Source organism: Sinomonas atrocyanea (assembly GCF_030812675.1).
Classification (GTDB): domain Bacteria; phylum Actinomycetota; class Actinomycetes; order Actinomycetales; family Micrococcaceae; genus Sinomonas; species Sinomonas atrocyanea_B.
Genome location: NZ_JAUSTE010000003.1, coordinates 115,344 through 171,709, shown reverse-complemented (window position 1 = coordinate 171,709; position 56,366 = coordinate 115,344). Strand labels below are relative to the sequence as shown.

53 protein-coding genes and 1 riboswitch (2 of these 54 cut by a window edge) are annotated in these 56,366 nt (G+C 71.6%); of the genes, 26 read left to right on the top strand and 27 right to left on the bottom strand.

Annotated elements, in window-relative coordinates; genetic code table 11:
* The 4 genes from J2W20_RS06610 to J2W20_RS06595 form a co-directional block, all read right to left on the bottom strand.
* Positions 1-55, bottom strand: partial view of a hypothetical protein gene (locus tag J2W20_RS06610; protein WP_307005664.1) — the 5' end (the start) only. 596 nt of this gene lie to the left of the window's left edge; the window shows 55 of its 651 coding nt (coding positions 1-55); its start codon is at positions 53-55; its stop codon lies beyond the left edge, outside the window.
* A gap of 224 nt (positions 56-279) precedes the next feature.
* Positions 280-918: a DUF6318 family protein gene (locus J2W20_RS06605; RefSeq protein WP_307005663.1), complete on the bottom strand. Its 639-nt coding sequence runs from the start codon at positions 916-918 to the stop codon at positions 280-282.
* 112 nt (positions 919-1,030) lie between these two features.
* Positions 1,031-2,362: a UDP-glucose dehydrogenase family protein gene (locus tag J2W20_RS06600; protein ID WP_307005662.1), complete on the bottom strand. Its 1,332-nt coding sequence runs from the start codon at positions 2,360-2,362 to the stop codon at positions 1,031-1,033.
* A gap of 45 nt (positions 2,363-2,407) precedes the next feature.
* Entirely contained in the window at positions 2,408-3,565 is a 1,158-nt protein-coding gene (locus J2W20_RS06595; protein ID WP_307005661.1) for a glycosyltransferase family 4 protein, read from the bottom strand.
* Between the two features lie 155 nt (positions 3,566-3,720).
* Here J2W20_RS06595 and J2W20_RS06590 point away from each other — a divergent pair, with 155 nt between their 5' ends.
* The gene (locus J2W20_RS06590) at positions 3,721-4,887 is read left to right on the top strand and encodes an NADH:flavin oxidoreductase (RefSeq protein ID WP_307005660.1); all 1,167 of its coding nucleotides are present in this window, start codon (positions 3,721-3,723) and stop codon (positions 4,885-4,887) included.
* 69 nt (positions 4,888-4,956) lie between these two features.
* On the top strand, positions 4,957-6,267 hold the full coding sequence (locus J2W20_RS06585) for a cell division protein PerM (RefSeq protein WP_307005659.1): 1,311 nt from the start codon (positions 4,957-4,959) through the stop codon (positions 6,265-6,267).
* 7 nt (positions 6,268-6,274) lie between these two features.
* Here J2W20_RS06585 and J2W20_RS06580 read toward each other — a convergent pair whose 3' ends face one another.
* A complete protein-coding gene (locus J2W20_RS06580; RefSeq protein WP_307005658.1) occupies positions 6,275-6,658 on the bottom strand; it encodes a hypothetical protein in 384 nt (127 codons plus the stop codon).
* A gap of 61 nt (positions 6,659-6,719) precedes the next feature.
* Here J2W20_RS06580 and purN point away from each other — a divergent pair, with 61 nt between their 5' ends.
* The gene (gene purN, locus J2W20_RS06575) at positions 6,720-7,301 is read left to right on the top strand and encodes a phosphoribosylglycinamide formyltransferase (RefSeq protein ID WP_307005657.1); all 582 of its coding nucleotides are present in this window, start codon (positions 6,720-6,722) and stop codon (positions 7,299-7,301) included.
* A gap of 120 nt (positions 7,302-7,421) precedes the next feature.
* Here the strand turns inward: purN and J2W20_RS06570 are convergent, their stop codons facing one another.
* The 4 genes from J2W20_RS06570 to J2W20_RS06555 form a co-directional block, all read right to left on the bottom strand.
* Complete coding sequence (locus tag J2W20_RS06570) at positions 7,422-7,895, bottom strand: SRPBCC family protein (RefSeq protein ID WP_307005656.1); 474 nt, start codon at positions 7,893-7,895, stop codon at positions 7,422-7,424.
* A gap of 80 nt (positions 7,896-7,975) precedes the next feature.
* Positions 7,976-8,461: a DoxX family membrane protein gene (locus J2W20_RS06565; RefSeq protein ID WP_307005655.1), complete on the bottom strand. Its 486-nt coding sequence runs from the start codon at positions 8,459-8,461 to the stop codon at positions 7,976-7,978.
* Positions 8,462-8,494: 33 nt separating this feature from the next.
* Complete coding sequence (locus J2W20_RS06560) at positions 8,495-9,067, bottom strand: hypothetical protein (protein WP_307005654.1); 573 nt, start codon at positions 9,065-9,067, stop codon at positions 8,495-8,497.
* A 12-nt stretch (positions 9,068-9,079) separates the two neighbouring features.
* Positions 9,080-10,228 (bottom strand): zinc-dependent alcohol dehydrogenase, encoded by a 1,149-nt coding sequence (locus J2W20_RS06555; protein WP_307005653.1) that lies wholly within the window; start codon positions 10,226-10,228, stop codon positions 9,080-9,082.
* Positions 10,229-10,381: 153 nt separating this feature from the next.
* Here J2W20_RS06555 and purH point away from each other — a divergent pair, with 153 nt between their 5' ends.
* Complete coding sequence (gene purH, locus J2W20_RS06550) at positions 10,382-12,055, top strand: bifunctional phosphoribosylaminoimidazolecarboxamide formyltransferase/IMP cyclohydrolase (protein ID WP_307005652.1); 1,674 nt, start codon at positions 10,382-10,384, stop codon at positions 12,053-12,055.
* 260 nt (positions 12,056-12,315) lie between these two features.
* On the opposite strand, the gene J2W20_RS06545 is transcribed toward purH, so the two are convergent.
* Positions 12,316-12,570 (bottom strand): hypothetical protein, encoded by a 255-nt coding sequence (locus tag J2W20_RS06545; RefSeq protein ID WP_307005651.1) that lies wholly within the window; start codon positions 12,568-12,570, stop codon positions 12,316-12,318.
* A gap of 242 nt (positions 12,571-12,812) precedes the next feature.
* Between J2W20_RS06545 and J2W20_RS06540 the strand changes: the two genes are divergently transcribed.
* Positions 12,813-15,035, top strand: a complete 2,223-nt coding sequence (locus tag J2W20_RS06540; protein ID WP_307005650.1) for an NADP-dependent isocitrate dehydrogenase — start codon at positions 12,813-12,815, stop codon at positions 15,033-15,035.
* A 246-nt stretch (positions 15,036-15,281) separates the two neighbouring features.
* Complete coding sequence (locus J2W20_RS06535) at positions 15,282-15,728, top strand: DoxX family protein (RefSeq protein WP_307005649.1); 447 nt, start codon at positions 15,282-15,284, stop codon at positions 15,726-15,728.
* Positions 15,729-15,903: 175 nt separating this feature from the next.
* Here the strand turns inward: J2W20_RS06535 and J2W20_RS06530 are convergent, their stop codons facing one another.
* The 3 genes from J2W20_RS06530 to J2W20_RS06520 form a co-directional block, all read right to left on the bottom strand.
* The gene (locus tag J2W20_RS06530) at positions 15,904-17,178 is read right to left on the bottom strand and encodes a hypothetical protein (protein ID WP_307005648.1); all 1,275 of its coding nucleotides are present in this window, start codon (positions 17,176-17,178) and stop codon (positions 15,904-15,906) included.
* Between the two features lie 81 nt (positions 17,179-17,259).
* The gene (locus tag J2W20_RS06525; protein WP_307005647.1) at positions 17,260-18,222 is read right to left on the bottom strand and encodes a hypothetical protein; all 963 of its coding nucleotides are present in this window, start codon (positions 18,220-18,222) and stop codon (positions 17,260-17,262) included.
* A gap of 98 nt (positions 18,223-18,320) precedes the next feature.
* The gene (locus tag J2W20_RS06520; protein WP_307005646.1) at positions 18,321-19,394 is read right to left on the bottom strand and encodes a Gfo/Idh/MocA family protein; all 1,074 of its coding nucleotides are present in this window, start codon (positions 19,392-19,394) and stop codon (positions 18,321-18,323) included.
* 123 nt (positions 19,395-19,517) lie between these two features.
* Here J2W20_RS06520 and J2W20_RS06515 point away from each other — a divergent pair, with 123 nt between their 5' ends.
* Positions 19,518-21,398 carry a heavy metal translocating P-type ATPase gene (locus J2W20_RS06515; protein WP_307005645.1) on the top strand — a complete coding sequence of 627 codons (1,881 nt, stop codon included), beginning with the start codon at positions 19,518-19,520 and terminating at the stop codon, positions 21,396-21,398.
* Between the two features lie 12 nt (positions 21,399-21,410).
* Here J2W20_RS06515 and J2W20_RS06510 read toward each other — a convergent pair whose 3' ends face one another.
* The 4 genes from J2W20_RS06510 to J2W20_RS06495 form a co-directional block, all read right to left on the bottom strand.
* Positions 21,411-22,511, bottom strand: a complete 1,101-nt coding sequence (locus J2W20_RS06510) for a substrate-binding domain-containing protein (RefSeq protein ID WP_307005644.1) — start codon at positions 22,509-22,511, stop codon at positions 21,411-21,413.
* Positions 22,512-22,622: 111 nt separating this feature from the next.
* Positions 22,623-23,915, bottom strand: coding sequence for a multiple monosaccharide ABC transporter permease (gene mmsB / locus J2W20_RS06505; protein WP_307005643.1), 1,293 nt, complete (start codon positions 23,913-23,915; stop codon positions 22,623-22,625).
* Between the two features lie 17 nt (positions 23,916-23,932).
* Complete coding sequence (mmsA, locus tag J2W20_RS06500; protein WP_307005642.1) at positions 23,933-25,477, bottom strand: multiple monosaccharide ABC transporter ATP-binding protein; 1,545 nt, start codon at positions 25,475-25,477, stop codon at positions 23,933-23,935.
* A gap of 156 nt (positions 25,478-25,633) precedes the next feature.
* Positions 25,634-26,827: an ROK family transcriptional regulator gene (locus tag J2W20_RS06495; protein WP_307005641.1), complete on the bottom strand. Its 1,194-nt coding sequence runs from the start codon at positions 26,825-26,827 to the stop codon at positions 25,634-25,636.
* Between the two features lie 96 nt (positions 26,828-26,923).
* Between J2W20_RS06495 and J2W20_RS06490 the strand changes: the two genes are divergently transcribed.
* Positions 26,924-27,445: a gamma carbonic anhydrase family protein gene (locus J2W20_RS06490; protein ID WP_307005640.1), complete on the top strand. Its 522-nt coding sequence runs from the start codon at positions 26,924-26,926 to the stop codon at positions 27,443-27,445.
* Between the two features lie 37 nt (positions 27,446-27,482).
* Here J2W20_RS06490 and purU read toward each other — a convergent pair whose 3' ends face one another.
* Together purU and J2W20_RS06480 are read right to left on the bottom strand one after the other, a co-directional pair.
* On the bottom strand, positions 27,483-28,331 hold the full coding sequence (gene purU / locus J2W20_RS06485) for a formyltetrahydrofolate deformylase (RefSeq protein WP_307005639.1): 849 nt from the start codon (positions 28,329-28,331) through the stop codon (positions 27,483-27,485).
* A 54-nt stretch (positions 28,332-28,385) separates the two neighbouring features.
* Positions 28,386-29,501, bottom strand: a complete 1,116-nt coding sequence (locus J2W20_RS06480; protein WP_373457969.1) for an NAD(P)-binding domain-containing protein — start codon at positions 29,499-29,501, stop codon at positions 28,386-28,388.
* An 87-nt stretch (positions 29,502-29,588) separates the two neighbouring features.
* Positions 29,589-29,675, top strand: a riboswitch (ZMP/ZTP riboswitch).
* 102 nt (positions 29,676-29,777) lie between these two features.
* Between J2W20_RS06480 and glyA the strand changes: the two genes are divergently transcribed.
* From glyA to J2W20_RS06455, 5 genes are all read left to right on the top strand, one after another.
* The gene (glyA, locus tag J2W20_RS06475) at positions 29,778-31,070 is read left to right on the top strand and encodes a serine hydroxymethyltransferase (RefSeq protein ID WP_307005637.1); all 1,293 of its coding nucleotides are present in this window, start codon (positions 29,778-29,780) and stop codon (positions 31,068-31,070) included.
* Between the two features lie 8 nt (positions 31,071-31,078).
* Positions 31,079-31,984, top strand: coding sequence for a bifunctional methylenetetrahydrofolate dehydrogenase/methenyltetrahydrofolate cyclohydrolase (locus J2W20_RS06470; protein WP_307005636.1), 906 nt, complete (start codon positions 31,079-31,081; stop codon positions 31,982-31,984).
* Between the two features lie 194 nt (positions 31,985-32,178).
* A complete protein-coding gene (locus tag J2W20_RS06465; RefSeq protein ID WP_307005635.1) occupies positions 32,179-33,312 on the top strand; it encodes a sensor histidine kinase in 1,134 nt (377 codons plus the stop codon).
* Positions 33,309-33,977, top strand: a complete 669-nt coding sequence (locus J2W20_RS06460; RefSeq protein WP_307005634.1) for a response regulator — start codon at positions 33,309-33,311, stop codon at positions 33,975-33,977. The genes J2W20_RS06465 and J2W20_RS06460 overlap by 4 nt, the downstream gene beginning before the upstream one ends.
* 156 nt (positions 33,978-34,133) lie before the next feature.
* Complete coding sequence (locus J2W20_RS06455; protein ID WP_307005633.1) at positions 34,134-34,472, top strand: SHOCT domain-containing protein; 339 nt, start codon at positions 34,134-34,136, stop codon at positions 34,470-34,472.
* A gap of 210 nt (positions 34,473-34,682) precedes the next feature.
* Here the strand turns inward: J2W20_RS06455 and J2W20_RS06450 are convergent, their stop codons facing one another.
* Positions 34,683-36,068: an MFS transporter gene (locus tag J2W20_RS06450; RefSeq protein WP_307005632.1), complete on the bottom strand. Its 1,386-nt coding sequence runs from the start codon at positions 36,066-36,068 to the stop codon at positions 34,683-34,685.
* Positions 36,069-36,281: 213 nt separating this feature from the next.
* Between J2W20_RS06450 and J2W20_RS06445 the strand changes: the two genes are divergently transcribed.
* On the top strand, positions 36,282-37,238 hold the full coding sequence (locus J2W20_RS06445; protein ID WP_307005852.1) for a LysR substrate-binding domain-containing protein: 957 nt from the start codon (positions 36,282-36,284) through the stop codon (positions 37,236-37,238).
* Here J2W20_RS06445 and J2W20_RS06440 read toward each other — a convergent pair.
* From J2W20_RS06440 to J2W20_RS06430, 3 genes are read right to left on the bottom strand one after another with little or no spacing between them, the layout of a single operon-like run.
* The gene (locus tag J2W20_RS06440; protein WP_307005631.1) at positions 37,208-38,503 is read right to left on the bottom strand and encodes an NAD(P)/FAD-dependent oxidoreductase; all 1,296 of its coding nucleotides are present in this window, start codon (positions 38,501-38,503) and stop codon (positions 37,208-37,210) included. The genes J2W20_RS06445 and J2W20_RS06440 overlap by 31 nt on opposite strands.
* A gap of 3 nt (positions 38,504-38,506) precedes the next feature.
* Entirely contained in the window at positions 38,507-38,830 is a 324-nt protein-coding gene (locus tag J2W20_RS06435) for a 2Fe-2S iron-sulfur cluster-binding protein (RefSeq protein WP_307005630.1), read from the bottom strand.
* A 12-nt stretch (positions 38,831-38,842) separates the two neighbouring features.
* Positions 38,843-40,042: a cytochrome P450 gene (locus J2W20_RS06430; RefSeq protein WP_307005629.1), complete on the bottom strand. Its 1,200-nt coding sequence runs from the start codon at positions 40,040-40,042 to the stop codon at positions 38,843-38,845.
* An 88-nt stretch (positions 40,043-40,130) separates the two neighbouring features.
* Here J2W20_RS06430 and J2W20_RS06425 point away from each other — a divergent pair, with 88 nt between their 5' ends.
* The 8 genes from J2W20_RS06425 to J2W20_RS06390 all read left to right on the top strand — a co-directional run bounded on the left by J2W20_RS06425 (position 40,131) and on the right by J2W20_RS06390 (position 47,193).
* Positions 40,131-41,111 (top strand): LysR substrate-binding domain-containing protein, encoded by a 981-nt coding sequence (locus J2W20_RS06425; protein ID WP_307005628.1) that lies wholly within the window; start codon positions 40,131-40,133, stop codon positions 41,109-41,111.
* A gap of 83 nt (positions 41,112-41,194) precedes the next feature.
* Positions 41,195-42,133: an ABC transporter ATP-binding protein gene (locus tag J2W20_RS06420; protein WP_307005627.1), complete on the top strand. Its 939-nt coding sequence runs from the start codon at positions 41,195-41,197 to the stop codon at positions 42,131-42,133.
* Positions 42,126-42,977 (top strand): ABC transporter permease, encoded by an 852-nt coding sequence (locus J2W20_RS06415; protein WP_307005626.1) that lies wholly within the window; start codon positions 42,126-42,128, stop codon positions 42,975-42,977. The genes J2W20_RS06420 and J2W20_RS06415 overlap by 8 nt, the downstream gene beginning before the upstream one ends.
* The gene (locus J2W20_RS06410) at positions 42,974-43,804 is read left to right on the top strand and encodes an ABC transporter permease (RefSeq protein ID WP_307005624.1); all 831 of its coding nucleotides are present in this window, start codon (positions 42,974-42,976) and stop codon (positions 43,802-43,804) included. Before J2W20_RS06415 ends, J2W20_RS06410 begins: the two co-directional genes overlap by 4 nt.
* Positions 43,805-44,182: 378 nt before the next feature.
* Positions 44,183-44,707 carry a hypothetical protein gene (locus tag J2W20_RS06405; protein ID WP_307005623.1) on the top strand — a complete coding sequence of 175 codons (525 nt, stop codon included), beginning with the start codon at positions 44,183-44,185 and terminating at the stop codon, positions 44,705-44,707.
* Positions 44,708-44,716: 9 nt separating this feature from the next.
* Entirely contained in the window at positions 44,717-45,562 is an 846-nt protein-coding gene (locus J2W20_RS06400) for an exodeoxyribonuclease III (RefSeq protein WP_307005621.1), read from the top strand.
* 4 nt (positions 45,563-45,566) lie between these two features.
* Positions 45,567-46,610 (top strand): tryptophan--tRNA ligase, encoded by a 1,044-nt coding sequence (gene trpS / locus J2W20_RS06395; RefSeq protein WP_307005619.1) that lies wholly within the window; start codon positions 45,567-45,569, stop codon positions 46,608-46,610.
* 4 nt (positions 46,611-46,614) lie between these two features.
* A complete protein-coding gene (locus J2W20_RS06390) occupies positions 46,615-47,193 on the top strand; it encodes a 2'-5' RNA ligase family protein (RefSeq protein WP_307005618.1) in 579 nt (192 codons plus the stop codon).
* Between the two features lie 93 nt (positions 47,194-47,286).
* Here J2W20_RS06390 and J2W20_RS06385 read toward each other — a convergent pair whose 3' ends face one another.
* From J2W20_RS06385 to sdhC, 4 genes are read right to left on the bottom strand one after another with little or no spacing between them, the layout of a single operon-like run.
* On the bottom strand, positions 47,287-48,069 hold the full coding sequence (locus J2W20_RS06385; protein ID WP_307005616.1) for a succinate dehydrogenase iron-sulfur subunit: 783 nt from the start codon (positions 48,067-48,069) through the stop codon (positions 47,287-47,289).
* Positions 48,069-49,856 carry a succinate dehydrogenase flavoprotein subunit gene (gene sdhA / locus J2W20_RS06380; RefSeq protein ID WP_307005614.1) on the bottom strand — a complete coding sequence of 596 codons (1,788 nt, stop codon included), beginning with the start codon at positions 49,854-49,856 and terminating at the stop codon, positions 48,069-48,071. Before sdhA ends, J2W20_RS06385 begins: the two co-directional genes overlap by 1 nt.
* A gap of 35 nt (positions 49,857-49,891) precedes the next feature.
* Positions 49,892-50,374: a succinate dehydrogenase hydrophobic membrane anchor subunit gene (locus J2W20_RS06375; protein WP_307005613.1), complete on the bottom strand. Its 483-nt coding sequence runs from the start codon at positions 50,372-50,374 to the stop codon at positions 49,892-49,894.
* Between the two features lies 1 nt (position 50,375).
* Positions 50,376-50,756, bottom strand: coding sequence for a succinate dehydrogenase, cytochrome b556 subunit (gene sdhC / locus J2W20_RS06370; RefSeq protein ID WP_084249366.1), 381 nt, complete (start codon positions 50,754-50,756; stop codon positions 50,376-50,378).
* Between the two features lie 251 nt (positions 50,757-51,007).
* On the opposite strand from sdhC, the gene J2W20_RS06365 reads away from it, so the two are divergent.
* The 4 genes from J2W20_RS06365 to J2W20_RS06350 all read left to right on the top strand — a co-directional run.
* Positions 51,008-52,168, top strand: a complete 1,161-nt coding sequence (locus J2W20_RS06365; protein ID WP_307005611.1) for a mannose-1-phosphate guanylyltransferase — start codon at positions 51,008-51,010, stop codon at positions 52,166-52,168.
* A gap of 24 nt (positions 52,169-52,192) precedes the next feature.
* Complete coding sequence (locus tag J2W20_RS06360) at positions 52,193-53,392, top strand: amidohydrolase (protein ID WP_307005609.1); 1,200 nt, start codon at positions 52,193-52,195, stop codon at positions 53,390-53,392.
* Positions 53,393-53,549: 157 nt separating this feature from the next.
* Positions 53,550-54,668, top strand: a complete 1,119-nt coding sequence (locus tag J2W20_RS06355) for a BMP family lipoprotein (protein WP_307005607.1) — start codon at positions 53,550-53,552, stop codon at positions 54,666-54,668.
* Between the two features lie 144 nt (positions 54,669-54,812).
* Positions 54,813-56,366, top strand: the 5' portion of a protein-coding gene (locus tag J2W20_RS06350; protein ID WP_307005606.1) for an ABC transporter ATP-binding protein. The gene runs 18 nt beyond the window's last position; only the first 1,554 of its 1,572 coding nucleotides appear in the window; the start codon lies at positions 54,813-54,815; its stop codon lies off the right edge, out of view.

Genomic DNA, 56,366 nt, shown 5'->3' with positions numbered 1-56,366 from the left:
GGCCGCCGGGTTCGGCGCTGCACCGGCTGTTGAGCGCCGCGCACGTACTGACCACCGGCGAATCGGTCTCTGAAGCACATGCTGGAGCGTAGGAGTAGACAAAGACTTCCTTCACGCCTTCCACCTTCGGAAACTTGAAGACGGCGCGGCCGGACGTCTCGGCGTGCACCTGCGCCGACCGGTCGCCCCATTCACTGTCGACGTCGTCTGCGTTCGCCGGAGCGGGGGTCCCGACGAGGGACGTGACTACTCCGAGTGTCAGAAGTGCCCGCGGGGTCTTCACGCTGTCCCGGCTTCCGAAGTCAGCCACGCCCCGTTCTCGAACTTGGCGTATAGAGCCTGAGCGGTCTTCAACTTGCCGCCAGCCCGCGACCTGCTGATCTTCCGATCGGGTCCGATTACTTGAGAGGCCGACTCTTCCATGGAGAAGTAGGCAACGGCCTGCCCGAGCGGATCTAGTCTCATGTCGGTTACGAAATCGCTGATAGTCCACTGTGGGCCAACCCTCCATCCACCGTCCGCCTTGGCGGTCTCCCCAGACTTGATATAGGAGACGCAGATCTTGCAGTCAGGCTTGGAGACGGCCTTCAGCGGCCCGGTGTCGCCTGTTTCGAGCGCATAGGTGACGGTGTCGAACCAGTACTGCGTGAAGGCCTCGAATCCGGCCTTGGTGTTCTCCTTCGCGGCGGCGGGCAGCTGGGGCCTGGGCAGGTTCCGGGCGGGGCCGGTGGAGCTGGCCGGCGTGGGCCGGGAGTCGGCGGCCGGCGTCGGCGTGGCCGTGGCGGAGGCGCTCGCCGGGCCGGTGGGCGGTCTCTGCGACTCGGCGTCTGCCCCGCCCGAGCACGCGGAGAGCGCCAGAGCCGAGGCCAGGACGAGGACGGGCAGGGCAGAGCGAAGCGTGCAGCGGCGAATCGCCATTGACATCCCCCGAGGTCGTTGGTGTGGGCGCCGCCCGGTGCGCTGCGGCGCTTGTCCGGCAGTCTACAAGCTCGTGACTAGACCTGTCGGGAGTTATCCACAGGGACCTCGGTCAGCGGGCGTGCGCGGGGAGGGCGCTGCCGGTGCCGAGGCCGCGGAGCTCCCAGCCGGCATCCCGCCAGGCGGCTGCGTCCAGGACGTTGCGCGCGTCGAGCACGACGGCCCGGCGGACCCGCGACGCGGCCTCTGCGGGGTCGATGGCCCGGAACTCGGGCCATTCGGTCAGCAGCAGGACCAGCTCGGCCCCGTCGAGCGCTGCCGCCGGGGACGGCTCGAACTCGAGCTGCGGGAAGCGCAGCCAGGCGTTGTTGATGGCCTTCGGGTCCGTCACCACCACGTGCGCGCCGGCCGCCGCGAGCCGCACCGCCACATCGAGGGCGGGGGAGTCGCGGATGTCGTCGGTGTCCGGCTTGAAGGCCGCGCCGAGCACGGCCACGCGGCGCCCCGCGACGTCGCCGCCGCACAGGTCGGCGGCGAGGGCCGCGACGCGTCCGCGCTGGCCCTCGTTGACGCCGTCGACCAGGCCCATCCACGCGTCCACGGAGTCGACGCCGAGCTCCTGGGCCTGGGCGCGGAACGAGCGGATGTCCTTGGGCAGGCACCCGCCGCCGAACCCGAGCCCGGCCGCGAGGTAGCGCTGGCCGATGCGGGGGTCCAGCCCCATGGCTGCGGAGAGCTGGGTGACGTCGGCGCCGGCGGCGTCGCACAGCTCGGCCATCGCATTGATGTAGGAGAGCTTCGTGGCGAGGTAGGCGTTCGCAGCGGACTTGATGAGCTCGGCGGTCGCGTACCCGCAGACGATCCTCGGCACCCCGGCTTCCAGGAGGGGAGCGTAGACCGTGTCGAGCGTGCGCGCCGCGCGCTGCCCGCCGGCGTCGTCCGCCACCCCGTACACGAGCCGGTCCGGCACGAGCGAGTCCTTCACCGCGGTCCCCTGCCGCAGGAACTCGGGGTTCCAGGCGAGCTCGAGGTCCGCCCGGCCGAGCCACTCGCGCACGCGGTGGACCGTCCCGACCGGGACCGTGGACTTGCCCACGACGGCGGCCCCCGCCTTCGCGTGCCGGCCCACCGCGCGGGCGGCCGACTCCAGGTACCCCAGGTCGGCCACGCCGCTGGTCTTGGCCTGCGGGGTCCCGACGCACAGGAAGTGCACGTCGCAGTCCGCGGCGAGGGCCATGTCGGTGGAGAACGAGAGCCGTCCCGTGGCCCGGCCCTCGGCCAGGAGCTCCTCGAGGCCGGGCTCGAAGAACGGTGCGGTGGCGCGGGCGAGGCGCGCCGCCTTGTCCGCGTCGGTGTCGATGCCCACGACCGTGTGGCCCATCGAGGCCAGCGCGGCGGCGTGGACCGCTCCGAGGTAGCCGCAGCCGATGACGGAGATCTTCATGGTGTCCCTTCCTTCTCTTGCCGAATTCACCGGACCCAGCGGACCTCAGCGGGCGGGGACCGCGGTGCGGGCGATGACGTCCTCGTAGTGCTCGACGAGCTGGGCGCAGATGGCGCTCCAGGACCGGCCCTGGACGCTGCGCCAGGCGGCCTCGGCGAACGCGGCCCGCTTCGCGTCGTCGCCGAGGAGGTCCTGGGCGTAGGAGCGCAGCTGGGCCAGGTCGCCGGGGGAGTACAGCCAGCCGGTCTTCGAGTTCTGCACGAGGTCGAGCGGGCCGCCGCGGCCGGTCGCGACCACCGGCACCCCCGAGGCCATGGCCTCCTGGATGGTCTGGCAGAACGTCTCGAACTCGCCCGGGTGCACGAACAGGTCGAAGCTCGCGACGATCCGGGCGAGGTCCTCGCCGCCCTTGAACCCGGTGAAGAGCGCCCCGGGCAGCTGGGCCTCCAGCTGGGCGCGCAGCGGTCCGTCCCCGACCACCACGAGCCGGGTACCGGGCAGGTCCGCGAGCACGCGCAGGTCCTCTACCTGCTTCTCCGCCGCGAGCCGCCCCACGTAGCCGATCACGGACACCGGCGAGCCCGCGGGGGTGCACCCGGCCACGGACGCCCGCCACACGGCGTCGCGCTTCGCGGGGCTGAACCGTTCCGTGTCGACGCCGCGGCGCCACAGCTCGACGCCGGGGATCCCTCGCCCGCGCAGCTGGTTGAGCGCGAAGGTGGACGGTGCGAGGGTCCGGTCCGCGAGGAGGTGGATCGCCTCCACCCGCTGCCACGCCCAGTTCTCGAGGAAGGGCACCCCGTAGCGGGCCGCGTAGCCGGGCACCTCGGTCTGGTAGACCGCCACCGTGGGAATCCCCAGCTGGCTCGCGGCCCGCACGGCCCGCCAGCCGAGCTCGAACGGGGAGGCCAGGTGCACCACGTCGGGCCGGAAGGCCCGGAGGAGGCGCCGCACCTTCGGCACGGCCCCGAACGCGATCCGCACGTTCGGGTAGCCGGCCACGGGCACGGCGGGCAGCCGCACGACCTTCGCGCCGGACACGGTCTCGTCCTGCGGGAACACCGCCCCGGCGCCTTCGCCGGACGGGGCGAGCACGAGCACCTCGTCGCCGCGCTCGTGCAGGTGGTCGAGCACCCGCAGGACTGAATGGGTGACGCCGTTCATCTGCGGCAGGAACGACTCGGCAACAATCGCGATCCTCACGCCTCCACGCTCCGCCGCCCGTCTGGCCGGACGGCGGCGGCCGCGTGACCTGCGGGGGAAGGCCCGGTGAACGCCCGGCGCACCCCTCGACGTGACCTGCGGCACAGTCTGGACGGACGGGGAATGGTGCCGGACCGGGCTCGGTTGCCCAGAGCATGACGATCCAGGACACCGCATCCGGCCCCGCCACGGCGGCCCCGCTCTCCAGCCTCTTCACGCCGTTCCACCTCGGCAGCCTCCGCGTCCCCAACCGCTTCGTCATGGCCCCCATGACCCGCGAGTTCTCGCCCGAGGGGGTCGTGACGGACGACGTCGTGGGCTACTACGCGCGCCGCGCCGCGGCCGGCGTCGGGCTCCTCATCACGGAGGGCGTGTACGTCTCGGAGGACTCCGGTCCCAGCACGCGCGTCCCGCGCCTGTTCGGCGACGCCGAGCTCGCCGCGTGGCGACGCCTCGTCGAGGAGGTGCACGCGGCCGGCGGCGCGATCGTGCCCCAGCTCTGGCACCTCGGCGCGGCCCGCGGCGACCACGCCGAGTTCAACCCGGAGCTGCCCTCGCTCAGCCCCTCCGGGATCGCCCCGAACGGCGCCCAGCGCGGCCGCGCCGCGACCGTGGAGGAGCTGGCCCGCATCCGCGACGACTTCGCCCGCGCCGCCGCGGCGGCCCAGGCGGCCGGCTTCGACGGCGTCGAGCTGCACGGCGCCCACGGCTACCTCCTCGACCAGTTCCTCTGGGAGGGCACGAACCGCCGCGAGGACCAGTACGGCGGCTCGCTCGAGGCCCGGCTGCGCTTCCCCGCGGAGGTCGCCTCGGCGGTGCGCGCCGCCGTGGGCCCCGACTACCCGGTGATCTTCCGCTTCTCCCAGTGGAAGTCCGGCGACTACGGCGCCAGGATCGCCCAGACGCCCGAAGAGCTCGGCACCATCCTCGGCACCCTCGCCGAGGCCGGCGTCTCGGCCTTCCACCCCTCGACCCGGCGCCACTGGGAGCCCGCGTTCCTCGAGGCCGCCGGCGCCGACGGAGAGGGCGGCGACTCCGCCCTCGGCCTCGCGGGCTGGACCAAGAAGCTCAGCGGGCTCCCCGTGATCACGGTCGGCTCCGTGGGGCTGGACAACGAGTTCGAGGTCACGTGGCAGGAGGGCGGCCGTTCCCAGGTCCGCGGGCTCGAGGCCCTGCTGGGCCAGTTCGGCCGCGGCGAGTTCGACCTCGTGGCGGTGGGCCGGGTCCTGCTCTCCGACCCCCTCTGGGTCGAGAAGGTCCGCGAGGGCCGCACCGAGGAGATCCGCCCGTTCAGCGCGGAGGACAGGCTCCACCTCTCCTGACCCCCGGCGGTGCCGTCCGCCGGTGCGCCTGAGCGGCGCACCGGCGCGGCCGTGGCACAGTGGAGGGCGATGAAACTCCGCGCCGACCAGTCTGGACTCCGCGGGCTCCCCATGCCGCTGTGGCTCCAGGGAGTCGCGGAAGCCGTCCAAGCCCTCCTGATCTCCGCCGTCCTGGCGGTCATCCCCGTGTTCGCCGTCTGGGCGACCGGCGGCCTGGGGCCCTGGGCGCCCGAGGACGCCGCCCGCCTGGCGGGGCAGGCGTGGCTCCTCGCCCACGGGGTGCCGCTCAAGCTCAGCCTGGCCGCCGGGACGGGCGAGGCGGCCGAGCCGGTGACCGGGACGCTGTCCCTCATCCCGCTCGGACTCACGCTCATCCCGGTGCTCCTGGCCTGGCGGGCGGGCCGGCGGCTCGCCCGGGCCTCGTATGCGGACACCCTGTGGCAGGCGCTCGCCGGAGCAGCCTCCGCGTACGCCGGATTCGGGTTCGCCACTGCGTTCGTGTGCCGCACCGCCCAGGTGGACGTGGGCATGGTCGCCGCGACCCTGGTCCCGCTCATCCCCGCCGGCCTCGGCCTGGTGGCGGGCGCCCGGCGCGAGGCGGGCGCCTGGACCAGGCTCATCGGCGTTGACGCCGTGGACTGGATCGCCCGTGCCGGGCAGTATTCGCGCTGGGCCGGCAGCTACGTCTGGGCGGCGGTTCGCTCCGGCGCCGTGGGCCTGCTCACCTCGCTCGCGATCGCCGCGGTGCTCCTCGCCGTGGACCTGCTGGGCCACTGGGCCGAGGCCGTGGCCGTATTCGAGGGTGTCGGCGCCGACGCCGTCGGCGGGGCTGCCCTGACCGTCGCCCAGATCGGCTACATCCCCGACCTCGTGGTCTGGACCCTCGGCTGGGCCTCCGGCGCGGGCGTCGCCCTCGGGACCGGCTCGAGCGCGGGGGCCCTCGCCACCGCGGTGGGGCCGCTGCCTCCCGTTCCCCTGCTCGCCGCCGTGCCCGCGGGGCCGCTCCTGTTCGGCCCGGCGGCCCTCGTGGTCCCGGTGCTGGGCGGCCTCGTCGCGGGCTGGTGGTTCGTGCGCGAGGGGGAGGACCACTTCGACGAGTGGCTCTCGATCAAGGTCCGGGCCCGCTGGTTCTCCGCGCCGGTCTCCGCGGTCTTCCTCGGCGCCCTCGTCGGTGCCGTCGCAGGTGCGCTCGCGGCCGGGCTCGCGTGGCTCACGAGCGGCTCCGCCGGCGTGGGCCGGCTCACCGAACTCGGTGTGAGTCCCCTGTGGATGCTCGTCTGGGTGGGGGCGGAGACCGCGATCGGGGCCTGCATCGGCTACGGCCTCGGGCCGTGGCTCGAGCGCTCCCGCACCCGCAGCGCCGACTCCGCCGAGGCTTAGGCCTGCATCAGCCCTGCCGCGCGGCTGCGTCCAGGCCCGCGCGGAGGTCCGCCTGGCAGGTGTCCTTGGCGGTGATGGTGATCGCGTGGTGGGAACAGTCCTCGAAGCGCGCCACCTGTCCGGCGAAGGCCAGTGCCGCCGCGGAGTAGAGCCCGAGCGCGAGCCCGACGAGCATGCCCGCGATGGCCCCGACGGCCAGCGACCGGGGATGGCCCCCGCGGCCGACGAGCACGAGCACCGTGATCCCGCCGCCCAGCACGGCCGCGGACAGCAGCGCCGAGGCCCAGGCCCAGCCCACGCCGTGCGCCGCCGAGATCCACGTCAGGAGGACGGCCACCGCGAGGACGCGGAGCAGGAGCTGGGTGCGGGCGAGGGAGGCCTGGGCGGTCACGGTTCCCCACCCTACCGGCGCGCGGGCCTGCCGGCGTGCGCGGCGCCGGTAAGGTGGCCCCATGCGCATCGTGGTCCTCGTCTCCGGCACCGGCTCCAACCTGCAGGCCGTCATCGACGCCGTGAGGGCCGGCGAGCTGGACATCGAGATTGCTGCCGTCGGCGCGGACCGCGAGGGAACCTATGGGATCGAGCGCTCGGACGAGGCCGGCCTCGAGACCTTCGTGGTGAACTTCAACTCGTTCCCCACCCGTGCGGAGTGGGACGCCGCCCTCGCCGACAAGGTCGCGTCCTACCGCCCGGACGTCGTGGTCTCCTCGGGCTTCATGAGGATCGTCAGCCCCGAGTTCATCGCGCGCTTCGGCGGCCGCTACCTCAACACGCATCCCGCGCTCCTGCCCGCCTTCCCGGGGGCGCACGGGGTCCGCGACGCCCTCGACTACGGCGTCAAGGTCACCGGCTGCACCGTCCACTGGGCCGACGCCGGGGTGGACACGGGGCCGATCATCGCCCAAGAGGCCCTCGCGGTCGCCGACGGCGAGGACGAGGACTCGCTCCACGAGCGCATCAAGGTCATCGAGCGGCGGCTGCTCATCGACGTCCTGCGCCGGCTGGCCGCGGGCGAGGTCCCCGCTCCGGCCTGACCCGGGCCGGTCACGACGCGGTCCGGTTCCGCCACCCGCCCGTCCGGTGGGGGGAAACGCACGACGGCGCGTGCCCGCCTGAGCGGGGCACGCGCCGTCGTGCGTTTTAAGGCGGGCCGATCAGAGGGTGCCGCCGCTCTGCGGGGGCGCGTCCACGGAGCCGCGCCATCCGCCGGTGGCGCCGTTGGACTCCACGAAGTCCTTGAACTTCTTCAGGTCGCTCTTGACCTGAGCGTTGTCGGCGCCGAAGGCCGCACCGATCTTCTCGGTTGCGGAGCCCGGCTCCCAGTCGAACTGGACCGACACCCGGGATTCGGCATCGTTGAGCCGGTGGAAGGTGACGACGCCCGCGTGGTTGGGGCCGTCGGTGCTCTTCCACGCGATCCGCTCGTCCGGGTTCTGCTCGGTGATCACCGTGTCGAACTCGCGGGTCTGCCCGGCCACCTTCGTGGTCCAGTGCAGGTGGGTGTCGTCCTGCTGTACCACGGACTCGACGCCTCCCATGAAGTGCGGGAAGGACTCGAACTGGGTCCACTGGTTGTACGCCGTCGCAACGGGGACGGCAACATCGATCGTTTCCTGGACGGTAGACATGCGTTTCTCCTAGCGAGGTTGGCGCTGTTGGGGACTCTCTACAGGTACCCGGCGGCATGGAGGCCAAAACACCGGGCGGACTACTTCACGGCCGCCTTGATCGCGGTCTTCGCCTGGGCGGCCCTCGCCTGCGCCACCTTGCGCCGGGCCTTGACGGGGTGGTGCTTGCGGTCGATCAGGAGGGCCACGCCGATCCCGGCGAGCCAGATGTCCTTGGCCATGGGCACGCCCGCGGGGGTGGGCCTGATCCCGTCCGGCTGGGTCAGGCCCGGGGTCTTGGAGTAGACGGCGAGCAGGCCGGCGGAGAATGCCGTGAGGCCCAGCGCCGCGAGACGGGTGGGGACGAACGGTGCCAGGAGGGCGGCCCCCAGCCCCACCTCGGCGCCCGCGACGAGCTTGCCGAACGTCTTCGGGGCCACCTGCTTGGCCTGGGGGATCGCGTGGGCGGTCATGTCCTGGAGCCGCTCGGCGCCCTCGGCGTCGAGCGAGAGCTTGGAGACCCCCGAGTTGAGGACGAAGGCGCCCGCGACGAGGCGCAGGACGGCGTGGCTGAGCTTGAATCCCATGGTGTGTGCCTTTCGGTGTGGATGCTGGAGCCGTTAGCGGCGGGGAGAGGACTTCAGGAGCCTGCGGGCGCCCGCCCAGGCCACGAGGGCGGCCGCGGCCCAGGGTCCGCCCACAATGATGGGGTCCATCCAGGCGTGCTTGAGGTCCGCCCGGTTCTGCCCCCATCGTGAGGACACGGGGTGGTGGCCGGCCTCGCCGAGGACCCCGGTCTCGGTGACGGGGTTGTCGGGGTGCAGCGTCGCGAGGGAGCGCAGGTGCGACTCCCAGGCGTCGACGCGGTCCCCCGCCAGGAGAAGCAGCCAGTGCGGCGTCTGCCCCTCGCTGTAGCGGCGGTACGAGAACCTCCGGATCGCGCCCGAGGCCCCGTGCAGGGGAGCGGTCGTGCCGAACACCGGGGTGAGGAACTCGTGTTCGCGGGAGCGCTCGTGCGGCGTGTTCTCCGGCTGCCGCTCGGGGAAGTCCCAGTGGGCCCCGGTCGGCTCGTGCTTCTCGCGCGGCACCGAGGGCCGGTCCGCGGGGTCGAGGTCTGCGCCCCAGCCCGGGATCCGGGCGCGGAGCTCCTCGCTGGACGGCGGCTGGGGGCGCCTGTCGGCGGTGTACGGCATGGCTGGCTCCTTTCAGGACGCCCCGGGCACCACGAGGGGCTTGATGATGCCGTCGAGCTTGCCCGAGAACAGGTGGTAGCCCTCGGCGATGTGCTCGAGCGGGATGCGGTGGGTGACGAGCTCGCTGGGCTTGAGGTAGCCGTTGCGGACGTGCTCGAAGAGGCGCGGCCACTGCCGCTTGACCGGGCACTGGTTGGTGCGGATCGTGAGCCCCTTGTTCATGGCGTCGCCGAACTTGACGCCGGTGGGGGCGGGGCCGTAGGCGCCGAGGACCGACACTGTCCCGCCCTTGCGGACGGCGTCCAGCGCCCAGTTCAGGGCGATCGGGGAGCCGCCCTGGAGCTTGAGCTTGGCCCCGGCCACGTGCAGGAGGAACCCGCCGTCCGCCTCGGCGCCGACCGCGTCGATCACCACGTCGGCGCCGAGATAGTCGGTGGCCTTCTTCAGCTCGAGGATGATGTCGCGGTGCTCGGCGAAGTTGTACGTCTCGGCGTGCGCGAACTCCCTGGCCTTCGCGAGGCGGTAGTCGAGGTGGTCCACGACGATCACGCGCCCGGCTCCCATGAGCCACGAGGACGCGGCCGCGAAAAGGCCCACGGGCCCGGCGCCCAGGACGATCACCGTGTCGTCTTCGGAGATGTCCCCGAGCTGCGCCCCGAAGTAGCCGGTGGGGAGCGCGTCGGTGAGCAGGACCGCGTCCTCGTCGCTCATCCAGTCGGGGATGAGGGAGGGCCCGACGTCGGCGAACGGGACCCGTACGAACTCCGCCTGGCCGCCGTCGTACCCTCCGCAGCTGTGCGAGTAGCCGTAGATCCCGCCGATCGCGGTGGCGTTGGGGTTCACGTTGTGGCAGTTGGAGTACAGCCCGCGTGCACAGAAGTAGCACGAGCCGCAGTAGACGTTGAAGGGGACCATGACCCGGTCCCCCCGCTTGAGGTTCTGCACGGACGGGCCGACCTCTTCGACCACGCCGATGAATTCGTGGCCGAACGTGGTCCCGACCCGGGTGTCCGGGATCAGCCCGTGGTACAGGTGCAGGTCGGAGCCGCAGATGGCCCCGAGCGTGACGCGGACGATCGCATCGTTGGGATGTTCGATCGAGGGGATGTCCTTCTCCTCGACCCGGACCTTGTACGGCCCGCGGTAGGCCATGGCGCGCACGGCGGCCCTCCCTCCTCGCTGGGTGACGGGATGCTTCCCGCCAGACCCTTCCCCGCACGGGGCCTCCGTCAACCAACCGCGGCCCGGGGCGGCCGGGGGCGGCGACGGTAGAATGGCGCCGACCCCACCCCGCTGCTGCTTCGAGAAAGACGAGTGCCTGTGACCCAGCTGGACCGCGTTCCCATCCGCCGAGCCCTGATCTCGGTGTACGACAAGACGGGGCTCGAGGAGCTCGCCGTCGGGCTCTCCGAGGCCGGCGTGCGGATCGTCTCGACCGGGTCGACCGCGAAGCGGATCGCGGCCGCCGGCGTCCCGGTCCAGGAGGTCGAGGAGGTCACCGGCTCGCCGGAGATGCTCGACGGCCGCGTCAAGACCCTCCACCCGCGCATCCACGGCGGCATCCTCGCGGACCGCCGCGTGCCCGCCCACGTCCAGACGCTCGAGGACATGGACATCGAGCCGTTCGACCTCGTCGTCGTGAACCTGTACCCGTTCGTGGAGACGGTCGCCTCCGGGGCGGCGATGGACGACGTCGTCGAGCAGATCGACATCGGCGGCCCCGCGATGGTGCGCTCGGCGGCGAAGAACCACGCCGCCGTCGCCATCGTGGTGGACCCGGGTACCTACGGCGACGTCGTGGCGGCCGCGAAGGCGGGCGGCTTCGACCTGAGCACGCGCCGCCGCCTGGCGGCGAAGGCGTTCGCGCACACCGCGGCGTACGACACGGCCGTGGCGACGTGGACGGCGAGCCAGTTCCCGGACGAGGACGAGAGCGGCGCGGTGCACTGGCCCGCGTACGCCGGGCTCGCGCTCGAGCGCTCCGAGGTGCTCCGCTACGGCGAGAACCCGCACCAGCCGGCCGCGCTCTACGTGGACCGGGCCGCCCCCGCAGGCATCGCCCAGGCGGACCAGCTCCACGGCAAGGCCATGAGCTACAACAACTTCGTCGACGCCGACGCCGCCCTGCGCGCCGCCTTCGACTTCGACGAGCCGGCCGTCGCGGTCGTCAAGCACGCGAACCCGTGCGGCATCGCCGTCGCCACCCCCGGGGCCGAGGACCCGATCGCGGACGCCCACCGCAAGGCCCACGCGTGCGACCCGGTCTCCGCATTCGGCGGCGTCATCGCGGCGAACCGCACGGTGACGCGCGGCATGGCCGAGACCGTGGCGGGCATCTTCACCGAGGTGGTGATCGCGCCGGACTTCGAGCCCGAGGCGGTCGAGATCCTCTCGAAGAAGAAGAACATCCGCCTCCTCGCCCTCCCCGAGGGCTACGGCCGCTACCCGACCGAGATCAAGCAGATCTCCGGCGGCGTGCTGGCCCAGGTCAGCGACACGTTCTCGGCCGAGGGCGACGACCCGGCCCGCTGGACCCTCGCCGCGGGCGAGGCGGCCGACGAGGCGACCCTCGCCGACCTCGCCTTCGCCTGGCGGGCCTCCCGCGCGGCGAAGTCCAACGCGATCCTGCTGGCCAAGGACGGCGCCTCGGTCGGCATCGGCATGGGCCAGGTCAACCGCGTTGACTCGTGCCGCCTCGCGGTGGAGCGCGCCAACACCCTCGGCGTGGAGGTGACATCCGACGTCGACTCGGCCGGCGGCGCGTCCGGCACCGGCGGATCCGGGTCGGCGCCGGAGCGCGCGCGCGGCGCCGTCGCGGCGTCGGATGCGTTCTTCCCGTTCGCCGACGGGCTGCAGATCCTCCTCGATGCCGGGGTCAAGGCCGTGGTCCAGCCCGGCGGGTCCGTCCGGGACGAGGAGGTCGTCGAGGCGGCGAAGGCCGCCGGCATCTCGATGTACTTCACGGGCGCGCGCCACTTCTTCCACTGACGCCCACCCCACCCGGGAGGGAGCCAGGGAACCAGGAAGCTAAGGAGCGGGGAGGGAGGCGGGTCATCTGGCCCCGCCTCCCTCCTCCCGTTCCGGGTACGCATCTCGTCGCCGAATCCCCGTTCCGGGTGCGCATCTCGTCGCCGAATCCCCGTTCCGGGTGCGCATCTCGTCGCCGAATCCCCGTTCCGGGTACGCGGGCGGCCTCGACGGTCCTGCGTCGACGGTCCTGCGCCGACGGTCCTGCGTCGTGCGCGCGGTCAGTGGCGCCGCGGCGCGGGCGGGCCCTGCCGCGCGTCCAGCCACTTCCGCACGGCGTCGAGGGCAGCGTCCGGGCCGGCCACCACGGCCATGCTCGCGGGCTCGCTCTGGCCCTCCGAGGCGAGGATGCGCACCCTCAGGCCCTGGTCGGAGCCCGGCTCGCGCCACACCCGCAGGACCAGTGCGCCCAGTTCCTCGAGCGCCGGCTCGGGCGACTCGTCCTGATCGCCGACGGACGCGGAATGCTGTGCCATGCTCTCCCCTGAGGATCGATGCTGATCGACAGCGGGCACGTGGCCCGCGTCTCCTTCCCCCCGGGCCAGTCTAGGCACGCCAGGCGCCTGATCCGGGTGCCCCGGCAGTCACGAATCGGGCCAGCGCTCTGTCTCCGGTAAGTTAAGGACGTTGACATAGCAGCACTCACGCACACTGCGGCCCATGCAAATGCGCGCATCCGCGCCGCGGTCTGCTCCAGCTCCGCAGGAGGCGCCCACCCATGGCCACCATCATCTATACGCACACGGACGAGGCGCCGATGCTGGCGACTCACTCCTTCCTGCCGATCGTCAAGGCCTACTCCTCGGCGGCAGGCGTGCAGATCGAGACGCGGGACATCTCCCTGTCGGGCCGCATCATCGCCGCCTTCGGCGACTACCTGACGGCCGAGCAGCAGCAGTCGGACGCGCTCGCCGAGCTCGGCGCCCTCGCCAAGACGCCCGAGGCGAACATCATCAAGCTGCCGAACATCTCCGCCTCGATCCCGCAGCTCAAGGCCGCGATCGCCGAGCTGCAGTCCCAGGGCTACGCGCTGCCCGACTACCCGGACAACCCCTCCTCGGACGAGGAGACGGACATCCGCTCGCGCTACGACAAGATCAAGGGCTCCGCGGTGAACCCCGTGCTCCGCGAGGGCAACTCGGACCGCCGCGCTCCGCTGTCGGTCAAGAACTACGCGCGCAAGAACCCGCACTCCATGGGTGCGTGGAGCGGCGACTCGAAGACCAACGTGGCCACGATGGACGAGAACGACTTCCGCGCGAACGAGAAGTCGGTGGTCATGTCGGCCGACGATTCGCTCACCATTCAGCTCGCGCTCCCGGACGGCACGGTCAAGGAGCTGAAGAAGGGCATCAAGGTCCTCGCGGGCGAGGTCGTGGACGGCACCGTGATGCGGGCCGCCGCGCTCGATGACTTCCTCGCCGCCCAGGTGGCCCGCGCCAAGGAGGAGGGCGTCCTCTTCTCGGCCCACCTCAAGGCGACCATGATGAAGGTCTCCGACCCGATCATCTTCGGCCACGTGGTCACGGCCTACTTCGCCGAGCTGTTCGAGACCTACGGCAAGCAGCTGGCCGCCGCGGGCCTGAGCCCCAACAACGGCCTGGCCGCGATCCTCAACGGCCTGGACGCCCTGCCGGAGGACGTCCGCGACGGCGTCAAGGGCCTCATCCAGAAGGGGCTCACCGAGGGCCCGGCCCTGGCGATGGTGGACTCGGACAAGGGCATCACCAACCTCCACGTCCCCTCCGATGTGATCGTGGACGCCTCGATGCCCGCGATGATCCGCATCGGCGGCCACATGTGGGGCCCGGACGGCCAGGAGCACGACACGCTCGCGGTCCTGCCCGACTCCTCGTACGCCGGCGTCTACCAGACCGTGATCGACGACTGCCGCGAGCACGGCGCCCTCGACCCCACCACGATGGGCACCGTCCCGAACGTGGGCCTCATGGCACAGGCGGCCGAGGAATACGGCAGCCACGACAAGACCTTCGAGATCCCGGCCGCGGGCACCGTCCAGCTCGTCAACGGGGCCGGCGACGTCCTCATCGAGCACGCTGTCGAGCCGGGCGACATCTGGCGCGCCTGCCAGACCAAGGACGTGCCGATCCGCGACTGGGTCAAGCTCGCCGTCAACCGCGCCCGCGCCACCGACACCCCCGCCGTGTTCTGGCTCGACGAGGACCGCGCCCACGACCGCAACCTCATCGCGAAGGTCCGCGAATACCTCGGCGAGCACAACACCGAGGGCCTCACCATCGAGATCCTCCCGCCCGCGGAGGCCACGGCCTACACGCTCGAGCGGCTCCGCAAGGGCGAGGACACCATCTCGGTCACCGGCAACGTGCTGCGCGACTACCTCACCGACCTGTTCCCGATCCTCGAGCTGGGCACGAGCGCCAAGATGCTCTCGGTCGTCCCCCTCATCGCCGGCGGCGGCCTCTTCGAGACCGGCGCGGGCGGGTCGGCACCCAAGCACGTCCAGCAGCTCGTGAAGGAGAACTACCTGCGCTGGGACAGCCTCGGGGAGTTCTTCGCGCTCGTGCCGTCCTTCGAGCTCTACGCGGAGCAGGCGGGCCTGCCGGCCGCGAAGGTCCTCGCGGACACGCTCGACCGTGCCACCGGCACGTTCCTGCTCGAGAACAAGTCCCCGGGCCGCAAGCTCGGAACCATCGACAACCGAGGCTCGCACTTCTTCCTCGCCCTGTACTGGGCGCAGGAGCTGGCGAAGCAGACGGACGACGCCGGCCTCGCCGCCGCCTTCGCGCCCGTCGCCGAGGCCCTCGCCTCGCAGGAGGACGCCATCGTGGCGGAGCTGCTCGCGGTGCAGGGCTCGCCGGTCGAGCTCGGCGGCTACTACCGCCCCGATGAGGAGAAGGTGTTCGCGGTCATGCGCCCCTCCCGGACCCTCAACGGCATCGTGGACGGCCTGGCCAAGTAACGCCCCAGCCCCACGGGCGGGCTCGGTCCCGCCAGTCACGACGGCGCCCCGCGCCGGAGGTGGTCAACCACCTCCGGCGCGGGGCGCCGTTTGCCGTCTGGCGCTCGGCGGCCCCGGCGGCTTGCCCGACGTCATGCTTTTTGACACCGGACCCCTGTCTCTGGATGATGGTTGAAGCTTCAATCGTATGTGGTCGCCTGTCTGGCGACCGCGAAGCCGATGCCCCACCGACAGCAAGGAGCCCCCATGGCACCCGCCAACAGCCCCGTCCTCGCCGACACGGCCCGCACGATCCTCCGTGTGGCCCTGGGCGCCGTCTTCCTGGCCCACGGCTGGCAGAAGTTCTTCGAGTTCACGATCCCCGGCGCCCAGGGCGCCTTCGCGCAGATGGGCGTCCCCGGGGCCCAGATCGCAGCTCCCGTGGCCGCCACCCTCGAGCTCGTGGGCGGTGCGCTGCTCGTCCTGGGCGTGCTGACCCGGATTGCCGGCGTCCTCCTGGCACTCGAGATGCTGGGCGCGCTGTTCCTCGTGCACGTTTCCGCCGGCATGTTCGTCGAGAAGGGCGGCATGGAGCTCGTGCTGGTGCTCGCGGCGGGCTCGGCCGCCGTGGCCCTCGTGGGGCCGGGACGCTTCTCGGCCAGCGGCCTGCTCTTCGGCCGCGCCGCCGGACGCTGGGCCAGCATCGCGGCCTGACGCTCCCGTCCGGACAGCGGCGTCCCCGCCCCGAGGTGCACCGGCACGTCGGGGCGAGCGGGCGCCGTCGTCGTCTGCCCGCCGGCGCCGGGACCGCGGCGCCCGGATCGGTCGTGATGCCCCAACTCACCACGTCCGATCCGGACGGCAGCCGCGGCCCGGCGCCGGGGACGCATCAGGCCGACGCGGTCGCGGGGCGTCGGCGCACCACGAGCCCCGTCCCGAGGCCGGCGCCGGCGCCCAGCAGGAGGCCGAGGCCGGCGAGCGCCATCGCGAGGGTGAGGCTCAGGCCGTCACCGGCGTCCTGCGCGAGCGACGCCGGGCACAGTCTCGGAGCCTGGGCGGCCCGGGGTGCCGCGTACGGACCGGAAGCCGAGCTAGCGCCGCCTGCGGACGCAGCGGTCCCGGCCGAGCCCGACGACCCGTTCCCGGGCCCTCCGGCCGTGCCCGAGGCGGTGGCGACGCCGGCGAGCCCGTGGCCGAAGGCCCATCCGGTGGGCATCCCGCTCCACCCGGCAGCGCCGAGGACTGCGGGCTCCACGGGGCCCAGGGCGGCTCCGGGAAGGGTGTCCGCGACCGGGCCGTTGGCGGCCTCCGGCATTGTCCCGGCGCCTGGGCCGGTGTCCGAGCCGGTGTCAGATCCCGTCCCGGAGCCCGTGCCCGGACCGGAGCTGCTGCCGGGGGCACCCGCGGCCGGCCCGGAGGCCGGGGCACCGCAGCCGCCCTGGGGCAGCATCGCAGCTGTGCCGTCCAGACTCACTCCGAGGGGCAGCGCGAGGCACACCTGCGGGGCGGTGGCGGCGCCGATTCCTCCCAGCGCCGGATCGCCGAGGCCAGTGGCCCCGAGGCCAGTGCCCGCGAGGACGGGCCCGGTCGTGGCGCCCGTGGGAGCGGCGGCGGTCAGCACGGGATCGGTGACCGCGGCGACCCCGCCAGACGCGCCCGTCCCGGCCGCGGCGTCGGAATCGCGCACGAGGGCGCCCGTAGTCGCCCCGGTCGGCGCGACGAGGGTCAGCGCCGGGTCGGTGACCGCGGCGGCCGCGCCCCCGGCGCCCGTCTCGGTCCCGGCAGGCGTCGAGGTCCCGGCGGGCGTCGAGGTGCCGGCGGTGCCGCCCTTCGGTCCGCTGCCGGCATCGGGATCGCTCACGACTGTGCCGGCGGACGCCCCGGTGGGGGCGTTGAGTGTGAGCACCGGGTTCGCAACAGCGGTGCCGCCGGTGCCGGTCCCGGCCACGGTCGCCGCCGTGGGTGCGTTGAGGGTCAGCACCGGGTCGGTGACCGCGGTGACTGCGGGGAGCGGTGAGGCCGTCACCGCGGTCGGCGCGGCGACGACCGCGCTGGGATCTGTTGTGACGGTGGTCGCATCCGCACTGGCGGCGGCATGGCCGAGGCCCAGCAGGCCTCCCGCGACCACGGTGCCGAGCATGGCCCGGCGCAGCAGGGTATTCACAGTTGTTCTCCTGACAACGATTCGATGGCGCGTTGCGCGCCTGGGACGCATGTGCCTGCACGGGGGCAGACTCATCCCCTCCTAGTCGGGAGTCGAACCGGGATCGAAGGCCGGCAGCGGCGGGAGCGGCACGGCCTGAGGACGCACGCGCGGGCCGGCTCGCCAGGCGAGGGCGAGCGCGAAGCCTGCGGCGGCGAGGGCCGCGGCGCCCGGGCCAGCTCCACCGGATCCGACGAGGCTCCCGTCCGCGGAGCCCGCCGCCGTCGGGAGGGCGGGAAGCGTGGGGAAGCCAGGCGCCGGCACGTCGGGAAGAACGGCCCGAGCGGCATCGGCCATGAGCGCCGCGGGCACGAGCGGACCGGTGACCAGGAACCTCAGCACCGCATCCGCCGAGGATCCCGCGCGGCCCGCGGCTGGCGCCTGCGGGAACGGGCGGGACGCCGCTGAGGCGGCTCCGGCCGCCTGCCCTCCGGAGGAGGTGCCAGACGCTTCCCGGGTCTCGGCCGCCTGCGCCCCGACAGCCGCAGAGAGGATGGGCGCGGAGGGGACGGGCGTAGAGATGACAGGCGCGGAGAGGACGGGCGCCGGTGTCCCGGCCAAGGGTGCTGGCAGGACGGCCCGCGTCCCGTCCGCGACGGCCTGTGCCGCGGTGCCCGCGCTGTCCACGGCGCTGCCGAGGGTACCGGCGGTCCCGGACACCACGGGGGCGAGGACGGGGGAGAGCGGCGCGAGCGGGCCATCGGTGAGCGGCTCGACGGCCTGCGGCACCGCTCGGACCTGGGAGGCCACGGAGGAGGCGGTTGCTGCGGCGGGCCCGGCGCCGGTGCCGATCGGGTCCGAGGCGAGTGGCGCCGTCGTGCGCGCGAGCGCCCCGACGATGCCCGGGCCGGAGGACGGGCTGAGGACCGAAGGGTCAGGCGGCAGGCCCGCGGCGCTTGCCGCGCCACCGGAGAGGAGCAGCCAGCCCAGACCGAGTCCGGCGGCCGCCGCAGCGTGGCGCACGAGGGCAAGCGCTCCGGTGCGCCAGTCGGCATGGTCGCGCATCCCCTCGCCCTCCTCCCCAGTCAGGCGGCGGCCCGGATGGGCTGTGCGGCCATCCTAGGAAGGGGAGGGGCGCAGGTCCAGATGCGGGACCGAGGTTTTCAGCCCCGTTCGTCGTTCGGGTAGCTGATGCCGAGCTGGCGGCGCACCCCGTCGAAGAGCCGCATCGTGTCCACCATGTGCCGCCACGGCATGGTCGGGCTCTCCGAGACGCCCTGCTGTACGCACCGCACGACCTCGCGCAGCTCGTACACGTAGCCGCGGCCCACGATCTCGATCTTCTCGGTGCGCGCAGGGTCCCACCCGCGCCGCACCACGAGCTCGGTGGGGTTGTTGACGCTCCCCACGCTCGTGAGGACGCCCTCGGTCCCGGCCACGGTCGCGGTCCGCGGCCCGTGGGCCACGAGCGAGGAGATGAGCGATGCGAGCTGGCCGTCCGAGTAGGAGAGGGTGAGCACGTTCTGCTCGTCCACCCCGGCATCGTTGAGCTTTCCGACGGCCGTGAGGGAGTCCGGGTAGCCGAGGGCGCCGAGCGCCCAGAGGAGCGGGTAGACGGTCAGGTCGAGCAGTGCTCCGCCGCCGGCCGGCACGTCCCACAGCCGGCTCGTGGGATCCTTCGGCGCGGGAAAACCGAGGTCCGCCGAGACCCACTGCACCTCGCCGATCTCTCCCGACTCGATGATGTCGAAGGCCCTGAGCATGCCGGGGACGAACCGGCTCCACATGGCCTCCATCAGGAACAGGCCCTTCGCCTCGGCCAGGCCCACGAGCTCCTGCGCCTCCTGGGCGTTGACGGTGAAGGCCTTCTCGACCAGCACGTTCTTCCCGGCCTCGAGGGCGGCGCGGGCCACCTCGTAGTGCTGCCCGTGCGGCGTGGCCACGTAGACGACGTCGACGTCCGGGTCCTCGACCAGCTGGACGTAGCCGGGCCGTGCCCCCTCGTCCGAGTACGCGCGCGAGGCGCCGAACTCGCGCGCGTAGGCGAGCGCACGCTCGTGGGCCCGGGAGCTGACGGCGTGCAGCGCCGCGTCCGGAAGGAGCGCGAGGTCCCGCGCGACGGTCCGGGCGATGCCGCCCGTCGCCACCACGCCCCACCGCACCGTGCGGCCGGTCGGCTCGAGCGGATCGTCCGTGGGCTGCAGCGACAGCCACGGCCGCTGGATGTGACGTGTCATGCGCCCATCCTTCCACGGCCCGCGCCAGGACAGCGGGCGCGACCACGCAGTGCGGGCTGCGCGATGCCTCCGGGAAGCCCTGCCTTGCTGGACGGCCGCCACAGCGGGCGGGAGGATCGGTCCATGGGGATCCTCCGTACGGCCCGCAGGTATCCGATCGTCGTCGCTGGCCTCGTCGTCCTGGCGGCCGCTCTAGCCCTCGCCGGGCTCGGGCAGCGGGATGCCGCCCTCATCACGGCGAGCGTGTTCGCCGCCGCGGTGGGGGCCTGGACGCTCATCAAGATGGTCCGGGAGATCCTCCACGGCCACTTCGGCCTCGACATCCTTGCCGTCACGGCCATCGTGGCGACGCTGCTCGTGGGCGAGTACATCGCCGCCGTGATCATCGTGCTCATGCTCTCCGGCGGCGAGGCCCTCGAGGACTACGCCGCCGGGAGGGCCAAGCGCGAGCTCACCGCCCTGCTTGACCGGGCGCCCAGGGTCGCCCACCGGCAGGCGCCGGACGGGACCGTGGAGGACGTGGTGCTCGAGGAGGTCGGGCCCGGGGACCTGCTCGTGGTGCGTCCGGCCGAAGTGGTGCCGGTGGACGGCGTCCTGGAGTCCCCCGCGGCGACCTTCGACGAGTCCTCGCTCACCGGCGAGAGCCTTCCGGTGGACCGGCTGGCGGGGGAGCCCGTCCTCTCGGGCTCGATCAACGGCACCGCTGCGGCCATGCTCCGCGCGAGCGCAACCGCAGCGGACAGCCAGTTCTCCCAGATCGTGGCGCTCGTCCGCGAGGCGGCCGCGAGCCGGGCGCCGGTGGTGCGGCTCGCGGACCGCTACGCCGTCCCCTTCACGCTGTTCTCCCTCGCCCTCGCCGCGGTCGGGTGGTGGGTCTCCGGGGACCCGCGCCGCTTCGCGGAGGTGCTCGTGGTCGCCACCCCGTGCCCGCTGCTCATCGCCGCCCCCGTGGCGTTCATGGGCGGGATGAGCCGGGCCGCGAAGCACGGCGTGATCGTCAAGGGCGGTGCGGTGCTCGAGCTGCTCTCCCGCGTGAAGACCGCGGCCTTCGACAAGACCGGCACGCTCACCCGCGGGCGGCCCGAGCTCGTCGCGGTCCGGCCCGAGCGCGGGTTCGACGCCGAGCAGCTCCTCACGCTCACGGCCTCCGCCGAGCAGTACTCGACCCACGCGCTCGCCGCCTCCGTGGTCGAGGCCGCCGTGGCGCAGGGGGTGGACCTCCTCCCGGGCGGTGGGGCCGAGGAGGCCGCGACGAACGGTGTGCTCGCCGAGATCGCCGGCCAGCGGGTGCTGGTCGGCAAACGGGCCTTCGTGGGCGCCGAGACGGGCCGCCAGCTCGCCGAGCCCCCGCTCGAACCGGGCGAGCTGGCCGTCTACGTGGCGGTCGACGGCGCCTTCGCCGGTGTGGTCGTGCTCAGGGATCTCCCGCGGCCCGAGGCCCGCGCCACCCTAGCCCGCCTCGCGGCCCTGGGCGCGCGGCACACGGTCATGCTCACGGGCGACGGCGCCTCCACCGCCCACAGCATCGCCTCGCACCTCGGCGTCACAGACGTGCGTCCGGAGCTCCTTCCCCTCGACAAGGTCGAGATCGTGCGGGCGGCCGAGCCGCGGCCCGTGCTCATGGTCGGCGACGGCGTCAACGACGCTCCGGTCCTCGCCGCGGCCGACGTGGGGATCGCCATGGGCGCCCGCGGCTCGACCGCGGCCAGCGAGTCCGCGGACGCCGTCGTGCTCGTCGACGACATCTCCCGGGCCGCGGACGCCATGGAGATCTCCCAGCGGACGGTGCGGGTGGCGCTCCAGTCCATCTGGCTCGGCATCGCCCTGAGCGTGGGCCTCATGGCCGTCGCCCTCACCGGCCTCCTGCCGCCGGTCGTCGGGGCCCTGCTGCAGGAGCTTGTGGACCTCGCGACCATCCTCAATGCCCTGCGGGCCATCCGTGGAGGCCGGCCGACGGCAACGGCGGCCGCCCCCGCAGTGGGGACGGCCGCCGTCAGAGGCTGAGCGCTCGGAAGACTACTGGACGAGCTTGCTCAGGGTCGGGTCGTTCGCGTAGGCCTCCTTGGCGTTGGCCTTCGTGACGATCTGCGGCGGCAGCAGGAAGGCCGGGACCGTCTTGACGCCGTTGTTGTAGGACTTGTCGTCGTTGATGTCCGGCTTCTGGCCCTGCTGGAGCTTCTTGACCATGTCGATGGCCTTGTTCACCAGGTTGCGGGTGTCCTTGTTGATGGTCGAGTACTGCTCGCCCGCCATGATGGACTTGACCGACTCGACCTCGGAGTCCTGGCCGGTGACGACCGGGACCGGCTTGCCGGCGCTCTTCACCGAGGTGATGATCGCGCGGGCCAGGGTGTCATTCGGGGACAGCACGCCGTCCAGCGACGCGGAGTTGTAGCTCGCGGCGAGGATGGTGTCCATGCGCTTCTGCGCGTTCTCCGCCTTCCAGCCCTGGGTCACGGCCTGGTCGAAGGACTTCTGGCCGGAGACGACCTTGAGCGTGCCGTCGTCGATCTTGGGCTGGAGGATGTTCATCGCCCCGTCCCAGAAGACCTTCGCGTTGGCATCGTCGGGGGATCCGGCGAAGAGCTCGACGTTGTACGGGCCGTTCGGCTTCTTCGCCTTCATGCCGTCCAGAAGGGCCTGGCCCTGCAGCTGGCCGACCTTGTAGTTGTCGTACGCGACGTAGTAGTCCACCGCGTCCGTGTTCTTCAGGAGGCGGTCGTAGGCGATGACCGTGGCGCCCGCGGCCTTGGCCTGCTGCACCTGGGTGCCCAGCTGGGAGCCGTCGATGGCGCCCACGATGATGACCTTGGCGCCCTTGGTGACCATGGCCGAGATCTGGTTCTGCTGCTCAGAGACGCCACCGTTGGCGAACTGCACATCGGGGTTGAAGCCCGCGGCCTTGAGCCCGTCGTTGAACAGCCCCTCCGCGAGGACCCAGTTCTCCGAGGTCTTCTGGGGGAGCGCGACGCCGATCGTCGAGTTCGCTGCGAACCCGCCGGTGCCGCCGCTCGCGCTGGCGGAGCTGCTCGACTCCGAGCGTCCGCACCCTGTGAGCGCGAGGGCCGCGATGGCCACGACGGCCGCGGCCTTTCCTGCCGTACCGAACATACGCATTGTTTCTGCTTTCTGTGGTTTCCTGTGGATCCGGTTGCGGAATCGTGGGGTCTGGGGGTACCCGGAGGGGGAGGCGCCGGCCGCGCCCGGGCGCGCGGCCGGCGTCGTCCGTCAGGCGTCCTTGGCGAGGACTTCGCTGGTCTTGGTGGTCTCGTCCGGCTGCAGGGGGGTGCCGCCGGCGGTGCGGTCGGCGCGGCCGCCGCCGGCGCCGCGCAGGAGCAGGCCGATGATGGAGCGGCGTCCCTGGGACTTCTGGTAGACGTCGAAGGCCACGGCGGCGAGGAGGACGAGGCCCTTGATGATGGCGGTGCGGTCCGCGCCGATGCCGAGGAGCTGGAGGCCGTTGTTGAGCACGGCCATGACCAGGCCGCCGACGATCGAGCCGATCACGGTGCCGACGCCGCCGGTGACCGCGGCGCCGCCGATGAACACGGCAGCGATCGCGTCGAGCTCCCAGCCGGTGCCGTCGAACGGGCCGGAGGCGGTGGAGCGGGCCACGAAGACCATGCCGGCGAGGGCGGCGAGGATGGCCATGTTCATCATCACCAGGAAGTTGACCTTCTTGGACTGGACGCCGGAGAGCTCGGCCGCGTGGCGGTTGCCGCCGACGGCGTAGACGTGGCGGCCGATCACGGTCTTGGAGGAGATGAAGCCGTAGATGAGCACGAGGATGCCGAGGATGATGCCCGGCACAGGGAACGAGGTGCCGGGGCGGCCGGTGGCGAAGAGGTAGGTCGCGTAGAGGATGGCGGCGCTGATGAGCACGAGCTTGGTCACGGTGACCCACAGCTCGGGCACCTCGGCGCCGAGCGCCTTGGCCTCGCGGCGGGAGCGCAGCTCGAAGAAGACGACGGCGGCGACGCCGATGATGCCGATCAGGAGCGTGAGGTTGTTGTACCCGGTGTCCGGGCCGATCTCGGGCAGGTAGCCGGCGCCGATGAACTGGAAGTCCTTGGGGACCGGGACCGTGTTGGACTGGCCGATCCACTGGTTCACGCCGCGGAAGATGAGCATGCCCGCGAGGGTCACGATGAAGGCGGGGATGCCGATGTAGGCGACCCAGAAGCCCTGCCAGGCACCGATGACCGCGCCGATCACGAGGCCGAGGATGATCCCGACCCAGGAGGGGAGGCCCCAGTCCCGCATCGCGATGGCGACGATGATGCCGACGGCAGCGGCGATCGAGCCGACCGAGAGGTCGATGTGGCCGGCGATGATCACGAGGACCATGCCGATGGCCAGGATCAGGATGTACGAGTTGCCGTTGAAGAGGTTGATCACGTTGTCCGGCGTGAGCGTGAGCCCGCCGGTGAGGATCTGGAACAGGATGATCAGGGCCACGAGGGCGAAGATCATCCCGAACTGGCGGCTGTTGCCGCCGAAGAGCTTCTTGAGGGCGTCCATGGTTGGTCCTTCGTCTCTCAGGCTGCCTTGCGGGCCTGGGTCATGAGCTTCATGAGGCTCTCCTGCGTGGCCTCTTCCTTGGTCAGGACGCCGGTGATGGCGCCCTCGAAGATCGTGTAGATGCGGTCCGAGAGTCCCAGCAGCTCGGGCAGCTCCGAGGAGATCACGATCACGCCCTTGCCCTGACTGGCCAGGCGCTGGATGATCCCGTAGATCTCGTACTTCGCGCCGACGTCGATGCCGCGGGTGGGCTCGTCGAGGATCAGCAGCTCGGGATCCGTGAACATCCACTTGGCCAGGACGACCTTCTGCTGGTTCCCGCCGGAGAGCTTGGCGACGCCCTCGTCGACGTTGGGGGTCTTGGTGCGCAGCGACCGGCGGTACTCCTCGGCCACCTGGTACTCGCGGTTGCGGTCGACGACGAGGCCCCGGGTGATCTTCTTCAGCGCGGCGGAGACGGTGGTCGTCTTGATGTCGTCGAGCAGGTTCAGGCCGAGGGACTTGCGGTCCTCGGTCACGTAGCCCAGGCTCGCGTCGATCGCCTGGGCGACGGTGTTCATGCGGACCTCCTTGCCGTGCATGTAGGTGTGGCCCGAGATGAACTTGCCGTAGGAGTGGCCGAAGATGCTGCGGGCCAGCTCGGTGCGGCCGGCGCCCATGAGCCCGGCGAAGCCGACGATCTCGCCCTCGCGGACGAAGAAGTCGGAGCCCTTGCACACGAGCCGGTCGGCGATCACGGGGTGCTGCACCGTCCAGCCCTTGGCCTCGAACAGGACGTCCCCCACGGTCGGGGTGTGGTCCGGGAAGCGGGACTCGAGCGTGCGCCCGACCATGCCCTTGATGATGCGGTCCTCGTCGACGCCGTCGCGCTTGACGTTGAGCGTCTCGATCGAGCGGCCGTCGCGGATGATGGTGATCTCGTCCGCGACCTGCTCGATCTCGTTGAGCTTGTGGGAGATCATGATCGAGGTGACGCCGCGGCCCTTCAGGCCCACGATCAGGTCCAGCAGGTGCTGGGAGTCGGACTCGTTCAGCGCGGCCGTGGGCTCGTCGAGGATGAGCAGCTTGACGGACTTGTTCAGCGCCTTGGCGATCTCGACCAGCTGCTGCTTGCCGACGCCGATCTCCTTCACCTGGGTGTCGGGATCGTCGGAGAGCCCGACGCGCGCGAGCAGGTCCAGGGACCGCCGGCGGGCCTCCTTCCAGTCGATCACTCCGCGGCGGGAGGGCTCGTTGCCCAGGAAGATGTTCTCCATGATGGACAGCTCGGGGATCAGCGCGAGCTCCTGGTGGATGATCACGATCCCTGCGGCCTCGCTGGCCCGGATGTCCTTGAACTCCTGGACCTGGCCCTGGAAGAAGATCTCGCCGGCGTAGCTGCCGTGGGGGTAGACCCCGGAGAGGACCTTCATGAGCGTGGACTTGCCAGCTCCGTTCTCCCCGCAGATCGCGTGGATCTCGCCGGCCTTCACCTGGAGGTTCACGTCCGCGAGCGCCTTCACGCCCGGGAACTCCTTGGTGATGGACCGCATTTCGAGGATGACGGGTTCGTTCGGCGCCATGTGCCCCTTGCCTCCTGGTCATCAGGTCGAACTTCATTGTCCGGCGGCCAAGGTTCGGCGCCGTCTGAGTAGAAAGTAAACAATCTCTGCGCTCTTGTCGTCAAGGCTTGAACGCAATCTGAGGGTGCTGCTCCGATTCCGGGGAGCCGCAGCGCCTCAGGAACGATGGGCGATCTCCGCGTTCTGGAACACGAGCGCGGCCGCCCCCAGGGCTTCGGCGCGGGCCCCCAGCGCGGACATCGCGAGGGCGGTGGTCTCCCCGACGAGCGGCACCGCGTGCCGCAGGAGGCCCCGCCGGATGGGCTCGAGCAGGATCTCGCCGAGGCCCGCGAGGGGGCCGCCGATGACGATCACCTCGGGGCTGATGAGGTTGGCGACCGCGCCGAGCGCGCGGCCCACGGCCAGACCGGCGTCGTCGAGCACCCGCAGGACGGCTGCCGAGCCGGCGTGGGCGCGCTGGACGATCTCGTCGGGGGTCATCTGGTCGGGGTGGCCCCTGCTGAGCAGCTCGGACATGGTGGTGGTGGACGCGACCGTCTCGAGGCAGCCGCGGTTGCCGCAGCGGCACACGAGCCCGTGCTCCACGATCGTCGAGTGCCCGATCTCTCCGGTGACCCCGACGTGCCCGTAGAACGGGGCCCCGTTGATGATGAGGCCCGCGCCGATGCCGGACCCGATCTTCACGAACATGAGGTTCTCGACCCCGTTGTGGGGGCCCCAGGTGACCTCGCTGAGGGCGCCGAGATTGGCGTCGTTGTCCACGAAGACGGGGAGCCCGAGCCTCTCCTCGAGGTGCGCCAGGATCTGGAACCCGACCCACTCGGGAAGGATGGCGCCCTGGACCACCGTGCCGGTCCGGTGGTCGATGGGGCCGGGGATCCCCGCGCCCACCCCCACGATGTGCTCGCGCCGCACGCCGGACTCGGCCAGCAGGCGGTCCAGCACGTCCACTGCGGCCGTGATGCTCACGTCCGCCTGGTGGCCGAGGGGCAGCATCATGCTCTCCTCTGCCAGGACCTCGTAGGCCAGGTTCGCGAGCACCACCCTCAGGTGCCGGCGCCCGAAGTCGATGCCGACGGCGACCGCAGAATTGCTGTTGAGCCGGACGCTCAGGGCGCGCCGGCCCGAGCTCGTGGTCGGCTCGGTGGCGACCACGCTCGCGTCGCAGAGCACCTTGACGATGTTCGACACGGTGGCGGTCGAGAGGCCGGTCTGGCGGGAGAGCTCGGCCTGGGTCGCGGGGCCCGCCATGAGCGCCTCCACGATGCGCTGCTCGTTGAGCTTTCGGAGCGCTGACTGGGAGCCGGGGTTGCCGGTGCCGCTCGTCGTCGAGCGCAGGGTGGAGACCATGCCACACAGCTTGCGCTCTGGCCCCTCTTGTCGTCAAGAAATGAACGCAACAGGGGCCATCGTCAGGCTCGGGAGCAGGCCACTAGTCTGGGGGCCATGAGCCCAGTGATCGAATTCGGCGGCAAGACCCCGGACATCCACCCGAGCGCGTTCGTGGCCCCCACGGCCTCCGTCATCGGCGACGCGCACCTGGCCGACCGCTCGAGCGCCTTCTACGGGGTCTCGGTGCGCGCCGACACCGCCACCATCACCGTCGGGGCCGGAAGCAACCTCCAGGACAACGTGGTCCTGCACGCGGACGCAGGGTTCCCGTGCACGGTCGGGGCCGGCGTCTCGGTGGGCCACAACGCGGTGGTCCACGGCTGCACGGTGGGCGACAACGTGCTCGTGGGCATGAGCGCGACCATCATGAACGGCGCCGTGATCGGGGCCGAGTCGCTCGTGGCGGCCGGGGCCGTGGTCCTCGAGGGGACCGAGGTGCCGCCGCGGTCACTCGTGGCGGGGGTGCCCGCCAAGGTGCGCCGCGAGCTCACGGACGAGGAGGTCAAGGGCCTCTACCGCAATGCCGCCCACTACGTGGACCTGGCCCGGGCGCACCGGCAGGCCAACGGCCACTGACCGGCCCCTTTCCGGGGAGGCCATCCCGCGCGAGCCGTCAGGCGAAGACCACCGTGCGGTGCCCGTCGAGCAGGACGCGGTGCTCGGCGTGCCACTGGACGGCCCGGCACAGGGTGCGCCCCTCGACGTCGCGGCCCATCTGCACGAGCTGCTCGGCCGTCCTGGAGTGGTCCACCCGGATGACCTCCTGCTCGATGATCGGCCCCTCGTCGAGGTCCGCGGTCACGTAGTGCGCGGTGGCCCCGATGATCTTCACCCCGCGGGCGTGCGCCTGGTGGTAGGGCCTGGCCCCCTTGAACGAGGGCAGGAACGAGTGGTGGATGTTGATGGCGCGGCCCTCGAGTGCGCGGCACAGCCCGTCGGAGAGGATCTGCATGTACCGGGCCAGCACCACGAGCTCGATCCGGTGCTCCTCGACGAGGGCCAGCAGCTTCTCCTCGGCCTCCGCCTTCGTGGCCGAGGAGACGGGCAGGTGCACGAACGGCACGCCGTAGAACTCGGCCATCGGGGCGAGGTCGGTGTGGTTGGACACCACCGCGGGCACCTCGATCGGCAGCGTCCCCGCCCGCTGCTGGAAGAGGAGGTCGTTGAGGGTACGCCCGTCCTTGGAGCACATGATGAGCGTCCGCACCGGCTGCCCGCCCCCGAAGAGCCCCAGCCGCATCGAGAACGCCTCGGCGACGGGTGCGAGGGAGGCCTCCAGCGCCCCCCGGTCCGACTCCGTCTCGACCTCGACGCGCATGAAGAACGTGCCGGTGTGCGGGCTCTCGTACTGGCGGGACTCGGCGATGTTGCAGCCGGCGGCCAGGAGGGCGCCGGAGACGGCGTGCACGATCCCCGGTCGGTCGGGGCAGGAGAGGGTCACGATGAACCTGTTGCGCTTCACGCGCTCTAGCGTAGCGAGCCGTGCGTACCCGGCCCGCCCGGCGGGACGGCCGGCTCAGCGCACGACGGCGGCCGCCTCCTCGCGCTCCGACCCGCGCCGCAGCGTCCGGGTCGCCGCCAGAGCGGCGGCGCGCCCGGCCCGGGTAGCCCCGATGGTCGAGGCACTGGCCCCGTAGCCGACGAGGAACAGCCGCGGCTCGCGCACCACGCTCACCCCGTCGCCGGCCATGAGGACCCCGCCGCCCGGCTCCCGCACCCGCAGCGGGGCGAGGTGCCCGAGCGCGGCCCGGAAGCCGGTGGCCCACAGGATGGCGTCGAGCTCGAGCGCGGTGCCGTCGGCGAGGACCGCGCCGGTGGCCGTGAGCCGCGCGAGCGGGCCGCGGGAGACGAGCACTCCGGAGCGGATGCCGGCGAGGTACTGCTCGGTGAGCGGCAGGCCCGTCGCGGCGGAGACGCTCAGGGGCGGCAGCCCGGCGCGCGTGCGCTCGCCGACGCGCCGCTCGACCTCCGCGCCCCACTCGGGGCCGAAGGGCTCCCGGGTCCACTGCGGCGGCCGCCGCGTCGACCAGGCCGTGCGGGCGCCCGCGGCGTCGAGCTGGAGGAGGAACTGCAGCGCGCTCGTCCCGGCCCCGACGACCAGGACGCGCTGCCCGGCGAACTCCTCGGCGGAGACGAAGTCGTGCGTGTGCAGCTGCCGGCCGCGGAACTGCTCGCGCCCCGGGTAGTGCGGCCAGTACGGCTGGTCCCACGTCCCCGTCGCGGAGATGACGGCCTCGGCGAGCCACGCGCGCCCGTCGGCGGCCCGCACGAGGAGGGCGCCGCCGTCCTCCGTGCGCTCCACCGAGGCGACGCGGGCGGGACGGACCACGGGCAGCCCGAAGGTGCGCTCGTAGCCGCCGTAGTACCGGCGCACGACGGCGGAGGCCGGCTCGTGCGGGTCGGGCGCCTCGAGGGGGAGGCCGGGCAGGGAGTGGAGGTGGTGGGCGGCGTCGAAGGTCAGGGAGTCCCACCGGTGCCGCCAGGCTCCGCCCGGCCCCGGGTTGGCGTCGAGGACCACGTAGTCCTCCCACGGGGAGAGGCCGCGGCGCTGCAGCCAGTACGCCGCGCTGAGCCCGGCCTGTCCGGCGCCGATGACCACCGCTGGGCGTGCCTCCACGACATCCTCCTTCATTGACGGATCAATCGTCTGCGGAAACCTCGCGGCGCCCCGGGATGTTCCCGGCGGTACCCGCCGGTGGCCAGCAGCCCACGGTAGACTGGGAGCCGTCGCGACTGGCGTTGGGTGGATCACCACCGGGGAGCGGCACACATGGGACACCGCGGATCGTACGCCTGGGCCGGGGTCGTGACGCTGTGCCTTCATGCTCTGCCGCGGAAGTTCCGGGGGAGCGCGGAGGCCGGTAGCCTGACCAGTAGCCTCCCGCCACCTGACAACCCAGGAGATCCCGTGAGCCCCGCCACTCCTACCGTGTCCGCCGTCAGCAACCTGCCGCTGAGCGAGGTCGATCCCGAGATCGCCGCCGTCCTCGACCAGGAGCTCGGCCGCCAGCGCAGCACCCTCGAGATGATCGCGAGCGAGAACTTCGCCCCCCGCGCCGTCATGGAGGCCCAAGGGTCGGTCCTGACCAACAAGTACGCCGAGGGCTACCCGGGCAAGCGCTACTACGGCGGCTGCGAGTACGTCGACGTCGCCGAGAACCTCGCGATCGACCGCGTCAAGGCGCTCTTCGGTGCCGAGTTCGCGAACGTCCAGCCCCACTCGGGCGCCCAGGCCAACGCCGCTGCGCTGTCCGCGATGATCAACCCCGGCGACAAGATCCTCGGCCTCTCGCTCGCCCACGGCGGCCACCTCACGCACGGCATGAAGCTCAACTTCTCCGGCAAGCTGTACGAGGTCGCGGCCTACCAGGTCGAGCAGGACACCTTCCGCGTGGACATGGACAGGCTCCGCGAGCAGGCCCTCGCCGAGCGTCCGCAGGTCATCATCGCCGGCTGGTCCGCCTACCCCCGCCACCTGGACTTCGCGGCGTTCCGGTCGATCGCCGACGAGGTCGGGGCGCTCCTGTGGACCGACATGGCCCACTTCGCCGGCCTCGTCGCCGCCGGGCTGCACCCCTCGCCCGTGCCCCACTCGCACGTGGTGACCTCGACCGTCCACAAGACCCTCGCGGGCCCGCGCTCGGGCGTGATCCTGGCCAAGGAGGAGTTCGGCCGGAAGATCAACTCCAACGTCTTCCCCGGCCAGCAGGGCGGACCGCTCATGCACGTCATCGCCGCCAAGGCCGTGGCGTTCAAGGTGGCCGGCTCCGACGAGTTCAAGGAGCGCCAGCAGCGCACCCTCGAGGGGGCGAGGATCGTGGCGGAGCGCCTCTCGCAGAAGGACGTCGCGGAGGCGGGCGTGTCCGTCCTCACCGGCGGCACCGACGTGCACCTGGTCCTCGTGGACCTGCGCGACTCCCAGCTCGACGGCCAGCAGGCCGAGGACCTCCTGCACGAGGTCGGCATCACGGTCAACCGCAACGCCGTCCCGTTCGACCCGCGGCCGCCGATGGTGACCTCCGGCCTGCGGATCGGCACCCCGGCGCTCGCAACCCGCGGCTTCGGCGCCGCCGAGTTCGCCGAGGTCGCCGACATCATCGCCACCGCGCTGAAGGGCGGTGCCGACGCCGACGCCCTCCGCGCCCGCGTCGAGAAGCTCGCGGCGGACTTCCCGCTGTACCCGGGCCACGAGGAATGGTGAGCGGACCGATGGAATCCCAGACAACGGGCCGTGCGGCCGTCCTCGACGGCAAGGCCGCCTCGGCCGCCATCAAAGAGGAGCTCGCCGAGCGCGTCGCAGCCCTCAAGGCCCGGGGGATCACCCCCGGCATCGCCACCGTGCTCGTCGGTGCAGACCCCGCCTCGCAGCTCTACGTGGGCATGAAGCACAAGCAGTCCGAGGCGATCGGGATGAACTCGATCCAGCGCGAACTGCCAGCCGACGCCACCCAGGAGCAGGTCGAGGCCCTCATCGACGAGCTCAACGCCGACCCCGCGTGCCACGGGTACATCGTGCAGCTCCCGCTGCCGAAGCACCTCGACACGGACGCGATCCTCGAGCGGATCGACCCGGCCAAGGACGCCGACGGCCTGCACCCGACCAACCTCGGCCGGCTCGTGCTGAATGTCAGCGGCACAATCGACACGCCCCTGCCGTGCACGCCGCGGGGCGTGATCGAGCTCCTGGTCCGCAACGGCTACGACCTCAAGGGCAAGCACGTGGTCGTGGTGGGCCGCGGCGTCACGATCGGCCGGCCGATCCCGCTGCTGCTGACGCGCCGCGAGATCAATGCGACCGTGACCATCACCCACACGGGCACCACGGACCTGTCCGAGCACCTGCGCCGGGCGGACGTGATCGTGGCCGGTGCCGGGGTCAAGCACATCGTCAGGCCTGAGGACGTCAAGCCCGGCGCGGCTGTGCTGGACGTCGGCGTGACCCGTGAGACGGACCCCGAGACGGGCAAGTCGAAGGTCTACGGCGACGTCCATCCCGACGTCGCCGAGGTGGCGGCCTACGTCTCGCCGAACCCCGGCGGTGTGGGCCCGATGACCGTGGCGCTGCTCATGACCAACGTGGTCGAGGCCGCCGAGCGCGCCGCCGGCCCGGCCTGATTCTGGGAGTCACCTCCTGGGGGTCACCTTCTGGGGGTCACCTTCTGGGAGTCACCTCGTGTGACTCCCAGAAGGTGACCCCCAGATTCGTGTGCGGGCGCCGTCGCGGCCCGTACTCCCACGGGAGCAGGCAGGTGGCGCATCTGTGCCTCCCGTACGACGACGGCGGCCCGCCCCGCGCGTAGGCTCGCCCCATGCAGGGGTGGAGTGGGGCCCGGCCGCGCCGGGCGTGGGCGCACGGCCGCGCCCCGTGGCCCATCAGGGTCGCGGCCGTCGTGGTGCTCGCGCTCGTGCAGGTGTTCGGCACGCACGGGGCGGCGTTCCGCCAGCCGGAGGCCCGCCCCATCGATGCCCTCGCGGTCATCCTCCTCGTGGCCGGTCCCGCGCTCCTGCTCGCGCTCATCCCCAGTCCCGGCCCCGTCGCCGCCGCCGTCGTGGCGGTGACCCTCGTCTACTTCGGGCTCGGCTACCCGTGGGGTCCCGTGCTCGTCTCGCCGGCCGTCGCCCTCGTCTTCGCGACGGCGGCCGGCGCCCGCCGCTGGACCTGGGCCGCCGGGCTGGGCGTCGTCGCCGCCGCGGCCATCTGGACCCTGCCCGCCGGCAACTGGCTGGGGGCCGGAGCGGCCGCGGCCTGGACCGTCGTCGTGCTGCTGCTCGGCGAGGGGCTGCGCGTGCGCCGGGAGGGGGCCGCCGCCCGGCGCCGGGAGTGGGAGTCCCACCGCCGCGAGGTCCGCGATCAGGAGCGCCTCGAGCTCGCCCGCGACATCCACGACATCGTGGCCCACTCCCTCTCCCTCATCAACGTCCGGGCGAGCGTCGCCCTGCACCTCGCCGAGAAGAACCCCGGCGAGCTCGTGCCCGCCCTCGAGGCCATCAAGCACACGAGCCACGAGGCCCTCGGCGAGGTGCGCGAGCTCCTCGGCGTCCTGCGGCAGGATGCGCCCGTCACCCCCGAGGACCCGCTCGGCCGCATCCCGGGGCTCATCGAGGATGCGCGGGGGACCGGGCTCGAGGTGACCCTCGACGCTCGGCTCGACCCGCCGCCGTCGTCCTCCATCCAGCGGGTGGTGCACCGCGTGGTCCAGGAGGCGCTCACCAACACCGTGCGGCACGCCGGCGCGCACCGCGCCGACGTGCGGATCGCGCGCGAGGGCGGCCGCGTCGTCGTGGACGTGCACGACGACGGCACCGGCCTCCGCGGGTCCCTCTCCGGCGCGGGGATCACCGGCATGCGCGAACGCGTCGCCTCGCTCGGCGGCACCCTCACGCTCACCGACCGGGGCGGCCTCCGGGTGCACGCAGAGCTGCCCGAGGGGGAGGGCCGATGATCCGCATCCTGGTCGTCGACGACCAGGCGCTCCTGCGCGCCGGCTTCCGTGCGCTCCTCGACGCCGAGCCGGACATGGAGGTGGTCGGCGAGGCGGGGACCGGGGCGGACGCCGTGGCCGCGGCGGCGAGGCTCGCGCCCGACGTGGTCCTCATGGACATCCGCATGCCCGGCGGCGACGGGCTCGAGGCGACGCGGTCGATCCTCGCCGCGCCCCCGGAGGGCCTGAAGGTCATCATCCTGACCACGTTCGAGCTGGACGAGTACGTCACGGGCGCGATCCGGGCCGGGGCGAGCGGCTTCCTTGTCAAGGACACGGAGCCGGCGGACCTCGTGCGGGCCGTGCGCGCCGTGCACGACGGCGACGCCATGCTCTCGCCGTCCGTCACCCGCAGGCTGCTCGCGCGCCTTGCGGCCGAGCGGACGCCCGCGGCCGAGGCCCCGTCGGCGGACATCAGCGGCCTTACCGAGCGCGAGCGCGAAGTCGTCTCGCTGGTCGGCCAGGGCCTCAACAACGCGGAGATCGGCGCGCGCCTGTTCATCACGCCGCTCACGGCGAAGACCCACGTCTCGCGCGCCATGACCAAGCTGGGGCTGCGTGACCGGGCCCAGCTGGTGGTCCTCGCCTACGAGTCGGGGCTGGTGCGGCCGGGCTGGCTCGGCTGAGCGCCGGAGGGTGCGTCCGGGCGTAGGCCCGCATGATCCGGACGGAGTAGGCGGCCCCGCACGATGACTCCGCGGGGCCGATGCCGGAGCAGGGCCGGCTGAGAAGACTGGAATCAGCGGCTGAAGTCCAGCCGACGAAGTCCCAAGGAGACCGCCATGTTCGCCGTCCTCGATGCCACAGCCGCCGCCGACCCGACCGCCCACTGGGCCGGCCCCTGGTTCCCGTGGTTCCTGATCTTCCCGCTGTTCTGGATCCTCGCTCTGGGCCTCTTCTTCTTCATCGGCCGCCGCATCTGGTGGGGCCGCCGGGGGCAGGCGGCGGCCGCCGGGCGCTTCGGTGCGGGTCACTACCCGGGGCCCTTCCCGGCTGGCCCTGCGGCCGCCGAGGAGATCCTGCGTGAGCGCTACGCGCGGGGCGACATCGACGAGGCCGAGTACCGCCAGCGCCTCGAGGTCCTCCGCGGCGCCGAGCCGGGACCCTACTACCAGCCCTGACGCCTGGGAGGCACCTCCTGACGGGCGCCTCCTGGGAGGCACCTCCTGGGGGCCACCTCCTGACGGTCACCTTCTGGGAGTCATCTCCCGCGGGTCGCGACCGAGGGCCAGGTCCTGTGGGTCACGCGAGGTGACTCTCAGGACCTGACCCTCGGAAGGTGACTCTCAGGAGGTGACTCCCAGACGGGCTGGGGGCAGGCGGACCGGCGGTCAGGCCTTCGCGGCGACCGGCTCCGCCGCGCGGTTCGGCCCGAAGACCGTCGCGCCGGTGGCCTGCTCGGCCTCGTGGTCCGGACCGAGCGGGATGCCGCGGCGGTCGCGCAGGCACAGGACCGCGCCGATCGACACGAGCGTTGCGATGAGCAGGTAGGCCGAGACGGCGGCCGTGGAGCCCGTGGCCTGCAGGAGTGCTTGGGCGATGGTCGGGGCGAAGGCGCCGCCCAGGATCGCACCGATGGCGTAGGAGATCGAGACGCCGGAGAAGCGCACCGACGCCGGGAAGATCTCGGAGTACCACGCGGCCTGCGGGCCGTACGTGAGGCCGAGCCCGATCGAGAACAGCACCAGGCCGGTGTAGAGGCCCCCGAGGTTGCCCAGGTTGACGAACCAGAACAGCGGGAACACCATCAGGGCCTGGAAGACGAAGCCGATGAGGTAGGTGGCCTTCCGGCCGATCTTGTCGGCGAGGATGCCGGCCACGAGGGTGGACACGAACCACATGGCGGAGGCGACGGTGGCCGCGAGGAGCACGGAGGTCGCGTCCATCTTGAGCTTGCCCGTGGCGTAGCCCTGGATGAAGCCGCCGGTGGTCATGTAGCCGGCCGCGTTGTTGCCCACGAACACGAGCGCCGCGAGGATCACGAGGTGCCAGTGCTTGCGGAACAGCACGACGATCGGCACCTTGGTCTGGCGGCCGCGCTCGGCGATCTCGGCGAACACCGGGCTCTCCTCGACCGAGCGGCGCACGAAGTAGCCGACGGCGATCAGCACGATGCTCAGCAGGAACGGCACGCGCCAGCCCCACTCGAGGAAGGCCTTGCCGGGGGAGACGGCCCCGGTCATGATCGCCATGACGCCGGAGGCGAGGAGCATGCCGAGCGGCACGCCGAGCTGCGGGAAGGCGCCCGCGAGGCCGCGGCGCTTCGCCGGGGCGTGCTCGACGGCCATGAGCACCGCGCCGCCCCACTCGCCGCCGGCCGAGACGCCCTGGAGGATGCGCAGGAGCAGCAGCAGGATGGGCGCCGCCATGCCGACCTGGGAGTAGGTGGGCAGGACGCCGATGAGGGTCGTGGACGCGCCCATGAGGATGAGGGTGATCACGAGCATCGCCCGGCGGCCGATCACGTCGCCGAAGTGCCCGGCGAGGAACGCCCCGAGCGGGCGGAAGAGGAAGGAGATGCCGACGGTCGCGAACGAGAGCAGCGTGGCGATGTTCGCGCCGGCGGGCTTGAAGAACAGCTCCGCGAAGACGAGGGCCGCGCCCGTGGCGTAGATGAAGAAGTCGTACCACTCGATGGTGGTGCCGATGATCGTCGCGAACGCGACGCGTCGCTGGTTCGCTGCGGCGGAGACGGCGCCGGTGCCGGTGTGGGTCATGGCTGGTGTCCTTGCTGGCCGGCATCGTCGCTGATGCCTCGTGGTGCGGCCGGGGGCCGCGGGGGAACGGTGATGGCCCTGGCCCGTTCGGGCTCAGGCTCGGAGGTGGCGGTGTCACCATAGTGGCGGACACCACTTCCGTATGTAAACTTCGGAGATTCGCCAATATACTTTGAGGCAACTTATATACGGAGGTGAGCGTCCTTGGCAGACGTGACGCTGCGGCAGCTCGAGCTCTTCGCCGCCCTGCCGGACCATGACACGCTCAGCGCGGCCGCGGTCCGCCTGCACATCTCCGAGTCGGCGCTCTCGCAGGCCATCACGAGCCTGGAGAAGACTGTGGGGGAGCAGCTGTGCGTGCGCCGCAAGGCGCGTGGCCTCGCGCTCACTCCGGCCGGGCAGCACTTCGCGGTGCAGGCGCGCCGCATCCTCGCCGACACGCGCGAGCTCGTCCTCGATGCGCGCCGGGACCAGGAGCTGCGCGGGCCGGTGAAGCTGGGGTGCTTCGCGAGCTTCGCGACCAGCATCGTCCCCGCGCTCCTCGACGGCTTCCCGCGGCGGCACCCCGGGGTGGACCTCGAGATCACCGTGGGCACCAACGACGACCTGCTCCCGGCGCTCGACTCGGGGCGGCTCGACGTCGCCATCATGTACGACATGTTCCTGCCCGTGGGCTACGCCCGGCGCGAGATCTACGCGACGGAGCTCGAGGCGCACCTGCACCCCGACCACCCCCTGGCGGCGGGGGAGGCCGTGGACCTCGCCGACCTCGCGGAGGAGCCGCTGATCCACTACGAGGCGAGTCCCAGCACCGTCAACACCGTGCAGGCCTTCGCCGCCCGCGGGCTCACGCCCACGATCGCGGCGCGGGTTCCGCAGATCATCCTCGTGGAGGCCCTCGTGGGCCGCGGCGTGGGCTACGGGCTGCTGATGTCCCGCCCCAACGTGCGGCCCGCGAGCGTCGAGGGCCTCCCGGTCGCTGTCCGGCGCCTCGACCCGCCCGCGACCCGCACCCACGTCGTGGCCATCTGGCCCGAGGACATGGTGCTCACCGCGCGCGCGGCCGCGCTCCTCGACTATGCGGTCGAGAAGCTCGGCTCCTACGGGCGCCCCGGGGAGCACGACGGCGGGTCCCCGGCTCATGCGGGGACCGGCGCCGCGCGCGAATAGGCCTTCAGGTCGAAGGCCGGGTCGGCGGCGTCGTCCGGGGTGAGCTGCCGGCCCGCCCCGAGGAGGCGGCGCGCGGCCAGATGGTCGGTGGGACTGTTGACGCTCTCCACGGCGACGAGCCGCGCCTCGGCGCCGGTGACGTCGAAGGCGAACACGGAGAACTTCCCGGAAGCCCGGTCGCCGCGCACCACGCGGTGCGCGTCGCTCCGGGAGAGCCCGGCGATCTGGACCTTCGTGGGGCCCTGGTGGCTCCAGAACCACGGGAGCTCGGCGTAGGGGCCCGCTGCGGCGCCCAGCAGGACGGCGGCGGCGTGCCGCGCCTGGTCGGTCGCGTTCTGCACCGACTCGAGGCGGACCCGGCGCCCCGCGTGCGCGCTCGGGAAGCTCGCGCAGTCGCCGATGGCGAGGATGTGCGGATCGGAGGTGCGCAGACCGCCGTCGACCGTCACCCCGTCCCCGACCGCCAGCCCGGCAGCAGCGGCGAGCCCCACGGCGGGGAAGGCCCCGACGCCGACCACGACGACGTCGGCCGGCAGCTCGCGCCCGTCCGCGGTCATCACCGAGGCCACCCGGTCGCCGCTGCCGGACCCGGCCGGGCGCGGCAGGAAGCCCGCCACCGCGGTGCCCAGCTCGAGCCGTACCCCGTCCAGTGCATGGCGCTCGGCGAGGAAGGCCGAGACCGCGGGGGAGACGGAGCGCCGCAGGGGACGTTCGGTGGGCGCCACGACGGTGACGTCGACTCCGCGGGCCCTGGCGGCGGCCGCGACCTCAAGGCCCACGAAGCCGGCGCCGACGACCACGGCGCGCCTTGCCCCCTCGAGGCCGGCCCGCGCCCGCGCGGCGTCCTCCAGCGTCCGCAGGGACACGACACCTGCGAGGTCCTCGCCCGGCACCCCGAGGCGGCGGTTGTCGGCCCCCGTCGCGAGGACGAGCGCCGAGTACGCGATGCGCTCGCCGGTGTCCGCCACGAGCTGGCGCGCTTCGGGGTCGATGCGCTCGGCGGCGACTCCCCAGAGGGCGCGCACGCCGGCGTCGTCGAAGAAGCCCTCGCCGCGCAGCGGCAGGGCCTCGGGCGCACCGGAGGCGGCGATGAAGTCCTTGGACAGCGGCGGCCGCTGGTACGGCCGGGCCGACTCGCGGGAGAGGAGCGTGATGGCCCCGGCGTAGCCGCCCGCGCGGAGCGAGTCGACGAGCTGGACGCCCGCGTGGCCGGCGCCGACCACCACCACGCTGTCCGCCGGGCCGAGGGGAGGCTGCTGGGCCATCCGCTACACCTGGCCCGCGGGGACGTCGACCACGAGGGCGTCGAGGGTCCCGCAGGAGATCTGGCAGCCGAGGCGGCTGCGGGCGCCGTCGCGGGGCGTGGAAGTGCACTCGAGCATCTCGTCCTCGTCCTCGCCCATCGGGGGGAGGACGTCGAGGAAGTCGGGGCGGACCAGGACATGGCAGGTGGCGCACATGGCCTGGCCGCCGCACTCGCCGACGATCCCGGGGACGCCCGCGCTGACGGCCGCGCGCATCGCGGAGGTGGTGGGCTGGACATCGAGGACGGTCTCGGTGCCGTCCGGCTGGACGTAGGTGATGGTGGGCATGGTCTTCCTTCCTCAGTTCCAGGCCACGGGGAGCTCGAGCATGCCGCGGAAGACCCAGCCGCCCTCGCGGGCCGGCCGGTCGGCGAGCCGCAGGCCCGGAAGGGCGTCGAAGAGCCGCGGGAGGGCCACCTGGGCCACGGATGTGCGGGCCACCCAGGTGCCGGCGCAGAAGTGCGTGCCGCCGCCGAAGGCGAGGTGGGGCCTCTTCTCGCGGTTGAGGTTGTACGCCTCGGGGTCTTCGAACTGCTCCGGGTCGCGGTTCGCGGCGCCGATGACGACGCCGAGCCGCGCCCCCGCGGGCAGGCTCGCCCCGCCGAGCTCCACCGCACGGGTGGTCTGGCGCGGGTACATCCCGATCGGCGCGACCCAGCGGACGGCCTCCTCGAACGCGGTGGGCCACAGCGCCGGGTCGGCGAGGACCTGGGCGAGCTGGTCCGGGTTGGACAGGAGGGCCCACACAGCCGTGCCGAGCACGTCGCGGGGCTCGTTGAGCCCGCCGCCGATCGTCATCTTCATGTTCGCCCGGATGGCCTCGACGGGCAGCCCGGCGTTGACCACTGCCGAGAGGAGGGTCGCGTCCGGATCGGCCGTGAGCACCGGGATGAGCTCGTCGATCGCGGCGTCCACCTCGGCGCTGGACGCCGCGGACTTGGCCCACACATCCGGATCGTCGGCGTAGTTGCCCGTGCCGTCGATCATGGTCTGGCTCCAGCGCTGCAGGTCCTCCTGCGTGGCGTTGCGGAAGCCCATGATCTCGCGCAGGTTCTCGGCGGCGAAGGGGGCCGCGAAGCCCAGGTGCAGGTCGGCCCCCGGGCCGGCCGCGGCGAAGTCGGCGAGGTACTTCTCGGCGTTCCTGGCGAAGACCGCCGTCCACGTCTCCTTGATGGCCTTGGGCCGCAGCACCGGCCCGTACGCCGCGCGGTCCACCTGGTGCTCGGGGTCGTCCTTGCGCAGCATGGAGTGGCCCATGGAGCGCTTCATGAGCGAGCCCTCCTCGTCCGCCGAGAACGTGTCGGCGTCCTGCTCGATCCGGTGGCAGGCCTCGAAGCTCGTCACGAGGTAGCGGCCCACGGCCGGCACCCACGCGACGGGCGACTCGGCGCGCAGCCGCCGGTAGATGGGGTAGGGGTCGTCGTAGAGGTCCTCGATGCGGACCCAGTCGGCGATGGGGGCGCCCAGATCGGCGGGGGCGGGGGCTGGCTGAACGGTCATGGCTCCGAGTGTGGCGGACGCCATAAAGGCAGGTAAAGTTCAAAAAAGCTCGATAATAGACAACTTCTTCTTCACAAGGGGGTGTGCCATGGGAGAGGCGACGGGACGCGCGGGCGAGGCGCCCGGCGTCGTCCGCATCCCGAGCCGGTTCACGCTCCGCCAGCTCGGCTACCTGCTGGCGGTCGCGGACGCGGGGTCGATCAGCGCCGCGGCGCAGCGGCTGCACGTGACCCAGACGGCGGTCGGCTCGGCGCTCAGCGACCTCGAGCGGGCCCTCGGCGCCCAGCTGCTCGTGCGCCGCCGCGCGCACGGCGTGGTCCTCACCCCGGCCGGCGCCTACGTCCGCGACCACGCCCGCGAGCTCCTCGCGGGCGCCGCGGACCTCGAGCTCTCCGCGCTCGACGCCGGTGCGACCCTCCGCGGGCCCGTCGCCCTGGGCTGCTACTCGACGCTCGCCGTGACCCTGATCCCGCCCATCCTGGCGGAATTCGGCCGGGCGCACCCCGAGGTCCAGCTCGACTTCGTCGCCGACCAGCAGGCCCCGCTCGAGGAGGCGCTGCTCGCCGGGGAGCTCGATGCGGCCCTGCTGTACGACATGAACCTTCCGCAGGGCCTCGAGGCGCGGACCATCTCGGAGGCCCGCGTCTACGCGCTCCTGGGCGCGGACCACCCGCTCGCCGGCGCCCACGCGGTCACGCTGGACGCGCTCGCGGAGGACCCGCTCGTCTTCCTCGACCTGCACCCCAGCGGCGAGCACACCCTGTCCGTGTTCCGCGCCGCCGGGGTGGTCCCGCGCATCCGCTACCGCACCACGGACTTCGAGCTCACGCGCTCGCTCGTGGGCCGCGGCCTGGGCTATGCCCTACTGGTCCAGCGCCCGGCGCGGGACGAGACCTACGAGGGGCTGCCGGTGGTGCCCGTCGAGATCACCCCGGCCCCGGCGCCGGTCCGGGTGCTCATGGCTTGGAATGCCGCCGTGCGGCCCACCCGGCGCGCCACGGCCCTCATGGAGTTCATCGCCGGCCAGGGCGCCGGTGGGCGAGGCCCCGGAGGTCCCTCCCCATTGTGAAAGACTCGTTGCGGAATGTGGCCGACCGTACTAGGCTGCGACCTGTGTCACATTCCGCTCTTGTAACTGCCGGGGGGTCAGCCGTGGGTGAGGCAGACAGGCGGACTGTCATCCGCGCCGAGGACCTCGTGAAGGCCTACGGCGAGTTCCGCGCCGTCGACGGCATCAGCTTCGAGGTGCCCGCCGGCGAGTCCTTCGGGCTCCTCGGGCCCAACGGGGCCGGCAAGTCGACCACCATGCGCATGATCGGCGGCGTCACCCAGCGCACCGCCGGCACTCTCGAGATCATGGGCCTCGACCCCGAGCGCCAGGGCCCTGAGGTCCGCGCGCACCTCGGCGTCGTGCCGCAGCAGGACAACCTCGACGAGGAGCTGCGGGTCCGGGACAACCTCATCGTCTACGGGCGCTACTTCGGGCTTCCGATGGACTACCTGCGCCAGCGCGCCGACGAGCTGCTGGCCTTCGCCCAGCTCGAGGACAAGGCCACCGCAAAGGTCGATTCGCTCTCCGGCGGCATGAAGCGCCGCCTCACGATCGCCCGCTCGCTCGTCAACGAGCCCAAGATCCTGCTCCTCGACGAGCCCACCACGGGGCTGGACCCGCAGGCCCGCCACGCCCTGTGGGACAGGCTTTTCCGCCTCAAGGAGCAGGGCGTCACGCTCGTGCTGACCACCCACTACATGGACGAGGCCGAGCAGCTGTGCGACCGGCTCATCGTCGTCGACAAGGGGCGCATCATGGCGGAGGGGTCGCCCGCGGCGCTCATCCGCGAGCACTCGAGCCGGGAGGTGCTGGAGGTGCGCTTCGGCGCCGAGCGGAACGCCGCCGTCGTCGGCCAGCTCGAGGGCGTCGGCGAGCGCGTCGAGGCGCTGCCCGACCGGGTGCTCGTCTACGCCGCCGACGGCGAGCGGGCGCTCGAGCTCATCCGGGGCCGCGGGCTGCACCCCCTCACCTCGCTCGTGCGGCGCGCCTCGCTCGAGGACGTCTTCCTGCGCCTGACAGGACGGTCTCTCGTTGACTGAGGCCGCGCCGACCCGCCTCACCGCGCACGCCCCCGACGTCTCGGCCGCGAAGGCCCGGCGCTGGGGCTCGTTCTACTTCGCCGAGCACATGCTCCGCGGCATGCGCGCCTACCTCGTCACGATCGTCGTGACGAGCGTGGGCAACCCGCTGCTGTACCTGTTCTCGATGGGGGTCGGGCTGGCCTCGATCGTGGACAGGAGCGCGGGCGGGGCGCGGGCCGCGTTCGACGGCGTGGGGTACCTCGCGTTCGCCGCCCCGGCCCTGCTCGTCTCGAGCGCAGTCATGACCAGCGCGAACGAGATGATGTTCCCCGTCATGGACGGCTTCAAGTGGCGCCGCGTCTACTTCGGCCCGCACGTCACCCCGCTCGTGCCGGGGCAGCTCGCGGCCGGGCACATCATGGCCGTCGGCGTGCGGCTCACCGTCCAGTGCCTCGTGTTCTTCCTCATCATGCTCGCCTTCGGCGCCGCGCCCGGTCCCTGGGCGTGGCTGCTCGTGCCGATCGGCGTGTTCGCCGGCATGGCCTTCGGTGCCCCGCTCATGGCCTACTCGGCGCACATCGAGTCGGAGAACTTCCAGTTCTCCATGATCCAGCGCTTCATCGTCATGCCCCTGTTCCTGTTCTCCGGCACCTTCTACCCGCTCGCCACGATGCCCGTGGGCATGCAGTGGATCGGCTGGATCTCGCCGCTGTGGCACGGGAACGAGCTCGGCCGCATGGCCTCGTACGGGATGGACGAGCCGGGCTGGCTCGTGGCGGTGCACGTGCTGTACCTGGCCGCGCTCGGTGCCGTGGGCATCTGGTGGGCGCGCAGGAATTACGCGAAGAGGATGGGCAAGTGAGCGCCCTGACCGACGAGGACTACGAGATCACCGCCAGCGGCCGGCCTCTGGGCGCGCTGTACGCGGGCAACGCGCGCGCGGTGATCGAGCGCGGCTTCCGCGTCATCAAGAGCCAGAACTGGATCATCCTCGTCTCCGGGTTCTTCGAGCCGGTGTTCTACCTGCTCTCGATGGGGATCGGGCTCGGCAGCCTCGTCGGCAACGTCACCGGCCCCGGCGGCGCGCCCATCTCCTACGCCGCGTACATCGCGCCGGCGCTCCTGGCGGTCTCGGCCATGAACGGCGCCATCTACGACTCGACGTGGAACGTGTTCTTCAAGATGCACTTCGGCAAGCTCTACCAGGGCATGCTCTACACGTCCCTCGGCCCGCTCGACATTGCCATGGGCGAGATCTTCATGGCCCTGTTCCGCGGCTTCCTCTACGCGCTGGGCTTCACGGGTGTCATGGGGGTCATGGGCCTCATCACCACGCCCTGGGCGCTCCTGCTGGTGCCCGCCTCCGTGATGGTCGCCTTCGGCTTCGCGTCCTTCGGGATGGCCATCACGAGCTACATGAAGACGTTCCAGCAGATGGACCTGATCACGTTCGTCATGCTGCCCATGTTCTTGTTCTCGGCGACCTTTTACCCGCTGTCCGTCTATCCGGCGCCGGTGCAGTGGATCGTGCAGGCGTTCCCCCTGTGGCACGGCGTGGAGCTCATGCGCCAGATCAGCATCGGGGCCTTCACCCCGGCCACGGGCGTGCACCTGCTGTACTACGCGATCATGATCCTCTTGGGGGTCGCGTTCACCACGCGCCGGCTGCGCTCCCTCTTCCTGCGCTGACCCCCACCTGACCCCACCCGCCGTCCCGTTTCGGGTACGCATCTCGTCGGCTTTTCGGGGTTTCGGGTACGCATCTCGTCGCGTATTCGGGGTTCGTGTACGCACGACGGCGGGTGCCCGGCCCGCGCGGGCCGGGCACCCGCCGTCGTCCGCGCCACGCTCGTACCCGAGACGGGGAAATCGCGACGAGATGCGTACCCGAGACGGGGAAATCGCGACGAGATGCGTACCCGAGACGGCAGGCCGGGGCGGAGTGGGCGGCAGGGCCGGGGCGGGGAGGGCGGCAGGGCCGGGCCGGGGGAGAGGAGGTGCGAGCGCGGGCGGCAGGGAGAGCGGGCGCGGCGGGCGGCGGTGCGGGCGTCTGGGAGAATGGACCGCATGCAGAGTATCGGCCACCAGAACACGTCCCCCCAGTCCGACGGCGCCCCGGCAAGCCGCCGCGGAGGCCTCAAGGTCGGCGCGCTCGGCCTGTCGGTCCTCGTGCTCGCGTTCCTCGTGGCCGTGATCTTCGCTGCGAACCAGAATGCCGTGATCGGATGGATCGTGGCCATCGTCTCGTTCGGCTGGCTGGTCTTCGCGCTGTTCGTCTTCACCACGGTGCGCACCGCGGGCCGCAAGGCGCAGGAGCGCTTCGAGCGGGCCGCCGAGCAGCTCACCGGCCGCGCGCCGTCGGTCGCCGGCGGGGAGGCCCGCTCGGTCGACGAGGTCCGCGACCTCAAGCTCGACCACTCCTTCAAGATCATCCAGGTGCAGGAGCGCGTGATCCGCGAGAACCTCGGAGGCGACCGCGAGATGGTGGACCGGGCGCTCGAGACGATCCAGATCACCGCCGCCAACGCCCGCGACATGCTCCGCCCGGACGACGGCACGCCCCTCACCGGGACCGTCATCGACGAAGGGTAGAGTAGCCAGGTGACTTCCCCCGAATCGGCCCCGAAGGGTGGGGCCCTGCGCATCGCGACCGTCAACGTCAACGGCCTCCGCGCCGCGTGGCGCAAGGGCATGCCGGAGTGGCTCGGGACGCGCGAGGTCGACATCCTCTGCCTCCAGGAGGTCCGTGCCCCCGACCCGATCGTCCACGAGTACTTCGGCGGCTGGCACGTGCTGCATGCCGAGGCCGATGCGAAGGGCCGCGCCGGAGTGGCGATCGCCTCCCGCGAGGCCCCCACGGAGACGAGGATCGGGATCGGCGACGACTACTTCGCCACCGCAGGCCGGTGGGTCGAGGCCGACTTCGCGCTCGAGGGTGGCCGCCAGCTGACCGTGGTGAGCGCCTACGTGCACTCGGGCGAGGCGGGCACCCCCAAGCAGGACGACAAGTACCGCTTCCTGGACGTCATGCTCAAGCGGCTGCCGGAGCTCGCCGAGATGAGCGACTACGCGCTCGTGGTCGGAGACCTCAACGTGGGCCACAGCCCGCTGGACATCCGCAACTGGAAGGCCAACCAGAAGCGCGCCGGCTTCCTCCCCGAGGAGCGGGCCTACTTCGACCGCTTCTTCGGCACCGAGATCGGCTGGAAGGACGTGCACCGCGACCTCGCCGGCCAGGTCGACGGCCCCTACACCTGGTGGTCCCAGCGCGGGAAGGCGTTCGACAACGACGCCGGGTGGCGCATCGACTACCACATGGCCACGCCGTCCCTCGCGTCCGTGGCGAGCAACGCCGTCGTCGACCGGGCGAGCGCGTGGGACACCCGATGGTCCGATCACGCCCCGCTCGTCATCGACTACCAGCTCCAGAACCCCGGAAGTGCCTGACCCCATGACTTCTCCTGCTCCCGCCCGCCAGCGACTCCTCTCCGGAATGCAGCCCTCGGGCGACTCGCTCCACCTCGGCAACTACCTCGGCGCCCTCGTCAACTGGGTCAAGCTCCAGGACCAGTACGAGTGCCTGTACTTCATCCCCGACCTGCACGCCATCACGGTCCCGCAGGACCCCGCGGAGCTCCTGCACCGCACTCGGCTGACGGCGGCGCAGTACATCGCGGGCGGGATCGACGTCGAGCGCTCCACGCTGTTCGTGCAGTCGCACGTGCCCGAGCACGCCCAGCTCGCGTGGGTCCTGACCTGCCTCACGGGCTTCGGCGAGGCGTCCCGCATGACCCAGTTCAAGGACAAGGCGGCGCGCCACGGGCACGACGCCGCCAGTGCCGGCCTGTTCATGTACCCGATGCTGATGGCCGCCGACATCCTCCTCTACCGGCCCTACGGGGTTCCCGTGGGAGAGGACCAGCGCCAGCACCTCGAGCTCGCGCGCACCCTGGCCCAGCGCTTCAACACCCGCTTCGGCGAGACCTTCGTGGTGCCGGAGGCGCTCATCCCGCCGACCTCGGCGAAGATCTACGACCTGCAGAACCCGACGGCGAAGATGTCCAAGTCCGCAGAGTCGCCCAACGGCCTGATCAACCTCCTCGACGACCCCAAGGCCACGGCGAAGAAGATCAAGTCGGCCGTGACCGACGCCGAGACCGTGGTCCGCTTCGACCGCGAGGCCAAGCCCGGCGTCTCGAATCTCCTCACCATCATCTCGACCATCACCGGCGAGGACATGGACTCCCTCGTGGCCTCCTACGAGGGCAAGATGTACGGCCACCTCAAGGCCGACGTGGCGCAGGTCGTCGTGGACGCCGTCGCCCCGATCAAGGCGCGCACCGAGGAGCTCCTGACCGATCCCTCGGAGCTGGACCGGCTGTTGGCCCGCGGCGCCGCCAAGGCCCGCGAGATCGCGTCGCGCACGCTCGCCGACGTCTACGAGCGCGTCGGCTTCCTCCCCGCCCTCGCCCCGGCGGCAGCGGCCGTCGGCTGAGGCCATGCCGGGATTCGAGGACGGCGCGATCGAGGACGCAGCGGGTACCGCCGGAGGTGCATACCGGCCGCTCGTCGGGGTGATCTTGGGGTTCCCCGACACCGTGGCCCAGGAGCTGCGCGCTTGGCGTGCCTCCTTCGGGGACCGGATGGCCGAGGTCATCCCGGCCCACATCACGCTCGTGACCACCACCGAGACGTCCGACTGGGACGCGGCGGCCCGGCACGTGCGCGCGGTGGCCGCCCGGGCCCGGCCGTTCACTGTGCGCCTGCGGGGCACCGGCACGTTCCGCCCCGTCTCACCCGTGGTGTACGTCAACGTGGACGAGGGCTTCGAGGAGTGCGTCAGCCTGCACCGCGAGCTCCAGCGTGGCCCGCTCGCTCGCACCCTGCCCTTCCCGTACCATCCCCACGTCACGGTGGCGCACGACCTGCCGCCCGAGCGGCTCGACGAGGCCCAGAGCGGGCTCGAGACCTACAGCGCCTCCTTCACGGTGGACAGCATGGGCCTGTACCAGCACGACGCCGACGGCTTCTGGCAGCTGCGGGAAGAGCTCAAGTTCGGCGGCCGCGAGAAGGCCTGAGCGCGGCTGCGCAGGAGGGCACACAGAGGGGCGCCGCCCGTCCTGACCAGGTCAGGACGGGCGGCGCCCCCGTGTTTGCCGGGCGGCGGTCCGCTACATCTTGCGGGCCAGGATGGCCTGCTTGACCTCGGCGATCGCCTGCGTGACCTGGATGCCGCGGGGGCATGCCTCGGTGCAGTTGAAGGTCGTGCGGCAGCGCCACACGCCCTCCTTGTCGTTGAGGATCTCGAGGCGCATGTCGCCGGCGTCGTCCCGCGAATCGAAGATGAAGCGGTGCGCGTTCACGATGGCGGCGGGCCCGAAGTACTGCCCGTCGGTCCAGAACACCGGGCAGGACGAGGTGCACGCGGCGCAGAGGATGCACTTCGTGGTGTCGTCGAAGCGCTCGCGCTCCTCGGCTGACTGGAGTCGCTCCTTGGTGGGCACGTGGCCCTTGGAGACGAGGAACGGCATGATCTCGCGATAGGACTGGAAGAACGGTTCCATGTCCACGATCAGGTCCTTCTCGACCGGCAGGCCCTTGATGGGCTCGACCGTGATCGGCTTGGACGTGTCGAGGTCCTTCAGGAGGGTCTTGCAGGCCAGACGGTTGCGGCCGTTGATGCGCATGGCATCGGAGCCGCACACCCCGTGCGCGCACGAGCGGCGGAACGAGAGCGAACCGTCGTGCTCCCACTTGACCTTGTGCAGGGCATCCAGGACACGGTCGGTGCCGTACATCGTCACCCGGAACTCGTCCCAGGTCGAGTCCTCGGAGAGCTCAGGGTTGTAGCGGCGCACGCGCAGCGTGACATCGAACGTGGGGATCTCGCCCCCGCCGCCCACGCTCGCGGGCAGCTCGACCTTGGACGCTGGCTCAGCGGTTGAGGCGGTCATCAGTACTTACGCTCCATCGGCTCGTAACGGGTGAAGACAACGGGCTTCGTGCCGAAGCGCAGGCCCGTGATGCCCTCGGTTTCCGCGGCGTCGTCCTTGTAGAGCATTGTGTGCTTCATCCAGTTGGCGTCGTCGCGATCGGGGAAGTCCTCGCGGTAGTGGCCGCCGCGGGACTCCTTGCGGTGCAGCGCAGCAACGGTCATGACCTCGGCAAGGTCCAGCAGGAAGCCGAGCTCCACAGCCTCGAGGAGGTCGAGGTTGAAGCGCTTGCCCTTGTCCTGGATGCCGATGTTCCGGTACCGCTCGCGGAGCTTCGTGATGTCCGCGAGGGCCTGCGCAATGGACTCCTTGGTGCGGAACACCTGCATGTTCGCATCCATGGTCTCCTGCAGGTCGGCGCGGATCGCCGCGATCCGCTCGGTGCCGGCGGCGTTGCGGACGGCGTCGAGCAGTGCGACGGTCTCGGCGGCCGGGTCCTCCGGCAGCTCCACAAACTCGGCGGTCTTGGCGTACTCGGCGGCGTTGATGCCCGAGCGCTTGCCGAAGACGTTGATGTCGAGCAGCGAGTTGGTGCCGAGGCGGTTCGAGCCGTGGACGGACACGCACGCCACCTCGCCGGCGGCGTACAGACCGGGGACCACGGTGTCGTTGTCCTGCAGGACCTCGCCCTTGATGTTCGTCGGCACGCCGCCCATGACGTAGTGCGCGGTCGGGAACACCGGCACGGGCTCCGTGTAGGGCTCGACGCCGAGGTAGGTCCGCGCGAACTCCGTGATGTCCGGCAGCTTCGCGTCGATGTGCGCCGGCTCGAGGTGGGTGAGGTCCAGCAGCACGTAGTCCTTGTTCGGACCGGCGCCGCGGCCCTCGCGCACCTCGTTGGCCATCGAGCGGGCCACGATGTCACGGGGGGCGAGGTCCTTGATGGTCGGCGCGTAGCGCTCCATGAAGCGCTCGCCCTCGGAGTTGCGCAGGATCGCGCCCTCGCCGCGGGCCGCCTCCGAGAGGAGGATGCCCAGCCCCGCGAGGCCGGTCGGGTGGAACTGGATGAACTCCATGTCCTCGAGCGGGATGCCGCGGCGGAACGCGATGCCCATGCCGTCGCCCGTCAGGGTGTGGGCGTTCGAGGTCGTCTTGAAGACCTTGCCGGCGCCGCCCGTGGCGAACACGACGGCCTTGGCCTGGAAGACGTGCAGCTCGCCCGAGGCGAGGTCGTAGCTCACGACGCCGGCCACGCGCTTCTGCTTGAACGGGGTGCCGTCCTCGCGGGTCGCGTCCTCCTCGACGACGAGCAGGTCGAGCACGTAGTACTCGTTGTAGAACTCGACGTTGTGCTTGACGCAGTTCTGGTAGAGCGTCTGGAGGATCATGTGGCCGGTGCGGTCGGCGGCGTAGCATGCGCGCCGGACCGGGGCCTTGCCGTGGTCGCGGGTGTGGCCGCCGAAGCGGCGCTGGTCGATCCGGCCCTCCGGGGTGCGGTTGAACGGCAGGCCCATCTTCTCGAGGTCGAGGACCGCGTCGATGGCCTCCTTGGCCATGACCTCCGCCGCGTCCTGGTCGACGAGGTAGTCGCCGCCCTTGACCGTGTCGAAGGTGTGCCACTCCCAGTTGTCTTCCTCGACGTTGGCGAGGGCCGCGCACATGCCGCCCTGGGCGGCTCCCGTGTGCGAGCGGGTGGGGTACAGCTTGGTCAGCACGGCGGTACGGGCCCGCTGGCCGGCCTCGATCGCTGCTCGCATGCCGGCGCCACCGGCGCCGACGATCACCACATCGTATTTGTGGACCTGCATGCTGTGAAGCTCCATTTCTTGCGGGGATCCGCTGGTTACGAGGCGGGGCAGTAGTCGGCGACCGTGCGGACACCGTTGACCACCGGGCACGGATCGAAGGTGAAGATCACCAGGGTGCCGAGGATCACGATGATGGCGCTGGCCGCGAAGAGGACCGCCTTGAGCCAGAAGCGGTCGGAGTCCCGCTCGGCGTAGTCGTTGATGATGGTGCGCACGCCGTTGGTGCCGTGGAGCATCGCGAGCCAGAGCATGGCGAGGTCCCAGAACTGCCAGAACGGGCTGGCCCACTTGCCGGCGACGAAGCCGAAGTCGATGCCGTGGACGCCTTCGCCGACCATGAGGTTCACGAAGAGGTGGCCGAAGATCAGGACGACCAGGACGATGCCGGACAGGCGCATGAAGAGCCAGCCGATCATCTCGAACTGGCCCTTGGGGCCCCCGGTGCGCTTGTACTGCGGGGCGATCCGGCCGGTCACGGAGGTGCTGCGCGGCTCGCGGATTTCAGGTGCTGTGGTCATGTCAGTGGGCTCCCAGCGCGAGTGAGAGGTGGCGGATGGCGAAGCCTGCGAAGACGACGACCCAGACGATGACGACCGTCCACAGCATCTGGCGCTGGTACTTGGGGCCGTTCTTCCAGAAGTCCACGAGGATCACCCGCAGGCCGTTGAATGCATGGAAGAGGATGGCTGCGACGAGACCAGTCTCGCCGAGGGCCATGAGCGGGTTCTTGTATTCGGCGATGACCGCCGTGTACACCTCGGGGGACACGCGCACCAATGAGGTGTCCAGGACGTGCACCAACAAGAAGAAGAAGATGACGACGCCGGTGATCCGGTGTACGACCCACGACCACATGCCTTCACGGCCGCGGTACAGGGTGCCAGCTGGTTTTGTCGGCACTGAATAAACCTCCCTGCGGGCACCGGCGCCCGCATGGGGCCCATGCGGAGGGGGCAACCGGTGCGGAGTGGCCCTGCTGTACGAAGGGCGCGCTCACCTAGTCAGAATCCAGCCTAAATCTAGGCTTCGCCCACAGCTTACTCAAATAGCCCTCTGGGGCATGTTAAAGCAGTGGGGATTGTCACAGTGACGCCCCTTGCGGTCCGCCGTCCACCGTGATCGGGCCTCCCGCTCCACTAGAGTGGGAGGCGATGACAGACAAGACTGCCCCCGTCGCCGGCCCCGCGCCCGCACCGCATGATCCGCTCGAGAAGTTCGTCGCGGTGATCCCCGCGGGCGGCGTGGGCACTCGGCTGTGGCCCCTCTCGCGCGCCGCGGCGCCCAAGTTCCTGCACGACCTGACGGGCTCGGGCAGCACCCTCATCCGAGCCACGTACGACAGGCTCACCCCGCTGGCCGGGCACCGCTTCCTCGTGGTCACCGGCGAGGCCCACCGCGCCGCGGTCTGCCGGCAGATCCCCGAGCTGGACGCCGCGAACCTCGTCCTGGAGAGCGAGCCGAAGGACTCCGGGGCCGCGATCGGGCTGGCCGCCGCGATCCTGTACCGCCGGGACCCGGCCACGATCATGGGCTCCTTCGCGGCCGACCAGGTCATCAGCCCGGACACCGTCTTCCAGGCCGCCGTCCGCGAGGCGATCCTCACCGCCGCCTCCGGCGAGCGCGGGAAGATCGTCACGATCGGCATCGAGCCGACGCACCCCTCGACGGGCTTCGGCTACATCCGGGGCGGCGAGGCGCTCGACGTGCCCGGGGCGCCGAGCGCGCGCGCCGTCGTGGAGTTCGTGGAGAAGCCCAACCTCGAGGTCGCCGAGAAGTACCTCGCCTCCGGCGAGTACCTGTGGAACGCGGGCATGTTCGTCGCGCCGGTGGCCCTCATGCTCGAGCACCTCGAAGCCAACCAGCCCGAGCTCCACGCCGGCCTGGCGGAGATCGCGGAGGCCTGGGACACTCCGGCCCGCGACGAGGTCGCCGCACGCGTGTGGCCCACGCTGCCGAAGATCGCGATCGACTACGCCGTCGCCGAGCCTGCTGCCGCCGCCGGGGACGTCGCCGTCGTGCCCGGAGCCTTCCGCTGGGACGACGTCGGCGACTTCGCCGCCATCGGCCGGCTCAACAGTGCCCGCGAGGCCGAGCGCGTCACCGTGCTCGGGGAGGGTGCCCGCGTGTTCACCGAGGATGCGAGCGGCATCGTGGTCTCGGACACCAAGCGGGTCATCGCGCTCATCGGCATCGAGGACGTCGTCATCGTCGACACGCCGGACGCCCTCCTCGTGACCACCACGGAGCACGCCCAGAAGGTCAAGAACGCCGTCGCCGGGCTGAAGGCGAGCGGGGACCTCGACGTCCTCTGAGGACGGTGACGCTAGAGTGAACAGGTGCGAAACTACACGACGGAGACGAAGCCCACGCCCCTCGTAGGCCCTCGTCTCGAGGCGTTCCTGCCAGAGCTGATCGAATTCCGCCGGGACCTCCACTCGCACCCCGAGCTGTCCTTCCACGAGTACCGCACCACCGACAGGATCGTGGCGCGCCTCGAGGCGGCGGGGCTCACGCCGCGCCGGCTCGAGGGCACGGGCGTCGTCGTCGACATCGGCACGGGCCCGATCGCCACGGCCGTCCGCGGCGACATCGACGCCCTTCCGATCATCGAGGAGACGGGCCTGCCGTTCGCCTCGCGCAACCACGGCGTGACCCACGCCTGCGGCCACGACGTCCACACGACGGTGGCCCTGGGGGTCGCGCTGCTGCTCGCCGAGATCGACCGGGAGACCCCGCTCGACGGCACGGTGCGGATCCTCTTCCAGCCGGCGGAGGAGACCATGCCCGGCGGAGCCCTGGCCTGCATCGGCCAGGGGGTGCTCTCCGGCGTGCCGCGCATCATGGCGCTCCACTGCGACCCGCGCATCGACGTCGGCAAGATCGGCACCCGCATCGGCCCCATCACCTCTGCCTCGGACACGATCCGCATCCAGCTCACCGGCCGCGGCGGCCACACCTCGCGCCCGCACCTGACCGAGGACCTTGTCTTCGCGCTCGCGCAGATCGCGGTCAACGTGCCTGCGGTCCTTTCCCGGCGGGTGGATGTGCGCAGCGGGGTGTCCATGGTCTGGGGCCAGATCTCCGCGGGCGCCGCGCCGAATGCCATCCCGGCCACCGGCTCCATGTCCGGGACCATGCGCTGCCTCGACCGCGAGGCCTGGCACAGCGCGGGGGAGCTCCTCGACGAGGTGGTGCAGCAGGTCGCCGCACCGTACGGGGTCGAGGTGAGCCTCGAGCACATCCGCGGGGTGCCCCCGGTGGTGAACTCCGAGCACGAGACCGCGCTGCTCGAGGCCGCGGCTCGCGCCGAGCTGGGGGAGAACGCCGTGGTGCTCACGCCGCAGTCCATGGGCGGGGAGGACTTCGCCTGGTTCCTCTCCGAGGTCCCCGGCTCGATGTTCCGCCTCGGAACGCACACCCCCGGCGGCGAGGAGTACGACCTCCACCGCGGCGACTACGTGGTCGACGAGGCCGCGATCGGCTACGGCGTCCAGGTCCTCGCGGCGGCCGCCCTCCGGAGCCTGCGCGACCTCTAGTGTTGGTAACGAATCACCAACGATTCCCGCGGCCGTCGTCGGGCGCCGGTGTGTGAAGGAATCCTTTCGAGTACCCTTGTGCGCTGTACCACACGCCCGGCGGGCCCTCTTCGGCCCCGGCGGCTGAGGAGAGTCTCTCGTCCACCTGGAGGACCACTTGAACCGCTTCCGTACCCCCTTCTCCCGAGCCGGCGTCACGGGCGCGGCGCTCGCGGCGGCCACGGCGCTCACGCTCGCAGGCTGCGGCTCCGCCCCGCCCTCGTCCGGCTCCTCGGGCGGCTCCTCGGCGCAGGCCTCCAACTACCTCGGCTGCATGGTCTCGGACTCGGGCGGCTTCGATGACAAGTCGTTCAACCAGTCGGGCTACGAGGGCCTCCAGAAGGCGGTGAAGGACCTCGGCATCCAGGAGAAGCACGTCCAGTCGAAGGCGGACACCGACTACGACCCCAACCTGCGATCGATGGTCCAGGCCGGCTGCAAGCTCACGGTCACGGTCGGCTTCCTGCTCGGCGACGCGACCAAGAGCATCGCGACGGCGAACCCGAACAGCCACTTCGCGATCATCGACTACACCGACCCGACCTTCCCGAAGAACGTCAAGCCGATCGTGTACGACACGGCGCAGGCGGCGTTCCTCGCAGGCTACTTGGCCGCGGGCGTCTCCAAGAGCGGCAAGGTGGCCACGTTCGGCGGCCTCAACATCCCGACGGTGACGATCTTCATGGACGGCTTCGCGGACGGCGTGAAGTACTACAACCAGAAGAAGGGCAAGAACGTCCAGGTCCTCGGCTGGGACAAGGACAAGCAGGACGGCACCTTCGTGGGCGACTTCAAGTCGGTCGACAAGGGCAAGGTCCTCACCCAGGGCTTCCTCCAGCAGGGCGCCGACGTGGTTCTCCCCGTGGCCGGCGCCGTGGGCCCCGGGGCTGCTTCCGCGGTACTGGACGCCAAGAACGCAGGTCAGGACGCGAAGCTCATCTGGGTCGACTCGGATGGCTACCTCACCGCCCCGGACTACAAGTCCGTCATGCTGACCTCGGTCCAGAAGACGATGTCCACCGCCGTCGAGTCCGTCCTCAAGGACGACCTCAACGGCAAGTTCGACGCCACCCCGTACGTCGGCACGCTCGACAACGGCGGCGTGGCCCTCGCCCCGTTCCACGACCTCGACTCGGCGGTCCCGGCCGAGATGAAGAGCGAGCTCGACCAGCTCAAGAAGGACATCATCTCGGGCTCGGTCAAGGTCGAGTCGAAGTCCAGCCCCGTCTCCAAGTAGCGACAGCACGTTTCCATCCAGCGCCCGGCCCACGGTGCTCCATGCATCAGGCCACCCAGTGCCGCCCGCCGCTCGCCGGCAGGGCGGCGCTGGCGTGCCGGGGAGCAAGCTGGTCCCACCTCATCCCAGGGGACGGTTCCCGCAGTGAAACTCGAACTCCGCGGCATCACGAAGCGCTTCGGCTCGTTCGCCGCGAACGACCACATTGACCTCGTCGTCGAGGACTCCCAGATCCAAGCGCTGCTCGGCGAGAACGGCGCCGGCAAGTCGACCCTGATGAACGTCCTCTACGGGCTGTACGAGCCGACGGAGGGCGAGATCCTGGTGGACGGCAGCCCCGTCACCTTCCGCGGCCCCGCGGACGCGATGGCAGCCGGGATCGGCATGGTGCACCAGCACTTCATGCTCGTGCCGGTGTTCACCGTGGCCGAGAACGTTGCCCTCGGCGCCGAGAGCACGAGGGCCGGAGGCTTCCTCGACCTCGACGTGACCCGGGCGAAGGTCCGCGAGATCTCCGCCCGCTACGGATTCGACGTGGACCCCGACGCCCGCATCGAGGACCTCCCCGTGGGCGTGCAGCAGCGGGTGGAGATCATCAAGGCCCTCGTCCGCGACGCCAAGGTACTGATCCTCGACGAGCCCACCGCGGTCCTGACCCCGCAGGAGACGGACGAGCTCCTCGCGATCATGGCCGAGCTGAAGGCCTCGGGCACCTCGATCATCTTCATTTCCCACAAGCTGCGCGAGGTCAAGGCCGTCGCAGACGTGATCACCGTGATCCGGCGCGGGCGCGTGGTCGGCGACGCCCCGCCGTCGGCCGCCCCGGCCGAGCTGGCCACCATGATGGTGGGCCGGCCCGTCAGCCTCACCCTCGACAAGGCGCCGGCCCAGCCGGCGGAGACCACCTTCTCGGTGCGGGACCTGACCCTCGTGGCCCCCACCGGGCAGCGGATCGTGGACGGGGTCTCCTTCGACATCGCCCAGGGCGAGATCCTCGCCGTCGCGGGCGTCCAGGGCAACGGCCAGACCGAGCTGACGGAGGCCATCCTCGGCCTCCACCGGCACGTCACCGGGTCGGTGACGCTCGACGGCAGGGAGCTGCTCGGGCGCAGCGTCAAGCAGGTCCTCGAGGCAGGCGTCGGCTTCGTCCCCGAGGACCGCTCGCACGACGGCCTCGTGGGCGCCTTCAGCGTCGCCGAGAACCTCGTCCTGGACCTCTACGACCGTGCCCCGTTCGCCCGCGGGCTCGCGATGAGCCCGGGCCGGGTCGCCGCCCAGGCCAAGGAGAAGATCGAGGAGTTCGACATCCGCGCGGGCTCGCCCGACGCACCGGCGTCCTCGCTCTCGGGCGGCAACCAGCAGAAGGTCGTCATGGCGCGCGAGCTTTCGCGCCCCCTGCGCCTGTTCATCGCCTCGCAGCCCACCCGCGGCGTCGACGTGGGCTCGATCGAATTCCTGCACCGCCGGATCCTCGCCGAGCGGGACCACGGGACCCCGGTCATGATCGTCTCCACCGAACTGGACGAGATCATGGAGCTCTCGGACCGCATCGCAGTCCTCTACCGGGGACGCCTCATGGGCATCGTCAGCGGGGACACCCCCCGCGACGTCCTCGGCCTGATGATGGCCGGCATGGACGCCCAGGAGGCCGCAGCGGCCGCCGCCGAGGCCCGCCACGCTGGCGGCGAGCACACCACA

Coding starts and splice junctions, on each gene's coding strand:
- J2W20_RS06490 (WP_307005640.1), top strand. CDS start 26,924: ATGAGCCCAGTGATCGAATTCGGCGGCAAGACCCCGGACATCCACCCG.
- J2W20_RS06375 (WP_307005613.1), bottom strand. CDS start 50,374: ATGACCACAGCACCTGAAATCCGCGAGCCGCGCAGCACCTCCGTGACC.
- J2W20_RS06425 (WP_307005628.1), top strand. CDS start 40,131: ATGGGAGAGGCGACGGGACGCGCGGGCGAGGCGCCCGGCGTCGTCCGC.
- J2W20_RS06430 (WP_307005629.1), bottom strand. CDS start 40,042: ATGACCGTTCAGCCAGCCCCCGCCCCCGCCGATCTGGGCGCCCCCATC.
- trpS (WP_307005619.1), top strand. CDS start 45,567: ATGACTTCTCCTGCTCCCGCCCGCCAGCGACTCCTCTCCGGAATGCAG.
- J2W20_RS06570 (WP_307005656.1), bottom strand. CDS start 7,895: ATGTCTACCGTCCAGGAAACGATCGATGTTGCCGTCCCCGTTGCGACG.
- J2W20_RS06560 (WP_307005654.1), bottom strand. CDS start 9,067: ATGCCGTACACCGCCGACAGGCGCCCCCAGCCGCCGTCCAGCGAGGAG.
- sdhA (WP_307005614.1), bottom strand. CDS start 49,856: ATGCAGGTCCACAAATACGATGTGGTGATCGTCGGCGCCGGTGGCGCC.
- J2W20_RS06385 (WP_307005616.1), bottom strand. CDS start 48,069: ATGACCGCCTCAACCGCTGAGCCAGCGTCCAAGGTCGAGCTGCCCGCG.
- J2W20_RS06600 (WP_307005662.1), bottom strand. CDS start 2,362: ATGAAGATCTCCGTCATCGGCTGCGGCTACCTCGGAGCGGTCCACGCC.
- mmsA (WP_307005642.1), bottom strand. CDS start 25,477: ATGGCGCCGAACGAACCCGTCATCCTCGAAATGCGGTCCATCACCAAG.
- J2W20_RS06405 (WP_307005623.1), top strand. CDS start 44,183: ATGCAGAGTATCGGCCACCAGAACACGTCCCCCCAGTCCGACGGCGCC.
- J2W20_RS06545 (WP_307005651.1), bottom strand. CDS start 12,570: ATGGCACAGCATTCCGCGTCCGTCGGCGATCAGGACGAGTCGCCCGAG.
- J2W20_RS06525 (WP_307005647.1), bottom strand. CDS start 18,222: ATGCGCGACCATGCCGACTGGCGCACCGGAGCGCTTGCCCTCGTGCGC.
- J2W20_RS06460 (WP_307005634.1), top strand. CDS start 33,309: ATGATCCGCATCCTGGTCGTCGACGACCAGGCGCTCCTGCGCGCCGGC.
- J2W20_RS06585 (WP_307005659.1), top strand. CDS start 4,957: ATGAAACTCCGCGCCGACCAGTCTGGACTCCGCGGGCTCCCCATGCCG.
- mmsB (WP_307005643.1), bottom strand. CDS start 23,915: ATGGACGCCCTCAAGAAGCTCTTCGGCGGCAACAGCCGCCAGTTCGGG.
- J2W20_RS06515 (WP_307005645.1), top strand. CDS start 19,518: ATGGGGATCCTCCGTACGGCCCGCAGGTATCCGATCGTCGTCGCTGGC.
- J2W20_RS06535 (WP_307005649.1), top strand. CDS start 15,282: ATGGCACCCGCCAACAGCCCCGTCCTCGCCGACACGGCCCGCACGATC.
- J2W20_RS06565 (WP_307005655.1), bottom strand. CDS start 8,461: ATGGGATTCAAGCTCAGCCACGCCGTCCTGCGCCTCGTCGCGGGCGCC.
- J2W20_RS06540 (WP_307005650.1), top strand. CDS start 12,813: ATGGCCACCATCATCTATACGCACACGGACGAGGCGCCGATGCTGGCG.
- J2W20_RS06495 (WP_307005641.1), bottom strand. CDS start 26,827: ATGGTCTCCACCCTGCGCTCGACGACGAGCGGCACCGGCAACCCCGGC.
- J2W20_RS06450 (WP_307005632.1), bottom strand. CDS start 36,068: ATGACCCACACCGGCACCGGCGCCGTCTCCGCCGCAGCGAACCAGCGA.
- J2W20_RS06590 (WP_307005660.1), top strand. CDS start 3,721: ATGACGATCCAGGACACCGCATCCGGCCCCGCCACGGCGGCCCCGCTC.
- J2W20_RS06520 (WP_307005646.1), bottom strand. CDS start 19,394: ATGACACGTCACATCCAGCGGCCGTGGCTGTCGCTGCAGCCCACGGAC.
- J2W20_RS06480 (WP_373457969.1), bottom strand. CDS start 29,501: ATGAAGGAGGATGTCGTGGAGGCACGCCCAGCGGTGGTCATCGGCGCC.
- J2W20_RS06455 (WP_307005633.1), top strand. CDS start 34,134: ATGTTCGCCGTCCTCGATGCCACAGCCGCCGCCGACCCGACCGCCCAC.
- J2W20_RS06470 (WP_307005636.1), top strand. CDS start 31,079: ATGGAATCCCAGACAACGGGCCGTGCGGCCGTCCTCGACGGCAAGGCC.
- J2W20_RS06605 (WP_307005663.1), bottom strand. CDS start 918: ATGGCGATTCGCCGCTGCACGCTTCGCTCTGCCCTGCCCGTCCTCGTC.
- J2W20_RS06365 (WP_307005611.1), top strand. CDS start 51,008: ATGACAGACAAGACTGCCCCCGTCGCCGGCCCCGCGCCCGCACCGCAT.
- purN (WP_307005657.1), top strand. CDS start 6,720: ATGCGCATCGTGGTCCTCGTCTCCGGCACCGGCTCCAACCTGCAGGCC.
- J2W20_RS06510 (WP_307005644.1), bottom strand. CDS start 22,511: ATGCGTATGTTCGGTACGGCAGGAAAGGCCGCGGCCGTCGTGGCCATC.
- J2W20_RS06390 (WP_307005618.1), top strand. CDS start 46,615: ATGCCGGGATTCGAGGACGGCGCGATCGAGGACGCAGCGGGTACCGCC.
- J2W20_RS06465 (WP_307005635.1), top strand. CDS start 32,179: ATGCAGGGGTGGAGTGGGGCCCGGCCGCGCCGGGCGTGGGCGCACGGC.
- J2W20_RS06435 (WP_307005630.1), bottom strand. CDS start 38,830: ATGCCCACCATCACCTACGTCCAGCCGGACGGCACCGAGACCGTCCTC.
- J2W20_RS06440 (WP_307005631.1), bottom strand. CDS start 38,503: ATGGCCCAGCAGCCTCCCCTCGGCCCGGCGGACAGCGTGGTGGTGGTC.